51 protein-coding genes and 7 pseudogenes (1 of these 58 running past the window's edge) are annotated in these 57,671 nt (G+C 60.5%); 39 read left to right on the top strand and 19 right to left on the bottom strand.

The window, feature by feature from the left end; all coding sequences use genetic code 11:
- On the top strand, positions 1–992 hold the 3' portion of the coding sequence (locus tag NKI18_RS25870) for an MFS transporter (protein WP_353020959.1). The gene continues 226 nt to the left of window position 1, outside the view; 992 of the gene's 1,218 nt are visible here — the last part of the coding sequence; its start codon lies off the left edge, out of view; the stop codon is at positions 990–992.
- A gap of 365 nt (positions 993–1,357) precedes the next feature.
- On the opposite strand, the gene NKI18_RS25860 is transcribed toward NKI18_RS25870, so the two are convergent.
- Positions 1,358–1,549: a group II intron maturase-specific domain-containing protein gene (locus NKI18_RS25860; protein WP_352921925.1), complete on the bottom strand. Its 192-nt coding sequence runs from the start codon at positions 1,547–1,549 to the stop codon at positions 1,358–1,360.
- A gap of 63 nt (positions 1,550–1,612) precedes the next feature.
- Between NKI18_RS25860 and NKI18_RS25855 the strand changes: the two genes are divergently transcribed.
- The 3 genes from NKI18_RS25855 (at position 1,613) to NKI18_RS25845 (ending at position 3,789) form a co-directional block, all read left to right on the top strand.
- On the top strand, positions 1,613–1,984 hold the full coding sequence (locus NKI18_RS25855; protein ID WP_352554126.1) for a type II toxin-antitoxin system RelE/ParE family toxin: 372 nt from the start codon (positions 1,613–1,615) through the stop codon (positions 1,982–1,984).
- Entirely contained in the window at positions 1,984–2,379 is a 396-nt protein-coding gene (locus NKI18_RS25850; protein ID WP_352921927.1) for an XRE family transcriptional regulator, read from the top strand. Before NKI18_RS25855 ends, NKI18_RS25850 begins: the two co-directional genes overlap by 1 nt.
- A gap of 66 nt (positions 2,380–2,445) precedes the next feature.
- On the top strand, positions 2,446–3,789 hold the full coding sequence (locus tag NKI18_RS25845; protein WP_353020955.1) for a hypothetical protein: 1,344 nt from the start codon (positions 2,446–2,448) through the stop codon (positions 3,787–3,789).
- A gap of 157 nt (positions 3,790–3,946) precedes the next feature.
- Here NKI18_RS25845 and NKI18_RS25840 read toward each other — a convergent pair.
- The 4 genes and pseudogenes from NKI18_RS25840 to NKI18_RS25825 all read right to left on the bottom strand — a co-directional run.
- Positions 3,947–4,514 (bottom strand): annotated as a pseudogene (locus NKI18_RS25840) (IS91 family transposase); the annotation flags it as partial.
- Positions 4,515–4,517: 3 nt separating this feature from the next.
- On the bottom strand, positions 4,518–4,775 hold the full coding sequence (locus tag NKI18_RS25835) for a tyrosine-type recombinase/integrase (protein ID WP_353020953.1): 258 nt from the start codon (positions 4,773–4,775) through the stop codon (positions 4,518–4,520).
- 91 nt (positions 4,776–4,866) lie between these two features.
- Positions 4,867–5,124, bottom strand: a pseudogene (locus NKI18_RS25830) (tyrosine-type recombinase/integrase); the annotation flags it as partial.
- Positions 5,125–5,834: 710 nt separating this feature from the next.
- Positions 5,835–6,864 (bottom strand): annotated as a pseudogene (locus NKI18_RS25825) (IS110 family RNA-guided transposase).
- A 451-nt stretch (positions 6,865–7,315) separates the two neighbouring features.
- On the opposite strand from NKI18_RS25825, the gene NKI18_RS25820 reads away from it, so the two are divergent.
- The 5 genes from NKI18_RS25820 to NKI18_RS25800 are packed head-to-tail and all read left to right on the top strand — an operon-like array spanning position 7,316 to position 13,037.
- Entirely contained in the window at positions 7,316–7,510 is a 195-nt protein-coding gene (locus NKI18_RS25820) for a hypothetical protein (protein WP_124998072.1), read from the top strand.
- Positions 7,507–9,534: a hypothetical protein gene (locus tag NKI18_RS25815; RefSeq protein ID WP_352752935.1), complete on the top strand. Its 2,028-nt coding sequence runs from the start codon at positions 7,507–7,509 to the stop codon at positions 9,532–9,534. The genes NKI18_RS25820 and NKI18_RS25815 overlap by 4 nt, the downstream gene beginning before the upstream one ends.
- The gene (locus tag NKI18_RS25810) at positions 9,531–11,027 is read left to right on the top strand and encodes an FtsK/SpoIIIE domain-containing protein (protein WP_353020948.1); all 1,497 of its coding nucleotides are present in this window, start codon (positions 9,531–9,533) and stop codon (positions 11,025–11,027) included. Before NKI18_RS25815 ends, NKI18_RS25810 begins: the two co-directional genes overlap by 4 nt.
- A complete protein-coding gene (locus NKI18_RS25805; protein ID WP_353000335.1) occupies positions 11,024–12,160 on the top strand; it encodes an AAA family ATPase in 1,137 nt (378 codons plus the stop codon). The genes NKI18_RS25810 and NKI18_RS25805 overlap by 4 nt, the downstream gene beginning before the upstream one ends.
- Positions 12,161–12,170: 10 nt before the next feature.
- Positions 12,171–13,037 (top strand): hypothetical protein, encoded by an 867-nt coding sequence (locus NKI18_RS25800; protein WP_352752940.1) that lies wholly within the window; start codon positions 12,171–12,173, stop codon positions 13,035–13,037.
- Between the two features lie 5 nt (positions 13,038–13,042).
- Here the strand turns inward: NKI18_RS25800 and NKI18_RS25795 are convergent, their stop codons facing one another.
- The 9 genes and pseudogenes from NKI18_RS25795 to NKI18_RS25755 form a co-directional block, all read right to left on the bottom strand.
- A complete protein-coding gene (locus tag NKI18_RS25795) occupies positions 13,043–13,465 on the bottom strand; it encodes a hypothetical protein (RefSeq protein WP_352752941.1) in 423 nt (140 codons plus the stop codon).
- A complete protein-coding gene (locus NKI18_RS25790; protein WP_352921939.1) occupies positions 13,465–15,444 on the bottom strand; it encodes an AAA family ATPase in 1,980 nt (659 codons plus the stop codon). The genes NKI18_RS25795 and NKI18_RS25790 overlap by 1 nt, the downstream gene beginning before the upstream one ends.
- A 1-nt stretch (position 15,445) precedes the next feature.
- A complete protein-coding gene (locus NKI18_RS25785; protein ID WP_124998086.1) occupies positions 15,446–15,631 on the bottom strand; it encodes a hypothetical protein in 186 nt (61 codons plus the stop codon).
- Positions 15,628–16,782, bottom strand: coding sequence for a DNA phosphorothioation system sulfurtransferase DndC (gene dndC / locus NKI18_RS25780; RefSeq protein WP_352921941.1), 1,155 nt, complete (start codon positions 16,780–16,782; stop codon positions 15,628–15,630). Before dndC ends, NKI18_RS25785 begins: the two co-directional genes overlap by 4 nt.
- A gap of 4 nt (positions 16,783–16,786) precedes the next feature.
- Positions 16,787–17,998 carry a cysteine desulfurase family protein gene (locus NKI18_RS25775; RefSeq protein ID WP_352752946.1) on the bottom strand — a complete coding sequence of 404 codons (1,212 nt, stop codon included), beginning with the start codon at positions 17,996–17,998 and terminating at the stop codon, positions 16,787–16,789.
- A gap of 496 nt (positions 17,999–18,494) precedes the next feature.
- Positions 18,495–18,602 (bottom strand): annotated as a pseudogene (locus NKI18_RS25770) (ABC transporter permease); the annotation flags it as partial.
- Between the two features lie 265 nt (positions 18,603–18,867).
- Positions 18,868–19,626 carry a nitrogen fixation protein NifQ gene (locus NKI18_RS25765; protein WP_353020941.1) on the bottom strand — a complete coding sequence of 253 codons (759 nt, stop codon included), beginning with the start codon at positions 19,624–19,626 and terminating at the stop codon, positions 18,868–18,870.
- Positions 19,627–19,824: 198 nt separating this feature from the next.
- Positions 19,825–20,025: a ferredoxin gene (locus NKI18_RS25760; protein WP_353020938.1), complete on the bottom strand. Its 201-nt coding sequence runs from the start codon at positions 20,023–20,025 to the stop codon at positions 19,825–19,827.
- A 40-nt stretch (positions 20,026–20,065) separates the two neighbouring features.
- Positions 20,066–21,283 carry a cytochrome P450 gene (locus tag NKI18_RS25755; protein ID WP_353020935.1) on the bottom strand — a complete coding sequence of 406 codons (1,218 nt, stop codon included), beginning with the start codon at positions 21,281–21,283 and terminating at the stop codon, positions 20,066–20,068.
- A 436-nt stretch (positions 21,284–21,719) separates the two neighbouring features.
- Between NKI18_RS25755 and NKI18_RS33430 the strand changes: the two are divergent.
- Positions 21,720–22,061, top strand: a pseudogene (locus NKI18_RS33430) (hypothetical protein).
- A gap of 122 nt (positions 22,062–22,183) precedes the next feature.
- On the opposite strand, the gene NKI18_RS25745 reads toward NKI18_RS33430, so the two are convergent.
- Positions 22,184–23,251, bottom strand: coding sequence for a hemin-degrading factor (locus NKI18_RS25745; protein ID WP_353020933.1), 1,068 nt, complete (start codon positions 23,249–23,251; stop codon positions 22,184–22,186).
- Positions 23,252–23,976: 725 nt separating this feature from the next.
- On the opposite strand from NKI18_RS25745, the gene NKI18_RS25740 reads away from it, so the two are divergent.
- From NKI18_RS25740 to NKI18_RS25655, 18 genes are all read left to right on the top strand, one after another.
- Positions 23,977–24,297 carry a HesB/IscA family protein gene (locus NKI18_RS25740; protein WP_023678237.1) on the top strand — a complete coding sequence of 107 codons (321 nt, stop codon included), beginning with the start codon at positions 23,977–23,979 and terminating at the stop codon, positions 24,295–24,297.
- Positions 24,298–24,561: 264 nt separating this feature from the next.
- On the top strand, positions 24,562–24,801 hold the full coding sequence (locus NKI18_RS25735; protein ID WP_353020931.1) for a NifU family protein: 240 nt from the start codon (positions 24,562–24,564) through the stop codon (positions 24,799–24,801).
- Positions 24,758–25,975 (top strand): cysteine desulfurase NifS, encoded by a 1,218-nt coding sequence (gene nifS / locus NKI18_RS25730; RefSeq protein ID WP_353020928.1) that lies wholly within the window; start codon positions 24,758–24,760, stop codon positions 25,973–25,975. Before NKI18_RS25735 ends, nifS begins: the two co-directional genes overlap by 44 nt.
- A complete protein-coding gene (gene nifV / locus NKI18_RS25725) occupies positions 25,972–27,180 on the top strand; it encodes a homocitrate synthase (RefSeq protein WP_353020926.1) in 1,209 nt (402 codons plus the stop codon). The genes nifS and nifV overlap by 4 nt, the downstream gene beginning before the upstream one ends.
- Complete coding sequence (nifW, locus tag NKI18_RS25720) at positions 27,177–27,557, top strand: nitrogenase stabilizing/protective protein NifW (protein ID WP_352857060.1); 381 nt, start codon at positions 27,177–27,179, stop codon at positions 27,555–27,557. Before nifV ends, nifW begins: the two co-directional genes overlap by 4 nt.
- 188 nt (positions 27,558–27,745) lie before the next feature.
- The gene (locus NKI18_RS25715) at positions 27,746–28,597 is read left to right on the top strand and encodes an electron transfer flavoprotein subunit beta/FixA family protein (protein ID WP_352857062.1); all 852 of its coding nucleotides are present in this window, start codon (positions 27,746–27,748) and stop codon (positions 28,595–28,597) included.
- A gap of 18 nt (positions 28,598–28,615) precedes the next feature.
- A complete protein-coding gene (locus tag NKI18_RS25710) occupies positions 28,616–29,725 on the top strand; it encodes an electron transfer flavoprotein subunit alpha/FixB family protein (protein WP_352457019.1) in 1,110 nt (369 codons plus the stop codon).
- Between the two features lie 9 nt (positions 29,726–29,734).
- Entirely contained in the window at positions 29,735–31,042 is a 1,308-nt protein-coding gene (locus NKI18_RS25705) for an FAD-binding protein (RefSeq protein WP_353020923.1), read from the top strand.
- Positions 31,043–31,053: 11 nt separating this feature from the next.
- Entirely contained in the window at positions 31,054–31,353 is a 300-nt protein-coding gene (locus NKI18_RS25700) for a ferredoxin family protein (protein WP_023678245.1), read from the top strand.
- A gap of 181 nt (positions 31,354–31,534) precedes the next feature.
- Positions 31,535–33,298, top strand: coding sequence for a nif-specific transcriptional activator NifA (gene nifA / locus NKI18_RS25695; protein WP_353020920.1), 1,764 nt, complete (start codon positions 31,535–31,537; stop codon positions 33,296–33,298).
- A 238-nt stretch (positions 33,299–33,536) separates the two neighbouring features.
- Entirely contained in the window at positions 33,537–35,015 is a 1,479-nt protein-coding gene (nifB, locus tag NKI18_RS25690; protein WP_353020917.1) for a nitrogenase cofactor biosynthesis protein NifB, read from the top strand.
- 32 nt (positions 35,016–35,047) lie between these two features.
- The gene (locus tag NKI18_RS25685; RefSeq protein WP_023678248.1) at positions 35,048–35,242 is read left to right on the top strand and encodes a 4Fe-4S dicluster domain-containing protein; all 195 of its coding nucleotides are present in this window, start codon (positions 35,048–35,050) and stop codon (positions 35,240–35,242) included.
- Between the two features lie 98 nt (positions 35,243–35,340).
- The gene (locus NKI18_RS25680; protein WP_352516056.1) at positions 35,341–35,661 is read left to right on the top strand and encodes a nitrogen fixation protein NifZ; all 321 of its coding nucleotides are present in this window, start codon (positions 35,341–35,343) and stop codon (positions 35,659–35,661) included.
- Positions 35,658–35,870, top strand: coding sequence for a putative nitrogen fixation protein NifT (gene nifT / locus NKI18_RS25675; protein WP_023678250.1), 213 nt, complete (start codon positions 35,658–35,660; stop codon positions 35,868–35,870). The genes NKI18_RS25680 and nifT overlap by 4 nt, the downstream gene beginning before the upstream one ends.
- 36 nt (positions 35,871–35,906) lie before the next feature.
- A complete protein-coding gene (locus NKI18_RS25670) occupies positions 35,907–36,812 on the top strand; it encodes an SIR2 family NAD-dependent protein deacylase (RefSeq protein WP_353020912.1) in 906 nt (301 codons plus the stop codon).
- 73 nt (positions 36,813–36,885) lie between these two features.
- Positions 36,886–38,754, top strand: coding sequence for an ABC transporter ATP-binding protein (locus NKI18_RS25665; RefSeq protein WP_353020910.1), 1,869 nt, complete (start codon positions 36,886–36,888; stop codon positions 38,752–38,754).
- Positions 38,754–40,649: an ABC transporter ATP-binding protein gene (locus NKI18_RS25660; RefSeq protein ID WP_352784640.1), complete on the top strand. Its 1,896-nt coding sequence runs from the start codon at positions 38,754–38,756 to the stop codon at positions 40,647–40,649. The genes NKI18_RS25665 and NKI18_RS25660 overlap by 1 nt, the downstream gene beginning before the upstream one ends.
- A 159-nt stretch (positions 40,650–40,808) precedes the next feature.
- Positions 40,809–41,012: a hypothetical protein gene (locus NKI18_RS25655; protein WP_352457028.1), complete on the top strand. Its 204-nt coding sequence runs from the start codon at positions 40,809–40,811 to the stop codon at positions 41,010–41,012.
- A gap of 246 nt (positions 41,013–41,258) precedes the next feature.
- Here the strand turns inward: NKI18_RS25655 and NKI18_RS25650 are convergent, their stop codons facing one another.
- The 3 genes from NKI18_RS25650 to nifA (NKI18_RS25640) all read right to left on the bottom strand — a co-directional run bounded on the left by NKI18_RS25650 (position 41,259) and on the right by nifA (NKI18_RS25640) (position 45,537).
- Entirely contained in the window at positions 41,259–42,299 is a 1,041-nt protein-coding gene (locus tag NKI18_RS25650) for an LLM class flavin-dependent oxidoreductase (protein ID WP_353020907.1), read from the bottom strand.
- A 91-nt stretch (positions 42,300–42,390) separates the two neighbouring features.
- Positions 42,391–43,530, bottom strand: a complete 1,140-nt coding sequence (gene hisC / locus NKI18_RS25645; protein ID WP_353020905.1) for a histidinol-phosphate transaminase — start codon at positions 43,528–43,530, stop codon at positions 42,391–42,393.
- A gap of 234 nt (positions 43,531–43,764) precedes the next feature.
- A complete protein-coding gene (gene nifA, locus NKI18_RS25640) occupies positions 43,765–45,537 on the bottom strand; it encodes a nif-specific transcriptional activator NifA (RefSeq protein WP_353021029.1) in 1,773 nt (590 codons plus the stop codon).
- 997 nt (positions 45,538–46,534) lie between these two features.
- Between nifA (NKI18_RS25640) and NKI18_RS25635 the strand changes: the two genes are divergently transcribed.
- The 3 genes and pseudogenes from NKI18_RS25635 to NKI18_RS33425 all read left to right on the top strand — a co-directional run.
- On the top strand, positions 46,535–47,863 hold the full coding sequence (locus tag NKI18_RS25635; protein WP_023678259.1) for a dicarboxylate/amino acid:cation symporter: 1,329 nt from the start codon (positions 46,535–46,537) through the stop codon (positions 47,861–47,863).
- A 302-nt stretch (positions 47,864–48,165) separates the two neighbouring features.
- Positions 48,166–49,197: a LacI family DNA-binding transcriptional regulator gene (locus tag NKI18_RS25630; protein WP_023678260.1), complete on the top strand. Its 1,032-nt coding sequence runs from the start codon at positions 48,166–48,168 to the stop codon at positions 49,195–49,197.
- Between the two features lie 414 nt (positions 49,198–49,611).
- Positions 49,612–49,856, top strand: a pseudogene (locus NKI18_RS33425) (IS1634 family transposase); the annotation flags it as partial.
- 93 nt (positions 49,857–49,949) lie between these two features.
- Here NKI18_RS33425 and NKI18_RS25625 read toward each other — a convergent pair.
- The gene (locus NKI18_RS25625) at positions 49,950–50,972 is read right to left on the bottom strand and encodes a LysR family transcriptional regulator (protein ID WP_352720827.1); all 1,023 of its coding nucleotides are present in this window, start codon (positions 50,970–50,972) and stop codon (positions 49,950–49,952) included.
- A 268-nt stretch (positions 50,973–51,240) separates the two neighbouring features.
- Here NKI18_RS25625 and NKI18_RS25620 point away from each other — a divergent pair, with 268 nt between their 5' ends.
- From NKI18_RS25620 to NKI18_RS25585, 8 genes and pseudogenes are all read left to right on the top strand, one after another.
- Positions 51,241–51,834 (top strand): NodA family N-acyltransferase, encoded by a 594-nt coding sequence (locus NKI18_RS25620; RefSeq protein WP_353020901.1) that lies wholly within the window; start codon positions 51,241–51,243, stop codon positions 51,832–51,834.
- On the top strand, positions 51,831–52,490 hold the full coding sequence (nodB, locus tag NKI18_RS25615; protein WP_352720831.1) for a chitooligosaccharide deacetylase NodB: 660 nt from the start codon (positions 51,831–51,833) through the stop codon (positions 52,488–52,490). Before NKI18_RS25620 ends, nodB begins: the two co-directional genes overlap by 4 nt.
- A 14-nt stretch (positions 52,491–52,504) precedes the next feature.
- On the top strand, positions 52,505–53,830 hold the full coding sequence (gene nodC / locus NKI18_RS25610; protein ID WP_352720834.1) for a chitooligosaccharide synthase NodC: 1,326 nt from the start codon (positions 52,505–52,507) through the stop codon (positions 53,828–53,830).
- 78 nt (positions 53,831–53,908) lie between these two features.
- Positions 53,909–54,505 (top strand): nodulation methyltransferase NodS, encoded by a 597-nt coding sequence (gene nodS, locus NKI18_RS25605; protein WP_352842597.1) that lies wholly within the window; start codon positions 53,909–53,911, stop codon positions 54,503–54,505.
- 35 nt (positions 54,506–54,540) lie between these two features.
- A pseudogene (locus tag NKI18_RS25600) lies at positions 54,541–54,774 on the top strand (carbamoyltransferase N-terminal domain-containing protein); the annotation flags it as partial.
- A 55-nt stretch (positions 54,775–54,829) separates the two neighbouring features.
- Positions 54,830–55,741 carry a nodulation factor ABC transporter ATP-binding protein NodI gene (gene nodI / locus NKI18_RS25595; RefSeq protein WP_353020896.1) on the top strand — a complete coding sequence of 304 codons (912 nt, stop codon included), beginning with the start codon at positions 54,830–54,832 and terminating at the stop codon, positions 55,739–55,741.
- A 3-nt stretch (positions 55,742–55,744) separates the two neighbouring features.
- Positions 55,745–56,533, top strand: coding sequence for an ABC transporter permease (locus NKI18_RS25590; protein WP_353020894.1), 789 nt, complete (start codon positions 55,745–55,747; stop codon positions 56,531–56,533).
- A 65-nt stretch (positions 56,534–56,598) separates the two neighbouring features.
- Positions 56,599–57,561 (top strand): LysR family transcriptional regulator, encoded by a 963-nt coding sequence (locus tag NKI18_RS25585; RefSeq protein WP_352483784.1) that lies wholly within the window; start codon positions 56,599–56,601, stop codon positions 57,559–57,561.
- The last annotated feature ends 110 nt before the right edge of the window (positions 57,562–57,671 follow it).

Genomic DNA, 57,671 nt, shown 5'->3' with positions numbered 1-57,671 from the left:
GGGCGATCTCGGCGCCGACGGTGGCTATCATCACAAAGCGCCTGGACCGCAGGCTCGTCATGTGGGCGATGACGCTGCTGCTGATCCTGTCGGACGTTCTGGCGGCCGGCGCGTGGTCGCTGGCGGTTCTCCTGACTGCACGCGTCGTGCTCGGCATAGCGCTCGGAGGCTTCTGGTCGATGTCGGCAGCACTGGCGATGCGGCTCGTTCCAAGCCACCTCCTGCCGCGCGCTATGTCAATCATCCTCGCCGGCGTTTCCGTGGCTACCGTTTGCGCAGCTCCAATCGGCGCTTATGTCGGCGATATCTGGGGATGGCGAAGCGCCTTCATGCTCGCCGCAATCGGCGGCGCGGCTACACTGCTGGTGCAACTCATAACCATTCCGAGACTGCCTCCGATTGGAGTGGCTAGCTTCCGCAGCCTGCTGGATGTGGCTCAGATTCCGATGATCAAGGTCGCGCTTGTGGTCGTCCTGCTGGTCGCTTCCGGCCACTTCGCCGGAATCACTTATATCCGCGCCTTCCTCGAGAAGATTCCCGCGCTTGACGTCGAGACGATCTCGCTTGTGTTGCTTGCTTTTGGCATCGGCGGATTCTTCGGCAATTTGGCCGGCGGGCTTCTGGCCGAGTACAGTCTCAAGGCAGTCGCGGCCCTTGCACCGCTGCTCATAGCGATAGCCGCTGTTTCGCTGCTGACGACGGGAGCATCGGCCTTCGCCTCGGCGATTGCGGTTGCCGGGTGGGGCTTTGCCTTCGGCGCCGTGCCGGTGGGATTACAGACGTGGATGGTGCGGCGGGCCGTTCCCGAGCAGGCCGAAAGCGCCGGTGTGCTGATGGTCGTAGCATTCCAAGTGGCAATCGCAGCCGGCGCGATTTTCGGCGGACTATTGGTGGACAATGCCGGGATTACCAGTGCCATTGCCTACAGTGCTGTTGCCACGTTCCTCGCCGCCCTGACAGTGTTCCTGCTCGGCCCGAAGCGCGAAACCTAGACCGCCTGACAGAAGAGGCCTCAGCAGCGCAGCGGGACGAGAGATGCAGTCGCATGCACGGCGCGGCGCGATCCTCCGCATGATTACGTATCGACCAGCGCCAGCGCCTCGCCGGCTTCACCTCCGGGCGGATGGCGACCTTCGCCGCCAGACACGCGAACCTCGCCGGCACCGGTTTCTATTTGGCGACGATGAGCGCTGCCGGCGCGATGGAACCCTTGCTGGCGGTTATATCCTTCACGACAAGCCGGGATTCTGGGCAAGCGACAGCTACGCGCCGGCCATGCCCGTCAGAACGCCGGTGACGATGCCGCTCGATAGCGCAGACAGGTCGCGAATTGCCAGTCGTGTCAACGGCGGCCGGATTATCGTCGACCGCGCGTACCTTGTTTCGGCCGCAGACTATCGTTCGGCAGCTTGATGCTGTTGGCGAGTAGCGGAAACGCTTGCGCGCCTCTGATCCACCCCCTGAGGAGCGGATTGATCAGCCGGGCGATGTCGTTCAACGAGAGCTGCGTCTGTCGGCGGATGTGCAAGTCCCTGATCTTTTCCCGCATTGCTTTCAGCGCCGAGGAACTGACCGCTGGTGTGATGTTGACCACATAGCCTAGGAGCTATATATGACTTGGGAAGTCGTTTTTGGCGATGAGTTCGATGGGGAGTTCGAGGCGTTGCCCCAGACAGTCCAAGATGAGCTATTGGCCTCGGCTAAGCTGCTCGGTGTGTTCGGGCCCCAGCTGGGGCGACCGCATGCGGATACCTTGAATGACTCGTCGTTCGCGAACATGAAAGAACTTCGCTTCGATGCTGATGATGGTGTCTGGCGGGTTGCGTTCGCATTCGACCGGAAGCGGAAGGCGATCCTGCTCGTCGCCGGCGATAAGTCGGGCGTGAGTGAGAAGCGCTTCTATAAAAGTCTGATCGCCAAGGCGGACAAGCGCTATCAAGGGCATCTCGACCGTTTGGCGGCGGCGAAGAAGGAGAAGAAGTGATGGGACGCAAGCTTGACGACCTAATCGCTGCGCTCCCCGAGGATCGTCGGGAGCGGGTCGACGCGCGTTTCGAAGACTTAAGGGGAGAAGTCGAGAGTCTCGGCGATTTGCGGCGTGCCGCTGGAAAGGCCCAGGCCGAAATCGCTTCGGTCCTCAAGATCAAGCAGCCTTCGGTCTCGAAGATCGAGAAACAAGCCGACATGTACTTGTCTACTCTTAAAAGCTACGTCGAGGCGATCGGGGGGCAACTCGAACTCGTCGTTCGCCTTCCCTCGCGCGCGCCCCTCCGTATAGAGCGGCTCGGCGACGTCGTAGCTCCCAAAGCCGTCTCCGTGCGTAGCGTTAAAAGAGCGGCAGGTGGACGTAATCGCACAAAGGCCGCACGCGCCGGCTGACCTCACTCTGTTTCGGCTAAAGACTACCGATGGTGCGAGATGGTCTCGTCGATGCAAGGAGTAGGTATGAGCAACGTCCTAGTTAAGCCAAAGACCGACCTGCCCGCCGTCACACTGCCCGACGTGACCCCTCTCTCCTCGCCCATGCTAGCCCAACTTACCGCCGCGTTGGGAGTCTCCCGCAATGTGCTCGCCGAGGACCACCAGATCGCCCATGCTTGGTCCCAGCTCCCACGCCTGATTAAGAAGATCCCTCCGCACCTGCGCGATGAGCGGATCGTCAAAATGTGTGTCGCCGTCGCCAGCGGTCTGTTCGACGCAGCCATCAACTACGTTTGGAACGCGGCCGTGGTGGAACTGCGTGACAAGGTGCGACGGTTCGGCATCAACGTCGTCCCTCAGATTCTCGACGACAAGTCCTTCGACGAGGACACGCTCCTCGACCTCAAGGACGCCGAGCTGCTCGACCTCTGCCGTAAGCTCAACCTGATCGGTGACGACGACTTCTTTTTCCTCGACCAGTGCAGGGCCACACGCAACAGTTTCTCTATCGCACACCCAGCTGCGGGGACGGTCGACGAAGACGAGTTCCTGAGTTTCCTAAGCCGCTGCCAGAAGCATGCGCTCTCGAGCGCCCACAACCCTAAGGGGGTGGACACAAAGTCCCTGCTCGCCGCGCTGAAAGCAACGAAGTTCAAGAAGGATCAACGACAAGAATGGGAACGCCGTATCCAGGAAACATTCGAGGCCCAGCGCGAGCTGATCTTCGTCATGTTACACGGCATCTACTGTGACCCAGCGTCGGGAGAGGAAGCCCGCCTGAACGCCATCGCAATCTGCGAATCGTTCAGTAACGACCTTAGCCCCCGGACCAGGTCGGCGCTGGTGGATCGACACCAGGACTATAAGGCAAAAGGCGACGAAGCCCGTCAGAAGGCTTCGCTGCAGTTCTTCGAGACGCTGGGCCAGTTGTCGCTGCTGAGCGAAGCCGAGGTTCACAGTATCTTCACATCAGCGAGTAGGAAGCTCTTAAGTGTGCACAATGGCTGGGATAACTTCCACAACGAGCCGCCCTTCGCCGATCGGCTCCTCAAGCTGTCGCGGAAAAACCGCGTTCCGGAAACAGCGCAGGCCACTTTTGTGGAGGCAGTCGTGACGGCAGCGACTGGCAACTCATACGGCGTCTCGAACGCGGCGTCGCCATCCTACAATGAGATGGTCAAGTCGTTCTCGCCAAACGAGGTCAAGCTGATGCTGGATCTACCGAAGGCCTCGACCCTCGTCGCAAGTCGCATCAACTCGAACAGCGGCTGCGAGAAGCGGTTCCGCTCGCTCGTCGCTCTCGTTGACGCCAAGACGGTTCCCACGGCCTCGAAGAGCCTTTACGCAAAATGGGTTCCTAAGCCTTGATTCGCTGCGTTCCCGCTGACCCTGTTTCGCCCCTGGACTACTGTATGTAGGTGACCGGCAACCCGCTGGTTCGCAAAAAGAGGACGGCGAGGTTGAACGAGGAAGAACCCCCGGGATCAGATCCCGTCGCCAAGGCGTCGGCCTTCTTGTCCGCGACCAGCCGGGTCAGGAACAGACGGCGGAACAGCTTGCCCAGTACTCTCACTGGGAGAAGGAAGGCCGCCGCGACGATATCCACCGGCGTCCGTCCGGCGCAATGCCGCCGCCCGGCACGATCATGTGGATATGGGGATGGTGGGTCATTGCCGATCCCGATATGTGGAGCACGGCGGTGATGCCGATGCGCGCGCCGAGGTGCTTGGGATCCGCCGCGATCGTCAGCATCGTCTCCGATGCCGCCTTGAACAGCAGGTCATAGACCAGCGCCTTGTTGCCGAACGCGATGGCGGCGACCTCGGCGGGCAGCGTGAACACGACATGGAAGTAGCCGACCGGCAGCAGGTCGGCCTCCCGCTCGGCGAGCCATATACGCGCGGCCGCGAGGCGATGCGCCACTGGCCGCAGTCTTCGCAGGCCTCGACGTGACCGCCGAGCGCCGCGGTGCGGCAATGCTCGATCGCCGACATCACCTTGAGCTGGATGAGGCTCAGGTGACCTGCATGGGCGGCCCGATAGGCGGGGCCGGCAGCACGGAAGATGTCGGCGACCTCAACAGAGATGTGCACGGCTCAGCCGGGCGGCGTCTTGCCTTCCATTAGCGCCATCAGCCGGTCGAGCGGCCCTGCGACCGCGTGGATCGTCCGGGTCGAGACCTTGGTGTAGAGCGCGGTCGTATGGAGCTTGCTGTGCCCGAGCAGCACCTGGATGACGCGGATGTCGACCTCCTGTTCGAGCAGGTGGGTGGCGAAGCTGTGACGCAGCGTGTGAGGGCTGACGCGTTTGCGGATGCCGGCGACTTCGGCTGCCTCCTGGACTGCGCGGTGCAATTGCCTCGATGAGATCGGGCGCGGTGAAGCTGCGCCCCGGGAACAGCCAGCCATTGGGGAGCATCACCCCGCGCTGCCTGCCTTCGCGCCACCACAGCCGCAGCAGTTCCAGAAGTTTGCGGCGAGAGCATGGCGTTGCGGTCCCTGCGTCCCTTGCCTGTTCGACGCGGATCAGCATGCGTGTCGAGTCGATGTCGTCGATCTTGAGGTGCGCGACTTCGGACACGCGCAGGCCCGCGCCATAGGCGACGCCGAGCGCGGCCTTGTACTTGGTGCCGGGTGCGGCTTCGAGCAGCCGCGCCGCGTCCCCCACGCTCAGCACGTCCGGCAGTTTGCGTGGATAGCGCATGATCACCAGCACACGTGCCAGATCCCGCCGCTTCAGCGTCACCAGGAACAGGAATCGCAGTGCCGAGACCGCGCCATTGATCGTCGCAGGGCCGACGCCGCTCTCATGCTGATGCAGTTGGAATCGACGGATGTCCTCAGCCGTCGCCGTGTCGGGCGAGCGGCCAAGGAACACAGCGAAGCGCGGGCGTGACGAACGTAGTTCTGCTGGGTATGGGAGCCACCACACATGAGCATGTCGTGCTGCATGCGCTAGCGAAGCGGAGAGATTGGTGCATCGGTCGACAGGGTAGCCATGGCGAGTTCCTCTCGTTGAAGGGAACTCCATGGTCAGATCGACGCCTCTACCCGCTCAAGTCAAATGGCAGTCGCGCCAGCTCAGGCCGAGGCGCCCCTCCCGCGAAGCGGGTCGTCTAATCGCTCGGCCGTCAAGGGGGTGAGTGCAAGCCAGTCGTCCTTTCTGTCCATGTTCGTTCGTTCGTATGCCGGGTACAGGGTCGTCTACGCGGTCGATGCAAAGATCGCCGCAGGATGAGTTTCGCAGGTGAGATCTTCCTATGTTCGTTGCGCAATCTGCTTAACGAGGCAGTTGCTTCCCGCTTCGCGGAATGATCCCAGCCACGTCCCGGCAGGGACGGCTCGATGCGTCCTGTAAGAACGCTATTGGTGGAATGGCCCTGAAGAAATCGCCGTGGTCGAGCGTCTGCAGGATCAGGCGGCGGCGGGCGTTCCTCCGTGCGGATCGAACAGCTCGCCCGTCCGGAGCATCGTATGCATGATCACTGCCAGCTTGCGCGCCAGGGCCACGGCGGCTCGTTTGAAGCCGAGCCGTTCTTTGAACTCCAACGCCCAGGTTCGCAGGGTGCTGGTATCCGTCGACCGGTTCAGGATGACCGCGGCCGCTTCGTATAGCAGTCCGCGCAACTGATTGTCGCCACGGCGCGAGATATGGCCGTCATTATCGACCTCGCCGGACTGGTAGCGTCTCGGGGTCAGGCCCACCCATGCGCCCACGGCGCGCGAGTTCCTGAAGTTCGCCGGATCCTCCACGGCCGCGGCAAAGGCGGTGGCTGTGACGGTGCCGACACCGGGCACCGACATGAGCAGACGGCAGTGCTGGTCTTCACGAGCCATCGCGGCCAGTTGCTTGCTCAGCTCTGCTATCGGGTATCGAATATCACTCCATGCCCGAAGCATTGGCACGACGATGCGCGCCAGCTTTGCTTCGCCCTGCAGAAGATCGTGAACGTTGCGCTCGAACACGCTGCCGGCGCCCTTGGGCACACAAGGCCGAACGTCTTCATCAATCCGCGGATTTGGTTGGATATCTGCAAACGCATCTTGAGAAGCTGGCGCCGCGCGGTGATCAGCGTGCGGATCAGCATGCTGTCGAAACCTTTGACCCGAACCTCTCGGTAGAAGCCGACCTCGGCCAGATGTGCCAGGCCATCGGCATCGTTCGCATCGGTCTTGTTCGCGGCCGTGTCGAGCGCGCCTTGGCATGCCGCGCGTCGATGCAGATCACCGGCAGCCCCTCTGCCGTCAGCGCATGGTAGAACCACACCGACAGCGGCCCCGTCTCGAATACCACCCGCCGCACATCGGGCGCGCGCTTGCGGATCAGGGCCGCGAGCAGTTGCGGGTCGGACGCGCACTTGCCCCGCCACATCCTTTGGCCGTCCTGCCGGATCGAAATTTCCGTCTCTTTCATGGATACGTCGAGACCGATATACTGCTCCATGGCTGTCCTCCGTTCGATGCCTGGGCCCGGTGTCCATCGTGAGCCCGTTCTTCATCCTATCGGGGGACAGCCAGCCGGCTAGAGCTCCGAACATCGCCGCCACAGCTTTGGTGGCCACCGCTCCCGCGATTACGTCATGTTCGTGCATGAGGCGCATTGCAGCCCGGCGGCTGTGGGGCCGACAGTGGACTGTCGGCTGTTGAACGTGCCGAATGGAATAGCTGCCGTTCATCAATGGTGCTCCAGCGGCAAGAATACCGCAGGGTGAATTCCTCGAGCAAGCCTGGCACGCCACAGGCGAACTCGTGGCCGTCAGCCGGTCACCGGACACTGAAACGGCCGACGAGAGCTGCTAACCATCAGAAAAATATTGAAGCCATTGTATGCCCCTTCGGTCTGAAAATTCATACAACATAAGGATTTCGTGGTATTGGGTGCTACGGGGGCTAAGATGTCTAACATATCCGAAGCAGAGGACAAGTTGATCGAGCGGGTGTCCCGCGAGTTCGAGCTACCGCCGGTGACCGTGCAGGCGTTGTTGGATCTCGAAAGCGAATTCCCGAACATGTCCGCCCGCAGCGCCAAGTCGCGCTTGACCCGAAGGGTCGAAGAAGTCATTTCAGCCGGGCTGGGGTCGAAGGATTGAAGTTCGTTTCCTTCGATATCGAGAATATGTTCGCCTATAACGGGACCTGCTCGGTGGACCTGTCCGAGACGCAGGATGGTGAGCGCAACATAGTGCTCATCAAGGGGCGCAACGGCGCCGGAAAAACTAGCCTGCTCAACAGCGCGAAACTCCTCTTCGCGGGCGCGCAGGACGAGTCTCTGCGGCGGGTAGGCTTCTCGCGCACCGCGCTTACAGATAAGCAATATGTTCTGGGCCAGCCCGGACGTTGGTCCGGGGTGTTCAACAAGACCGCGCGGCAGCAGGGGCATAACCGTGCTAGCGTGTCGTTGTGCTGGACCGAAGGCGGCGTGGTGCATCGGGCGCGCCGCACTTTCGTTGGCCAGAAGAGCTTTTCGGCATACTCCGAACTGGTCGAATTCGGCCCGGTAAGTTCGCCGCTTGATGGCAACGCTGCGGAGGACGCGCTGCAGGCAATGCTCCCGCGCGAATTGGTGCCCTTCTTCTTTTTTGACGGCGAACAGGTGCAGTCGCTCGCCGACGCGGAGATCGGACGCGAGGCCGGCGAGATCGAACGTCTTTTGGGGCTGCACTTCGTAGCACACCTGATCGATAAGGTGAACGACGACGCCAACCGCCGAAGCCGGGCGCGTTTGCCTGTCGACGTCATGAAAAGCGTCGTTGAGGCGGAAAACGCCGCCCGAGAGGCTCGCGCCAACGAGGCCGTCCAGGCGCGAGCACGGGTGGCGGCCGAGGAAGAACTGCTTGATCTGGAGGCGAGGCGCGCTCGGCTCGATGGGGAACGGCAACGTTTGCGCAGCGGCACCCTTTCGGAAAGCGAGGCGAAGCGCTTCCACGACCGGTTGGAAGTCCTGGCAACCCAACGTCAGACCCTGGCAGACGAATTAGCGGAACGCCTGCCGCTCGAGATCGTCTTCCGTACCCAGCCACACCTTGTGGATGAGGCCTTCGCCGTTTTGGACCGCCAGACCACGGCCGACGCGAGTCTGGCCGGGAGATTACATGCGGAACTACCGGCCATGACGGTACGCAGCCTCACCACGATCGAGGATCCGGTGACGCTGAATGCCAAGCAGCAGACTGACCTGCAGAACGACATTAGGGAATCGTTGCGAACGCTCGGCGTTGTGTCCGGCGATCAGCATCCGGTGTTGGCGTCGCTAAGCGCCAAGAAGACCAAGGCGCTGCGCGACCGGTTCCTAGTCTGGAGAAGCCGCGGAGCCGCCGACTTCGCCGAGGAGCGTGCGCAACTTCGTCGCATGCGCGAACTGGTCACCGAGACGCGTAGATTGCGCAAGGAGCTGGACGAAGCGGAGCTGAGCACCGACGAGGCTCGAGCGCGGTATGAGGAAATCACCGCCGAGATTACTAGGATCGGAGAAGCGATTCGCGACGCGATGCAGCGATCAGCCAAGGCACTGGTGGACGAAAAGGGCTTTGCCCACGAAGCCGTTGGCCACGACGAACGCGCCGCCCAGGAGATGAAGGAGTACAAAGTCTCCATGGAGCTGGACGAAGGTTATCGGTTCGCTCTCCGGGCTAAGCGCGCCCTCGAACGCTATCTGGAACTGCGGCGCTCACGCATCCGACAGTCCGTGGAGGATCGGGTGAACCAAAAGGTGGCCATCCTGCTCGCGCCCAGTGAATTGGTGAAAAGCGTCCGCCTCGACGGACAATTCATCATGAGCTACTTCGACCAGGACGGCGAGGAGGTCTCGCGCCACAGCATCTCGGCAGGCATGCGCCAACTCATCGCCATGTCGATGCTTTGGGCGCTGAAGGAGGAGGCCGCCCGATCCATCCCGGTGATCGTCGACACGCCCCTGGGCCGTATCGACTCCACCAACCGCAACCTCCTGATGCGTGACTATTTTCCGGAGGCTGGCGCGCCTCTCATCCTATTGCCGACCGACACCGAATTCACCGAGATCGCCGACGATCTGCTCGGTGAGCATATCCGGCGCCGATACCGCATCGACAACGAGGGCGGCGAGACCGCCAAGCTGATGCCGGTAGAGCTATGAAGGACAGCATCTATTTCACCGTCGAGGAGCGCGCGTTTTTCGAGCGCATTATCGACGACGGTCTGATGCAGGACGGCAGGCGCGGCGTCTACTGGTGGATTGTCCGCATCGCCATCGCCCGCTCCCTACAGGAAAGCGACGAACCGGACGAGCGCTACAAGGCCATGCCGAAGTCGCCGAGCGAGTTGCATCTGGAGCAGATAACCGGTCGCGCGAAAGAACCCGATTACGACGACGCTTTCGCGCTGCTATTGTCCCTTCGCCGGGACGAGGACCTGTTCGAGAACCACGACCTGTATGTCGAGGTGCTGCAGCGCCACGCGCGTCGTGGTATGGAATTGCTGCACGAAAGCTGGTTGCCGGGTACAAGTTTCCACGATGTCCTCCTAGACAGCCTCTACTTCCGGCCGTCGGTCGACGACGATCACTCGACCAACAAGGGTGACGTACAGTTCGATATCCTCAAGAAGGGACTACAGCAGATCGGCGTGGACGCGAACCCGATCGGCGAGCCCATTTCAGGACCCCGCCTCTCTCGTCACAGGCTGACCTTGGGCGGCGTCGAGGACTACGACAGACTTCGCCGCGGCCTCGAGGATCTGGCCTTCGCCATCGGTCTGGGTACGGGTACGATCGCTTTCGGCCGCGAACCCGGCGAGCGGCGGGTCGTGCTCGACATTCCCCGGCCGTCCGGCGCATGGCGCGACGTGCCGTGGCCTCCGCTGGTTGAGGCGTTCATGTCCTCCGATGCGGCGTTGGCGGTATGCCCAGGCGTCGACGTTATCGGCGAACCCGTCGTGTTCGACTTCGTCGAGGCGCCGCACATGTTCGTGGCTGGCGCCACCGGCAGCGGCAAGTCAGTCTGCATGAACGCCATCCTTCTGTCGATGCTGGCTTCGGACAACCCGCCCGAGTTGCTCATGATCGACCCGAAAGGCGTAGACTTCGCGGAGTACGACGGGCTCAAACTGTTGCGTGGCGAAAAGGTCGTTACCGAGATGGGGGCTGCCGTGGAAATGCTGCGTGCCGTCGTCCAGGAGATGGACGCGCGACAGGAGCGTCTAAGAGAATTCGGCGCCCGGAACATTGCGGAGGCACGTGCCGCCGGCAGTCCGATGAGACGGCTGGTGGTCGTTGTGGACGAGCTCGCCGATTGTCTGATGTCGCGCACCGGTGCGGAAGAGCCACTGGTCCGCATCGCGCAGAAGGCCAGGGCTGTCGGCATCCACCTCCTGCTGGCGACCCAGCGACCGGAAGCAGCTACTTTCCCCGGTCTGCTTAGGGCCAACATACCCAGTCGCATCGCGTTGACGGTCCAAAAGTCCTCGGACTCTAGGATCATTCTTGACGAGTCCGGCGCCGAAGACTTGATGATGCGTGGCGACATGCTCATTAAGCTGGCCGGGAGACCGCTTCTCCGGGCACACGGCGCGCGTGTGGACGTCGCCGATGTGAAGCGAGCCGTAGCCGCGGCCAATTCGAGGCACACATGAACAGACCGACCAAATTCTCTCTGGTGGGCATTTCTACCGTCGACGTCGGCCCTTTGCGGGGAAAGACGTTCGTCCCGTTCCTGGATCCGACAGGCAACCCCACCAACGTCTTCCTGATCATGGGAAAGAACGGCGCGGGCAAGACCACCATTCTCGACGCCATCTACTGCGCTATGTCCTTGCTGCGGGCGCGCACAAGCGAGGCTTACGGCCACGAGGCGCTCGATAGCGGAAAAGGCGCGATCCAGCTCGACGCGCTGGTCCAGCTTGACGACGGGCGCCGGTCGGTTATGCACCTGATCTCGATGGTGGCGGGGGCGGACAAACCGCTGAAATTTTGGACGCCCGAGGAGTGCGAGCGCATCGGAGTGTACGAGGACCAGCAACTGCTTTTCTTCGGCAAAAGGCTCGGCTACGGCCCTGTCGAGCGATCCAACTCGTCCTCCCCGCTGGCGCTCGAATTCGCCGAGGCGATAATCCAGAGCCTAGACCAGCATCCGCTGTCGCTTTGGGGCACCTCGATGGCCCTGCCGACGGTGCTGTATTTCCATTCCGACCGAGGCCTGCGTCGGCCGCCGCACGAAAACCGCTCCATCGTGCGTCCCAAATCCCTGGGCTATTCGCCCGCCCATCTGTTCGGTCCAGACGGCACGAACTGGGCCGAGTCCATCGAGAACCTGCTCGTGTGGTTCGCCTGGCTCGGCGACGACCGGGAAAAGATCTGCCGGGAGATCGTGAACGACGTTGTGTTCAAGGGAACGAAGCGTCTCGGCGCCGTTGATCGCAACGAACTGTCGATCCCCGTGGAGACCGCGAGCGGAGACCATCATCGGCTCGACCAGCTCAGCAGCGGCGAACGGCAACTGGTCCAGTTGGCCATCCGTATCGCCGCACACATGACCGGTTCAACGATCGTGCTGATCGACGAGACCGAACAGCATCTGCATACCGTGATGCGCCGTCGCCTCATCAACATCCTCAAGAGTTGGGCGCAAGAGCGCGACGGTCTGAGTTTCGTGCTGACCTCGCACCAGACGGACTCGATGCGGCTTCTGGCTCCGAAGACCGTCGAGGACGGGCTCTTCAAGAGCGGCTGTCTCGTCAAACCCAAGTTCAGGTCGGACGATGACTGACAATGTAGTCATGTTCGACGAGTTCGACGACGAACGGCAGATCGGTGCTACCCATCTAGGCCTGCCACGCATCGTGCTCGAAGGCGTCGACGACTTGCGGCTGTTCGAGCGGTATTGGTTCGCTAGCTACATGGACCGCGTCGATTTCGTCCAGGCCAACGACCTCGTGCAGGGCTCAGGATGCACCGCGGTGGCCGCCGCGGTCAAAAAGAGTCGTGAGGTGGACAAGATACCTGCGTTCGGTTTCGTGGACCGGGACTGGCTTTTCCGACACCGCGACTGGGATAACCTCTTCGCGCTCGATGATGCCGTTTTCGAGGCGGCGACGTGGAACGAGGAGTTCTATACGACCCGCCGTTGGGAGATCGAAGCCTATCTGCTGGAGCCCGACCTAATGGCCGATCTAGTGAAGTCCTTCACACGATCGGGAAAAGGGACCGAGGCGGAATGCAGGGCGGCGCTCGAGCGTGCATTGGTAGAGATTGAGAACCTCCTGCTCGTGCAGCGGCTTTTCGTGGCGTGTCATGTGGCCGGCATCAATCGCGCGTCGAACCACCTAGTGCACAAGCTCGCCGAAGAGCTCGAAGCCGAGTGCGAGAAGGAGCTGGAGGCTTTCACGCACGAGAACGGCCTGGCGGCTGCCGCGGCTGTCCGACCGCTTCTCGACGCCATCGTGGACTCGTCCCCAGGTCCGGACGAGGACAAGTGGCGTTGGCTTCTCAGGTTCGTGGATACGAAGCGACTCATCGGCAGGCTGAGCAGGCGATTCGACACGGTGGGCGACATCCGCTGGTTCCTCGCCACCATGATGGAGAAGTCCGGTCGGCGGCCTCAGGAGTTGGAGAAGCGCATCAACGAAATCCTGGTGGCCGCCTGAATTGATTACAGACGGGCCATGCCGACCAAGCGCCCAACGAACGTGTCGAAGTCCCCGGTGCTGGCTCTCCAGTCTTCCCACAGCAGCGTTATGCCGCGCTGCCAATGCGATGCCGCCAAGGACTGCATTCGCTTGCGGGTCATCGCTTCGCCCGACCTCGCGTCATGCTCCGAGATCAGGGTGATCCACGTTGCCAGCTCTATACCCTGGCCGAACAGCTGCTCGCCCTTGATCGGCTTGCCGTAACCCATGCTGCCCAATTCAAAGGAGGGGAGTTGGGGAATACTTAGCGACCGACCCAGAGCGAGCCTTGCCGGCCCGTATCGATGCGGCAGACCTAGGAAGCCCTGAAATCGGCTGTTCAGTTCGTCGGCATAGCGCGACGTTCTGAAGTCACCGCGCGTGAATTCTACCATTGTCGCCGACATCAGGATGCCGCTCCCGTTACTGGAAGGCGTTCGGTCGAAGGCAGCTTCAGCGATTCGCCGCTCCGTCGTGTCACAAGCGCCAGCTCGCCGGGATGAAGCTCGGCCGGATGAACAAGAAGGACGAGTTGTCGGTCCATTTCCGTGAAATGGCCGATTACCCTACGGCGATGTTCGGCGTCGAGCCTCGCGAACGGACTGTCCATGATGATGGGGAAGTCCGCGGCTAGGCGGGCGAGAGCGGACATCAGCGACAGCGTGAAGATGTGGTTTTCGCCGGCGCTGGCGTCGAGTTCATGCAGATCCCGTCCGGACCGGTCGAGCAGTGTAACACGTCCCTCCTCGTTGACCTTGATTTGTTCGACCACAGTCTTGTGCGCCATCGAGCGATAGGCGTCGGTAATCTCGGCGGACAGCGCATCGAGGTTTTGCGGAACGGCGGCGTCGGCAAGAGCGTCGATCAGATCGGCGGCCCGGTCCGCCGCGGCGCTCCGTTTGAGTGCCACTGCGTTGCCGCTCTCGCCCAGCGAGACCGCCGCCAACTGTTGCTCCTCGCATGAACGCCTGTCCTCCAACTCCCGCAACGCGGCAGCTTCCATCGCGTGACGGGCTTCCGCGCGGGCCAGTTCTTCCTGGATTCCGTTCAACTCCTCCGCCAACGACTTGGACTCGTCGTCCGTACCCTTCTGCTCGCCTAAGGCGCGATCGAGTTGGCCAATTCTCTCGTCGGCCCTAGAAACCGCGCGGGCGAGATCCCGGATGTCGGAGGCACTGACCGACGACAACTTACGGAGATGCTCCGCCACGGAAAGGCGATCTGTCTCGCCCAAATGCGAGAGCAGGGGGCCGCCGGCATCCGCGGTGCGATTTCCCCACATCTCCCGCCACGCCAGGGCGAGAGCACGGGCGACATCGTCCGTCACCGTCGTGTGGCGCGAGACGCGGTCCACGAATTCCGAGGCGCGGTTCAGGTTCCGCTCCTCGTCCCCCTTGACTTGCGCGGCCTTATGCTCAGCCTCGATCCGCTCTAGTGCGGCAGTCCTGAGAGTTTCGCCGGCCAGCGCCTGTGCGAGCTCGCCGCTCAGCAAACGACGCAGTTCGTCGCGGAGAGCGTCTCGTTCCCGGATCACGCTTTCGCGCTGCTCGAAATGCGTCTTGAACGCACGGTAGCTGTCGCCGTGCAGGCGGCCGATACGGCTGACTACGTCATCACGCCGCTCCCGCAACGGCCCGATGACCGCCAGAAGCAGTTCCACCGACGTCGCGCGTTCCTCGATCTCGCGCCCCAGATTGTTAAGCGCGAGCCGGGCTTCGGCCGTGGCAGCCGCGTTGTCGGGAAGGTTGCGGCGCCGCTCCCGCGCATAGGTGCGAAGGTCAGCCGAGGCGCGATGCAGCCGGTCGATCCCGATCGCGGCTTCCAGCGCCGTCTTGACCTGGCCGTCCATATTGATGCTCGCCATGCGCTCGAGGTGTTCACCGTCTAGGATGAAGAAGCCCGCAAGATTGTCCTGAAGGATGTTCTGATCGACGAAGTCCCGGACGAACCGCTCGTCGTCTTCGGGGTCGGGGGAAGCAAGGATTATGCGGTCGGCCCCTTGGAAGATGCGCACTTCCTCGTCGTTCTTGCGCAGGGCGCCGTCAACGAAATGCCAGATCCTCTCGATGACGTACTCGTTGTCGTCCGATTGGAAAGTGATCTCAATCGCGATTTGCGCCCGCCCTTGGCGCGCTCCTGAGTTCAGCGCACGCTCCATGAAGCGTTCATATGACCGGTCTACACGGCTGACGGAATTAGCGCGGGCCAGCAGCGGAATGCCAAGCCGCCCGTAGAGACACAGCACGAAGGCCTCGAGTAGGCTGGTCTTCCCTGATCCGTTGTTACCCTCGATCAGCGCGACTGGTTTTTCGCGACCATAGGGAATGTCCAACCGGAAGCGACGATAGGACTTCCAGTTGCGTAGCCCGATGGCGTTAAGGCGCATGCTATTCCCGGGCCTTGTCTAAAATAGCATCGAAGCGCTGGAAGAGACCGCGGCGGCGTAGCATACCGGCATGCTCATCGATGGCGTCCAAAAGGTCATCCACGATCGTGGGATCAACACCCCGTTCGGTGGACAGTCGCTGCAGCAATTCCCGACCGGCGGGCGTACGGAGCAGCGCCGGCTTCACGAAACCGCCTCAAGAGCGGTAGCCTCGACAGAAGCGACGACGGCGGCGGCGTCCTCGGCCCAGATGCGGTTGATCGCCTCGATCTCGGCGGCGGTGATCAGGGTGCGGCCGGTGGCACGTTCGACCTGATGCAGGCGATCGAGAATTTCCCGACGCGCGGTCGGCGTGAACGGTCCCGGGACCAATGAGCCGTCGGCAAGGAACGTCGTCTGGCCGTTGCGGCGCCGCGCCGATCGGCGAGCCGGATCGTTTCGGATTTCGGCAAGCCAGTCGCGGAAATCCATAAGTGGTTCGAGGTTCTCGTGACCCGCCTCGATGAAGCCGGCCATACTCCGGTCCTTCACGACGACGGTGCAGGTCCAGCAGCCGAATCGCGAGGACGACGTACCGCATGACGGAGCATCATCCTTACTGAGCACCAGCGGGCACTCGCCCCCCTGACCATCCTTGTAGAGTGCCACCAGATCGCGGTGGCTGCCGCCCCATGGTGGGCGACGTTGCAACAGGGTTGTCCAGACCTCGTCGGTGGAGAAATCCACGATCGGACGAAACACCTTACAGCCTTTGAGGTCGTTGTGGTCATTCAGCCTCTCGCCGTTATCATACCGGCTCATGCTAACCGCTCGAGTCGCTGATTCCTGACGGCGCACACCAAGCAAAAGGATGACTTCGCCGTTTTCAGATACTCGACTCCGGATGTAATGGGATGTCGGCTGGATCTTCATGCGGTCCGTACACCAGCGGAAGGTCCTGCTTGGGGCCGGATAGCCCCGTCCGATCAAGTTGACCCAGAAAGTCTGGTCGACCTTGGGCGCCGTCTTCGCCACGACTATGGGCAAGCGCATCGCCGTCACAGCGTCAGAAATGCGGTCCAAGGTCCTGTCAACCAGGTCGGCGACAACCGGGGCTTCGACGAGGGTGTCGTTCGAGACGACGTGCACCGTGCGTTTTCGTTCGCTGGGCGGGAGCTCGAGCAGCATCTCCATCGCCAGCTGCAGGACAAGGGTACTGTCCTTGCCGCCGGAGAAGCCGATGATCCAGGGATATTTGTGGTTTTGACCGTACTCATCCGCCAGATCAGCCTTGGCCGCTTCGAGCTTGTCCTCGAGCGCGTCCTCATCCATCTGGGCAGCTAAAGGCAACAGGCTCATCGACTTAAGCTCCTTTGGTCCGGTTGTAGCCGACTCGGCGCAGTTTAGCCACCGCTTCCGCCATCGTCCCGGCGCCTGTTAACACCTCGTCGAGCGTAGTGAACCGTCCGAAGCCGATGCGGATGGCTTCTTCGGCGCGCTCCAAGCCAAACCCCAGTGCCATCACGACGTGGCTGGGATCGAGGCTGTCGGAAGTGCATGCCGAACCCGAAGCTACCGACACTTTCCCGCGCAGGCGCATTAGCAACGCCTCGGCGTCCACACCGTCGAAGCTGAGATTGAGATTTCCCGGCAAGCGTTCGCCCATCGTACCGTTGATCGTGAACCGCACGCCGATCTCGCGCAGACGTTCCATGAATGCGGCCCGCAACTCCCGCAGGAGCCCAGCCTCCTTCGTCATCACTTCCCCGGATATCCTGCAGGCCTCGCCGAAGCCGACACATAGCGCCACCGGCAACGTACCGCTGCGGAAGCCGCGCTCCTGACCGCCCCCCTCGATGATCGGGCTGATGCGTCGACCCGCGTCACGGGACATATAGAGGGCGCCAACGCCCATCGGTCCGTACAGCTTGTGCGACGAGATACTAGCCATGTCGACACCGGTTTCGGCCACGTCGAACGGAACTTTGCCTATCGCCTGCGCCGCGTCGCTGTGGAATAAGGCGCCGGCGCGCTTCGCGATCCGGGAGATTTCCGCGAGGGGTTGCAGGACGCCGATCTCGTTGTTGGCGGCCATGGCGCTGACCACGGCCGTCCCTTCGTCCACAGTCTGCGCAAGTGCATCGAGATCGACAAGGCCTTCGCCGTCCACGCCGATGATCGTCGACCGGGCGCCTCTCCGGCCAGTCGCCAGCACCACATCTAATACGGCATGGTGTTCGGTAGCCAAGGTGACGACGCCGTCCCGCCTGGACGAAGCGAGCGGGCCCTTGATTGCAAGGTTGTCGGCCTCCGTGGCACCCGAGGTGAAGACGATCTCGTCCGGTTCAGCACCGACCAGGGCGGCGACTTGCGCCCGCGCCGTGTCCACCGCGGCCATCGCCGCGATGCCGTGGTCATGGCGACTGGAGTGCGGATTCCCCAACGCAGTTAGATGCGGCAGCATGGCTTCTAGGACACGAGGGTCCAGCGGCGTCGTCGCTTGGTAGTCGAGATAGATTCCGTGTCTATCGATCGAGCCCATGGCGTCAGTGATGTGTTCAGCCGGTGGTTTCATTCGCCCCCGGATTAACCCCTAGAGTCGCTGAGTGCAACACCCGCACCGGGGCCGGGGTATTGGTCGCCAAGGAACTGTTCGGACGGCAGTCTGCTCCCCCCTAATGCCTTGGCACCACCTGTCATATCAAAGTCGGCGGCAACTGTCGCCGGCGATGTCGATCGTCGTCGAGGCGCTGAGGCATAGGGCCCAGCAAAACGGGTGAGCTCGTCACGTCATGGTTGGTTCGAGCGACGTCCGCTTTCAGAGGGTGGCCATCAACTTTCAATGACCGACATTGCGCGTATAGCTGCCAATAAGACACGTAGAGACGCCTTCGTGCTGACGTGAACGACCTGCGAGGTCGCGAGCGTTAGAAATTCGAAGCCTCCTGAATCTATCCTAAATCCGAATCTAGTGACCTAATTTGTCCAACAAGCACACGCAATTCGGGTTGAGGCGTGATCCAGAAACTTCGAAAAGCTTCCAGGAACCCCAGCGCGCGCCCTGCCGGAACCTGGCCGAGAATGATGGCGGAGCCGGCAGCAGCGAAATTGATGGCCACGCCGGAGACAATCTGGCCGCCCCAATGGGTGAGCGAGGCGAAACTGTGCACCAGCGCGAAAAATGACGGCGGTGAACCGCGGCCGCCCAGGCGCCGCAACCGCGAGGCAGGCGAGCAGCAACGGCCCGGAGAACACCAGTTGCTCGGCGGCGATGGTGCGGGTCGCATCCTGCACCGGCATCATGAGGGCGCCCGCCGAAGCGAGCATGGCGAGTAATCGGACAGCAGGCACAGCATTCAAATCCTCGAAGGTGTCCGTCGACATTCGACAAGAGACATATGGCGCGGCGCGAGCGCTGGCGCTGTACGACCTACGAAGCGGCGCTCAATCCGAGGCGATGCCATTCTTGATCCGTGTGAGGTGGCTTTCGCCGTCCTCCGGGCCGAAGCAGCTTTCGAAATCATTGCATTCCCGGCAACTGGGCGCGCTGCACAGCGAAAAACCTTCGGCCTCGCAGAGCTTGCGGTAAAAGTATTTCTTCCATTTCATGTTTTGGGTGTTGCCGGCCGCCAGCGTCGGAAAATGCGAGGCGAGCAGGCGGCCGAGGTCGGTTCGATTAAAAAGGCCAAGGTCCTGCCAGAGATGGTCATTGCGCATGGCACGCCGGGCGATGATCTTGGCGAAGCGGGCGCTCGCCGGGTCGCCGGGCCGGGCATGCGCCAGCAGCAGTCCGCGCAGAAGTTCTTCCTCCAGATCCGGCTCGGGCTCGCTCACCTCTTCCAAGGCAAACGCGTTGATAGGAATAGCAGGGAAACAGCGGGCCAGGACATCGCGCAGCTCGGCGCGCGAAAGGCCGGTTGCCTCCGTCGCCGTCGCCTCGCCGGCCTCGATCTCCTCGAGCGCACGTGAAAGCACACAGGCAAGCACATGCTGGTCGAACCTCCTCTCCAGCTCGATTTGCGGCCATCGGCCGGTGCTGAGCCGGGCATAGTGTTGGGCAAATATGGTGCCGTTCTCCTGGGTTGTCCTATCAAGTAATGCAGCGACCCGGCCGGCCGCAACATGGGTCGGGGAGTTCTTCGGGTAGAGGCAGTCGCGGATCGCCTCGCGGTCGAGTAGTTCGGTAATTTTCGTCTGGTCCATCGGCTCTGTGGCAAATTCTGTGATTGGAAGAGGCGTTTCGCGAGCCCCCGCCCTGCCGTTTGCGCCTATGGGGAACACTGGCGCCGGAAATGCCCTCGCAGAGTTGGAGGTGGACCGTGCAGGACAAACGTCGCGTGCTGAGTGCGGCCACATGGTCGGCCCCATTCAAGCCCGCCAGAAGCTCGGTTGAATGAGTCCTCAAATCGCGCAGCGGGTGAGTTCCAGCGCACGTTCAGGACAGGATCGCGCGCCTCGGGATGCAGGCAGCTCCTCCCCTTCCGCAACTTCAATGTCACCAGGCAGGATGTAGCCCTCGTCATCAAGCTTGAAGATGTCCGGCGCTTGCGCCGCACATCGCGCGTGACCCTGGCATTTGGCCTTTTGGACGATGATGCGCATGGCGCTGCCTCGATTGTCTGTGCCCCGACTCGGGGCGGGCCTAAGACCAGTCCAGGATCAAATTTTCGATCCCGAACACATGGCCGCCAGAGGTTATCGGTGCCGTACCCTGCTTGATCCTGAAAGCCGGGATGCGCGCCAGCCACTCCTCCAGGCCAATGACAATCTCCCGCCGGGCAAGGTGTGAGCCAAGGCAACGGTGGGGACCATAGCCAAACGCTGCGTGGCGGTTGTCCTCCCGCTCCAAGTCGATCGTGTTGGGGTATTCGAATTCCGCCGGGTCACGATTGGCAATCATCGTGGCGCAGGAAACATAGTCCCCCTTCCGGATCGGCGCGCCTTCGAAGTCGATATCTTTCGTAGCCACGCGGATCAACTGAATGGGCGGATAGGCCCGCAGCAATTCTTCGGTTGCGAGCGGGATGCGGTCCGGTTCGCTCCGCAGCAATTGCTGATCTTTGAGGTTGCGCGCGAGGTACGCCAAGTCAAAGCCTATAGCTGCTGCGACCGTGTCGAGCCCAGCGACGAAGACAAGCACGCCGATGCCGCGGACTTGGGTGTCCGTCAGCCGGCGGCCCTCGACCTGTGCCTGCACGATAAAGGTCATGAAATCGTCAACCGCCTCCTGGCGGCGCATGGCTGCAAGTTCGTCGATGAATGCCACGATCGTCCGGGCAGCCACAGGTCGTTCCTTATCGTCGCCGTGGAGCAGATCTTTCCCCCAGCCGACGAATGTATCGAGTCGGTCATCGGGCAACCCCAGAAAGCGAAGAAAGGTGCTCACCGCGAAAGGAAAGGCAAAATCCTTCATCGCGTCGCAGCTTGTGCCCGATGCGACAATTCTATCGATCAGCATGATCGCTTGTTCGCGGACAGCCGGCTCCAACACCCTCACCCGCTTTGGCGAAAGCAGCGGATTGAGCAGTGAGCGAAAGACGCCATGGGCCGGTGGATCGAGCTCAAGCGGGATCGTCGGCCAGTTTTCACCCAGTATGGAGGAGAAGATGCTGCGATGGCTGGAAAAAGTCTCTGCGTCCTGCAGCACCTTCCGCTGGTCCGCGGCACGGGTGATGACCCAGGTACCCCGGCCATCTTGCGTGTTGTAGCGGGAGTAAAAGATCGGAGGCCCGTCATGTACGCAAGCGACAGCTGCGTGTGGATCCCCGTTGGGTGTTGGTGGCATCCCTGGCGATGTAAACAGGCTGAAGTCCCTCACCATTTCGGGCGGGACATGATCTGGAACGGGCTTGGTCGCCATTTTGCTTTCTCTACATTGACGTTCATGGCTCGATTGAGATTGCACCTCTGTTCATAAAGTCGATTTGCAGCATGGGTACGTCTCGGGTCGGGCGCCTTCTAGATTCTGTCGCCCGATACAGCCCACCTGCACCAGCGCGGATGAGATCGGTTGCGAAGTCAATCAGAAGGGCATCTCCGCTGCGCAGCGGTCATGAAGCAAAGCCGCCGCTTGTTCCCGTCAGGGTCGAGAGGCTGGTCAATCACCGCTGAGCTCCGTGACGCACTGCTGATGCCCTGCTGATCAAATAGTCGAAGCAAGTCGCGTGCCGGATAGGCGTACCCATGGCGCTGCAGCAAGCGATGCCAGCCTGCACTGGGCCCGTCGCCGCTAAGTTGATGATCACCTGTCCATCATTCTTAGGACAACGTCCGACAACCGACATCCACGGTCGGTTTTGTCGAGTCCGCGACATCGGGCAGTTCGGCCTGGCGGCTGCTGCACAGCCTTCCGGTCGACGAGCGAGGAGATCGCTCGCAGGGCCCGGATTGAGCAACGACGCGATCCACCGAAAGGATCGGGTGTGGTCCGACAAGACCCGCGGCGCTTGCCCGCGATGATCGAAATTATCAACAAGGTCGAGCCGCGCTTCGGTTCGGCGCTGATGGCGTATGCGTTGTATCACTCGCAGCCGCTGCAAGGATTTCCGGTCAGACGAGCGATGCACTCGTGCGCAGCGATCCGGCCGGCGACGAGCCTGACTGTATCGATGCGGTCCAATTCCGGCGTGCACACCTGACCGTCCGCATGCGCTACGACGGCAAGCTCTATCGCACATGGACCTATATTTCCTCGCGAGCCGCTGTCGGAACGTGGTGCCGAGTCCTATGGCGGCCGGTTCATTCCGAGGGCCTGTCGGCTCTACACATCCCTGTCGGTCGGACCGGGAACGCGTGGCAGACTCTCGGCCAGAAACCGCCAGTCGCTGCGCTCGCGTTCGCCTTCCTTGCGCGCGCCGAAGAACTGGATGATCATCTTGCCGTCGGCGCCATAGGCTTCAACGGACGTGACGTGACCGTCCCTCGTCGGCTTGCGCACGGCCCAGACCTCGCGGATGTGATGAGTCCTAAGATGGAGATTGAAGTTCTCGTCGAGCACATTGATCCGCGGCCCGATCTGCTTGACCGACTTGATCGGGCCGGAATGGATCTGGATGCAACCACGATTGCCGACAAAGCACATGATCGGCATCTCGTCTTCGGCCGCCTGTTGGAACAGGGCGCCAACGGCGTCATTGTCGAGCAGCCAGGCGTAATCCTCGTCGGCCATACGCATCGCCTGGCAGCGGCTGAGCTTCAGTGTCTTCAACATATGGTAGAACTGATGCACGTCGCTCAGCCGGCTCCAGTGCTCGCGTAGGTCGTCGACCGTGGCGGCTTGGTCTTGACTCACTGCGTTATCGCGCGCCCCGCTCGCCTCGACCGATATGATCGGCTCCTGGTCGGAGGATACGAGCTCTGCCGCCAGATTCTGATAGGCGTGCAGGTTCGAGGCGGGCCTGAGATGTATTTTGTGCATCGCCTCGCCGGTGGCATCAAAGAATTGCAGGCTGCGGCGGATCTCGGCTTCCTCGCGCTTCTCGACGGCGAAGCCATACGCCCACGCTTTCGGGAAGATGCGCAGGTCGATCTCGTCGCCGAGCACCATGGCATGCGGGTTGCCGGTGACCACTTTGTCGTAAACGCCGATCTTTTTGTGCACGGCACTTTGGTTGCGGGTGACCGCCATCACCTCGCCGACCGCTTCGAGGCCGGTCAGCAGATCATCGACGCGCGGCTCGATGCGCACCGCGCCGTGACCACAATGCGCCGCGACCAATTCGGCTTCCGAAATGCCCAATCGAGCGGCGAGATCATGCTCCCGGATTTTCGGATTGTCTTCGCACGCCCGCCGGATTTCGTCCGGCGACGGTTTCTCGCGCTGGTCCATGTCTTACCCCTGCTTCCACCTAAGTGTGAGGATCAGCTGCCCTGCCGGTGAATCTTCAGCCGATCGGGCGCGCCGTAATGCTCGACCCTGATCTGCTGCTGGCCCGTGAACAAAGTGTCGCTGGACAGCGTGCGCACGTCGTCGCACCCGCGCGAAAACCGGGGGTGCTATCGGAGCGGCGAGACCCGAGTGACACGAGCAGGCAGATGCCGATGGAATCACATCGAGCCGGTCGGTGGCCACCGGGCGGTGGTGAGCGATCGTGGGTGTTGTCGCAATCGGCCAATCGGTCATTCGGATGCCACGGGCGGCGCTGCTTCGCCAAACAAAGCGTGTCTGACCCAGTCCTGACATGTTGCTCCCTTGCTTCGCCCCATCGATCGCGAGGGCACCCACGACACGATTGTGCATCGGCAGTCTCTCGCCGCCTCGCCAGTGGAGCTTCAAAAACCGTGCCAATTGCGCCGAAGCAAGCTCAGAAGAAGTCTTCTGTAATGGTCATTGGTTTAATGTGAGTTCAGCCAACAACTCAGGCCCAACATCCCGCGTGGCGGACCCGACAAACCCGACAGTACGTGTCGGTTGGCCGACACCTTCGCAGCAATGGGCTCACAAGAACCACCGCAGTGTCAGAGATGCCGCGCTGTGTTGAAACATTTTTTCGCTTTGGCACGGTGCATGCAACGTGATGCGCAAGCAGGTCCCGGACTGAGGAGAATGGAGCCATGATTACGCTCACCGACAACGCTGTTGCCGCCATCAAGACTGCTCTTTCCCGCGCCAGCGAGCCGGCGGAAGGCTTTCGCATTATGGTCCAGGCCGGCGGCTGCGCCGGCTTCAAATACTTAATGGGCCTGGAGAGCGTGTCGCGCGAGGGCGACGCGATCACCGAGACAGATGGGATCAAGCTGTTCGTGGACGCGGGCTCCCAACCGCATGTCGCCGGCATGACCGTCGACTTCCTCACCGGGCTCGAATCTTCCGGCTTTGTCTTCGATAACCCCAACGCGCGCGAGAAGTGCGGCTGCGGCAAGTCCTTCAGTTGATCTCCCGAAGCGCCTGTGCGGGTCCATGAAGCGATTGCCGCCGACGGACTCATTTGCGGCAGAGGAGGCTTATATGGCCGGCACAACAGATGTCCCTGTCCTCAAGAACAAGGCAAGGTCGAAGCCGATCTTGGGACCGGCAATCGCTTCAGGTAGGATGCAAAGAACGTCGCCTCCCGAAACAGTTCGGTTCCTGGTGGCACCCAAGCTGCTGGCGGCCAAATCGCGCCACTGCGCCAAATTCGGCTTATCGATAACGTTGTCGTGTTCGGGCGTCCTTACCTGCGGGCTGACGGCGGCGACTGCGGACTTGTCCATGTCGACGCCGATCCGGTCTACGTCAAACTCTCGGGCGTCTGCGCCGGCTGCCAGTTCGGGCCCATCATCATCAACGGCATACGCCAGAGGCTCAATGAGGCGGTCGCGCGCTCGCGTCATTCCGGTCAACTGAGGATCGCACATGAAACCTGTCTACCTCGACAACAACGCAACCACACGGGTTGATCCTGAGGTCGTGCAAGCGATGTTGCCGTTCTTTAGGGATCAATTCGGCAACCCTTCGTCGGCGCACGCTCTTGGCGCCTCAGTCAGTGCGGCGGTGAGAAAGGCGCGGAGGCAGTTGCAAGCTCTGATCGGCGCGGAGTTCGACGATGAGATCACCTTCACCTCGGGTGGGACAGAAAGCGACAATGCAGCGCTTCTTTCGGCGCTCGAGGCGGCGCCCAACCGAACCGAGATCGTGACGTCCGCGGTCGAGCATCCCGCCGTGCTGACGCTCTGCGCGCATCTTGAGAAGACCCGCCGCGTCAAGGTGCACAGGATCCCGGTGGATTGCCGTGGCCGGCTCGACCTCGACGCCTATATGGCCGCCCTCACCCCACAGGTGGCAATCGTCTCGATAATGTGGGCGAACAATGAGACTGGTGTGATCTTCCCCGTGGCCAGGCTTGCCGAGTTGGCCAAGGAAGCGGGCGCCCTTTTCCATACCGATGCTGTGCAGGCGGTCGGCAAGCTTCCGATGGACCTGAAGTCGACCGCAATCGACATGCTGTCGCTCTCCGGCCACAAGCTGCACGGGCCGAAAGGGATCGGCGCGCTTTTCGTAAAACGTGGCGTCAATTTCCACTCGCTGATCAAGGGGGGCCACCAAGAACACAACCGGCGTGCTGGCACCGAGAATACGCCCGGCATAGTCGGGCTCGGCATGGCGGCCGAACTCGCCTTGAAATTCATGGACGACGAGACCACACGGGTAAAGTCGCTCCGCGACCGTTTAGAGGACGGGATTCTCCAGCGCATCCCAAGCACCTGTGTCACTGGAGATCCCCTGGAACGGTTGCCCAACACCGCAAACATCTCCTTCGAACATGTCGAAAGTGATGGAATTCCACTCCTCCTCAGCCGCGTGGGCATCGCGTGTTCCTCCGGCTCTGCCTGCACCTCCGGCTCTCTGGAACCGAGCCATGTCCTGAGCGCGATGAAAACGCCACACGCGGCAGTCCGCTTCTCCTTGGCGCGGGACAACGGCGAAGCGGACGTCGACCGGGTGCTCGAGGTCATGCCGGCAATCGTGGGGAAGCTGCGTAGCTTTCCCAGTCCTGGGCCGGGTAAGCGAAGCTCCGAAGACCTTCAATCCGGTCTATGCCTGAGCGGCAGCAGAACAGGTTACCGTTCATGACCCGTCATGTCTTTCTCAACGACACGACCTTGCGCGATGGCGAGCAGGCGCCCGGCGTCGCCTTTACCACGACGGAAAAGCTGGAGATCGCCCAGTCTCTTGCGGCGGCCGGCGTCACAGAGATCGAGATCGGCACGCCGGTCATGGGCGCCGACGAGATCGAAACAATTCGCGCCGTGGTGGCGCGGCGTCTCCCGGTTCGGCTCTTGGCCTGGTGCCGGATGACGTCGCTGGATCTCGATGCAGCGATCGAGAGCGGCGTCCACGCCGTCAATCTGTCGCTGCCTGCGTCGGACATCCAACTTTCCGCCAAGCTGGGCCTCGACAAGGCGGGAGCGCTCCAGGTCATCGAACGTATGGTCAGGCGCGCAGCCGCCGCCGGCTTCTTCGTCGCGGTGGGCTGCGAGGATGCCTCGCGGGCCAATCGGGATCATCTCGCCCGCGTCATCGAGACGGCTGCACGCGCCGGCGCAAGCCGCGTCAGGCTAGCCGACACAGTCGGCGTTCTCGATGCGTTTTCGACCTTCGAACTTGTCGCCCAGCTCGTGGCGCAGTCTCCAATCGACCTTGAATTTCATGCGCACAACGATCTCGGACTTGCTGCCGCCAACACGCTTGCCGCGATCCGCGCAGGCGCGCGCCATGCGTCCGTCACCGTCCTGGGGCTCGGCGAGCGTGCGGGCAATGCCGCGCTGGAAGAGGTGGCCGCCGCGATGGCGGTCCTCGACGGCGCGGATACCGGCATCGAGCTGACCGCATTGCCCGACCTCGCCGCCCAGGTGGCTTGGGCCGCCCGCCGGCAAACCGCGGCCATTAAGCCGGTCGTCGGCGCCGATGTTTTCACCCACGAATCCGGCATTCACGTCGCAGGGCTGCTGAAGGACTCGCGTACTTATCAGGGGCTCGATCCAGCTCTCGTGGGCCGCTGCCGGCGTATCGTCATCGGCAAGCATTCCGGCGCTACTGCGATTGCCCATGTGCTGAGCGAAAGCGGTCGCGATCTCGACCCGGATCTGGCAGCCGCGATGGTGGCCCGCGTCCGGCGCGAGGCGGCCGAGACCAAATCGACCATCACCGCAACTCAACTGGTCGAACTCTACGATGGAATGTGCAGCGAGGCATCCCTCGCGGAGCTGTGCGGGTCCAGGTCAGCCGTGCGCGAGCGCACCGACACCACAGTTTTCCGACCAGGGAGAATGCAATGAATTGTTCCGCTGACAGCCGCCCTATCGATGTCACCGACATCCTCGCACGACTGAAGCGCCTGTCGGCTGCGGAGGAGTTCTTCGCAGTCCTTGGCGTCTCCTATGATCCGAAGGTGCTGAATGTCTCGCGGCTCCATATCATGAAGCGCGTGGGCCAATACCTTGCCGAAGAAGATTTCTCCGGTCTGCCCGACCAGGTGATTGCCGCGCGGGTGCGCGCGACGCTCGAACGCGCTTACGAGGACTTCGCGATTTCCTCGCCGCTCACGCATCGGGTCTTCAAGGTGCTCAAAGACCACGATCCGAACAAACCTGCCAAGCCGGGCCGCACCTTTGTCCCGTTCGACTCCGTACTGAAGCGGTTCGGACAGGAATGACCGCGACACGGGTTGCGACGCGACAATGTCGAGAAGCCGACAAATCCGGTCATCACCACGGCGCCCTCAGAAGCAACCAAGCGAAGTTCTAGGAATAGGGGGCAGCGCAAAACAGTTGGCACGAATGATGCGCACCAAAGAGATAACCGCCAAGCCCGCATCCGGACAGGAGCCTAGAGAAACCGCCAATGCACATCGTAATCTGCATCAAGCAGGTGCCGGACTCGGCACAGATAAGGGTCCACCCGGTGACGAACACGATCATGCGCCAGGGTGTTCCGACCATCATCAACCCTTACGACCTGTTCGCCCTCGAAGAAGCCCTCAGACTGCGCGACGCCTATGGTGGCGAAGTCACCGTGCTCACTATGGGTCCACCCATGGCAGAGGACGCGCTGCGCAAGGCGCTCGGTTACGGCGCCGACCGAGCGGTGCTCTTGACCGACCGCTATTTTGCCGGCTCCGACACGCTGGCGACCTCCTTCGCCCTTTCCCAAGCAATCGCGAAGGTTGGCGAGACGTTCGGCACGCCAGACCTCGTCTTCACCGGCAAGCAGACGATCGATGGCGACACCGCCCAGGTCGGGCCCGGCATCGCCAAGCGCCTCGGACTCCTGCAGCTGACCTATGTCGCGAAGATCGCCTCCATTGATATTGCTGGGCGCGAGATCAAGGTTGAGCGCCGCTCCGAAGGCGGCACACAGATGCTGAAGAGCAGGCTCCCTTGCCTGATCACCATGCTGGAAGGCACAAACGAGATCCGCCGGGGCTCGATCCAGGACGCCCTGTGCGCCGCGCGCAGCCAGGTCTTGAAATGGAGTGCGGCCGACGCCGGCATTGAGGATCTCACCAAATGCGGCCTGCGCGGTTCACCGACGGTGGTCAAGCGCGTTTTCGCGCCTCCTGCGCGAGCGGAAAAGGCGGCAAAAATCGACACCGCCGAGATGGCCTTGCGCGATGTCGCTGACGAACTCATCACGGCAATCTTCACCCGCCAGCCGGCATTGGAACATGAGCTCGCCTTCAACGGCGGCGCGTGAGAGGGCAAGGAGCAGACGATGTCGACCGCGAACCGAGAAACCCCTCGCCCTGCCGCCGGCCGTGCCGGCATAAAGAAGGAGCTGCCCGCGCATTTCAAGGACTACCGGCACGTTTGGGTTTTCATCGAGCTCGAACGCGGCCAGGTCCATCCCGTATCATTCGAACTGCTCGGCGAAGGCCGCAAGTTAGCAGACAAGCTTCAGGTCCAGCTTGCGGGCGTCGTGCTTGGACCGCCGGGAGAGGCCATCGGGAACGCCGTTGCCGAAGCGTTCGCTTATGGCGCCGACCTTGTCTACATCGTCGAGGCGCCGCTGCTCGCCGACTATCGGAACGAGCCATTCACCAAAGCGATGACGGATCTGGTCGATACCCACAAACCCGAGATCCTTCTTCTCGGCGCCACCACACTCGGCAGGGATCTTGCCGGCTCCGTGGCGACGACCTTGCAGACAGGGCTCACGGCCGACTGCACCGAACTCGATGTGGATACCGACGGTTCGCTCGCCGCCACCCGTCCGACTTTCGGCGGTTCCTTGTTGTGCACGATCTATACGCTCAATTTCCGCCCCCAGATGGCGACAGTGCGACCGAGGGTCATGCCCATGCCGCAGCGGGCGGATAAACCGGTTGGGCGTGTCATCCGGCACAAGCTCTCGGTAGCCGAGGACGAGATCGTTACCAAAATCCTCGGCTTCCTGCCGGATAGTCAGTCGGCAAAGGCAAATCTTGCCTATGCCGACGTCGTGGTTGCGGGAGGCCTCGGTCTAGGCGCGGCGGAGAACCTGCAGCTTGTGAAGAATCTCGCGCGAGCAATCGGCGCCGAGCACGGCTGTTCGCGCCCGTTGGTCCAGAAGGGCTGGATGCCAGCTGATCGGCAGATCGGCCAAACTGGCAAGACCATCCGGCCGAAGCTTTACATAGCGGCCGGGATTTCCGGCGCCGTCCAGCATCGGGTTGGCGTCGAGGGGGCGGATCTCATCGTGGCCATCAACACCGACCCGAACGCGCCGATTTTCGATTTCGCTCACCTCGGGATCGTCACCGACGCGATCCGCTTCCTGCCCGCACTGACGGAAGCCTTCACCCGGCGGCTGTCGCCCCACAGTCGCGACAAGCTTGCGAGCTAAGGGATGGACATGATTGAGGAACAATTCGACGCCATTGTTATTGGGGCCGGCATGTCCGGAAACGCAGCTGCTTACACCATGGCCAGCCACGGCCTGACGGTGCTGCAGTTGGAGCGGGGTGAATATCCGGGCTCCAAGAATGTCCAGGGTGCCATCATGTACGCGAACATGCTGGAGAAGATCATCCCGGATTTCCGGGACGATGCGCCTCTCGAGCGGCATTTGGTTGAACAGCGGCTTTGGGTGATGGACGACACATCCCATACCGGGATTCACTATCGGTCGGACGACTTCAATGAGGCGAAGCCCAACCGCTACACGATCATCCGTGCCCAGTTCGATAAATGGTTTTCGCGTAAGGTGCGCGAGGCCGGCGCGACGGTTCTGTGCGAGACGACGGTGACGGAACTCATCCGTGACGCCAAGGACAGGGTGATCGGCGTCCGCACAGACCGGGCCGGCGGAGCCATCTACGCGGACGTGGTCGTCCTCGCAGAAGGTGTATGCGGACTGCTTGGCACGCGGGCCGGCCTGCGCGAGATGCCGAAGCCGCAAACCGTGGCGCTCGCCGTCAAGGAAATGCATTTCCTGCCCGAAGAGGTCATTGAGCAGCGGTTCGGCCTCAAAGGCGATGAAGGCTGCGTGATCGAGGCGGTGGGCACGACCTCCCGCAGCATGGCCGGGCTCGGCTTCCTCTACACCAACAAGGAGTCGATCTCACTGGGCATTGGCTGCCTCGTCTCCGATTTCGCCGCGATGGTCGAGAGCCCTTACGCCCTCCTCGACGCCTTAAAAACCCATCCTTCGATCCGGCCGCTGATCGCCGGCTCGGAAGTGAAAGAATATTCCGCGCATCTCATTCCCGAAGGCGGCTACAAGGCTATTCCGCAGCTCTTTGGCGACGGTTGGGTCGTGGTCGGCGATGCCGCGCAACTGAACAACGCCATTCACCGCGAGGGTTCGAACCTCGCCATGACCTCCGGCCGCATCGCGGCTGAGGCAATCATCGAGGTCAAGAGCCGCAACGGTCCTATGACCAAACGGAATCTCGCCCTTTACAAAGCCATGCTGGACAAGTCCTTCGTGGTCAAGGACCTAAGGAAATACAAAGACATGCCGGCCTTGCTCCACACCAATTCCTGCAATTACTTCACGGCTTATCCGCGGTTGATGTCGCAAGCCGCGCAGAACTTCATGCGTGTCGACGGCACGCCGAAGATCGAGAAGGAAAAGGCGACCACGGCGGCCTTCATCAAGGCGCGCTCGCGCTGGGGGCTGGTCAGCGACGCGGTCCGCCTTGCATTGGCGTGGCGCTGAGGGGAGACGAAATGACGATCGCAGTGACGAAGTCACGTGTCGAGGACAAGCTTTACCAGAACCGCTACTTGGTGGATTCTGGCCGTCCGCATATCAAAGTGCGACCGCACGAGAGGCCAAGCGCGAACTTGCTCGCGCTGACCCACGTCTGCCCCGCGAAATGTTATGAGTTGAACGACAAAGGTCAAGTGGAGATCACTGCCGACGGCTGCATGGAGTGCGGCACCTGCCGGATTTTGTGCGAGACCAGTGGCGAGATCGAGTGGAACTATCCACGCGGCGGCTTCGGAGTCCTCTTCAAATTCGGATGAGGACGCACGCACCGTATCAAGAGGGTCAATCTTGGTACACCTGAGGTCGCGACCAACGCCAAGTCTATCTTTGCTTGAATTGCCGCGCCACGAAGAGAAGCTCGTGAATACTGTGCTTTCACAATTCACACTCAGACACAAAAGGAGGAGCACTCTGGACGACAACCGCTGAGGTGTTTCCATGGCTCACGTACCGCAAGATCGGGTCGACGAGGTAGCACCTCGGGATACCCGCCCTGAACCGCCCATCAAAAGCATGCCCCAAGCAGATATCGCGCTCAGGGGACTCTACGCGATATCGAAGGTGCTGACCGCCCCCAGCGAGCTGGAGATTACGCTCGCCAATGTCGTGAACATCCTGCCTTCGTTTCTGCAGATGCGTCACGGAGCAATCGTCGTCCTGGACGCTGAAGGAGAGCCGGAGATTGCCGCAACCGCCGGCAATACCCACGCACCTCAATCAGGCATTCGCCGCGTCATACCACAGGCCATAACAGATCAAATCGTCGCTACGGGGACGCCACTCTTCATACCGGACGTCCGCAAGTCCCAACTATTTCAGGCTGACCTTCAAACATCTTCGAGCAGCGGCACCATCCCAATTGCCTTTATCGGTATCCCGCTAAAGGCTGATCATAAAATCCTTGGGACATTGTCGATCGACCGCGCCGGAGGCGGCGCCACCGACTTTCGCGACGACGAGGACACATACTTCCTGACGATGGTCGCCAACCTTGTCGGCCGGACGATCCGTCTCCATCGCATCCTGAGTACAGATCGTCAGCGGTCTGTCCATGAGCAATGGAGACCGGAGAAATCGCCCAACGAGGGGAGGACCTACGACCCTGCCCGGCATGCGGATGTCAAAATCGACGGGATCATCGGGGAAAGCCCCGCACTCAAGCAGGTGCTCGAAACCGTCTCGGTCGTAGCAGGTACCAATTCCACCGTGCTACTGCGGGGTGAAAGCGGCACAGGCAAGGAATTCTTTGCGCAAGCCATCCATAAGCTCTCACGTCGGAGGAAGAAGTCTTTCGTCAAATTGAACTGCGCCGCACTGTCTGAAAGCGTTCTGGAGTCAGAACTGTTTGGGCATGAAAAGGGCGCTTTCACGGGTGCTATCTCCCAGCGCGCCGGTCGTTTTGAATTGGCAAATGAGGGAACGCTGCTACTTGATGAAATCGGCGAGATTTCGCCGGCCTTTCAAGCCAAGCTGTTGCGTGTCTTGCAGGAAGGCGAGTTGGAGCGAGTCGGCGGCACCAAAACGCTACAGGTCGACGTGCGCCTCATATGCGCCACCAACAAGGACCTCGAGACGGCCGTCATAAAAGGGGAGTTCAGGGCCGACCTTTATTACCGCATCAATGTGGTGCCAATTATCCTGCCTCCGCTCAGAGAGCGACCCGGCGATATTCCACGCCTTGCGAACGCCTTCCTCAATCGATTCAACAAGGAGAACGATCGGGCACTCGCCTTCGCGCCGTCGGCCCTTGACCTGATCTCGCAATGCTACTTCCCTGGTAACGTCCGCGAGCTGGAGAACTGCGTCCAAAGGACGGCCACACTTGCGCGTTCAAGGACGATCACGCCATCCGATTTCGCCTGTAAGAAGAGCCAGTGCCTTTCCTGGCTCCTCTGGAAGCGAGCCGACCGCTCGAATGGCGGCAATATCATCGACGATCTCGCACGGGTCAACGCAGGGCCTGTCGGATTGCGGCTGCCGGCCAGTCGCATCGGTGCCTCCGCAGGCAACGTATCTCCCCTTGCGGCCGGCGATCCGAACGATCCCGCTTGTCCCCCGCGTCTGACGGAACGCGACCGGCTGATCGACGCGATGGACAAGGCCGGTTGGGTTCAGGCCAGGGCGGCTCGTATCCTCGGCCTCACGCCGCGGCAAATCGGCTACGCGCTGCGCCGACATGGCATCGAGGTGAAGAAATTCTAGACGTCGTGATGACGTCAAACGTAAGCCCGGAGTAGTCTCCCTCACACTCTGCGCGCCCAAGGCTGGTAACCTTCGCGACCCGATTTGCTTGTCCACTGTCGGAAGCCCGACAAAGGTTTGTCGGAGCAATCCGACGGAATCCGACACGAAAGCCAATTCGTGAACCAAAACCGCTCTTTGAGCTGGCATAGCTCTTGCGGTTTGAACTGCGACATTCACCCAGCAACGGAGCCGTTCGATGTCCGCACCGGCAATTTCGCTTGAGAGCCTCAGCACGACATTCGATGACCAGTTGCTTGCCACCGTGAAAGCCGGTGGCTGCGCGTCTTCGTCCTGCGGCTCGTCGATAAAGCCGGACGACACGGATCCGGCTGTCTGGGACAAGATCAAGGATCACCCCTGCTTTTCAGAAGAGGCGCATCACTATTTCGCGCGCATGCACGTCGCGGTCGCGCCCGGCTGCAATATCCAGTGCAACTACTGCAATCGCAAATATAACTGCGCCAACGAAAGCCGGCCTGGGGTGGTCTCCGAAAAGCTGACGCCCGACCAGGCGCTACGCAAGGTGATCGCGGTCGCCAACGAGGTGCCGCAACTTTCCGTGCTCGGCATCGCCGGACCTGGCGATGCCTGTTACGACTGGAAGAAGACGAAGGCAACGTTCGAACGAGTCGCCAGGGAAATCCCAGACATCAAGTTTTGCATCTCCACGAATGGGCTCGCGCTGCCGGACCATGTCGATGAGCTTGCCGACATGAATGTCGATCACGTGACGATCACCATCAACATGGTCGACCCTGAGATCGGTGCAAAGATCTATCCTTGGATCTTTTACGACCATCGCCGCTACGTCGGCATCGAAGCCGCCCGGATCCTGCACGAGCGGCAGATGTTGGGCCTGGAGATGCTGACTGCGCGCGGCATCCTCACCAAAATCAATTCAGTGATGATCCCCGGCGTGAACGATGAGCATCTGATCAAGGTGAATAGATGGGTCAAGGAGCGAGGCGCGTTCCTGCACAACCTCATGCCGCTGATTTCGGACCCGGCGCACGGCACGCACTACGGACTGAGCGGGCAACGCGGCCCAAACGCAATGGAGATGAAGGCTCTTCAGGATCGTGTCGAAGGCGGCGCCCAGTTGATGCGCCACTGCCGGCAGTGCCGGGCAGATGCCGTCGGCCTGCTCGGAGAGGATCGTGGCCAGGAATTCACAGTCGACCGGATTCCCGGCGAGGTCACCTACGATGCCAGCAATCGCAAGGCCTATCGGGAGCTGGTCGCGGAGGAGCGCCGTGATCACGTGGCGGCTAGGAGAGAAGCGATCGGATTGGTCAAGGCAGCGAGCCCCGGCAAGTCCCTTCTCTTCGCGGTGGCGACCAAGGGCGGCGGCCGCGTCAATGAACATTTCGGCCATGCGAAGGAATTCCAGGTTTATCAAGCCTCGCCGAGAGGGATCAGTTTTGTCGGGCATCGGAAGGTGGAGCAGTATTGCCTCGGCGGCTGGGGCGGAGAAGCCGCCCTCGATGGCGTCATCGCTGCGCTTGAGGGCATAAATGTCGTGCTGTGCGCCAAGATCGGAAACTGCCCGCAGGATCAGCTCGCCGACGCTGGAATCCAAGCCACCGACGCATATGCCCACGACTATATCGAGACCGCAATCAGCGCGATTTACGCGGCCGCGTGTGGGACCCCCGCACTCGCGGCGACGGCCTGAGCGCGTCTCATTCATTCGGACCAGGAGTTAAAATGGCTTTCAAGATCATCGCATCCCAATGCACCCAATGCGGCGCCTGCGAATTCGAGTGTCCCTCCGGCGCGATCAAGTTCAAAGGCGAGAGCTATGTGATCGAGCCGCAAAAGTGCACCGAATGCGAGGGGGTCTTCGATGCGCAGCAATGTGCCTCGGTATGCCCGGTGCCGAAGACCTGCGTTCCTGCGTGACGGACATTGGGCTTCCGACATGGTCGGGGCTGCCTGCGCAGGACGCCTGGAACGCCTTGTTCACAATCTGCAGCCTCAAGAGAAATCAGGGAACGGACATGTCGCTCGGACGCGAAGAGGAGGTCGAAATCCGCAGGCCTCCACGATTCATGCCGGGAGAGCGGGTACGTGCCACTCGCCACATAAAGAATGACGGCACCTATCCTGGCAGGGAGATCGGCGAAAATCTCGTGCGGAAGGGCGACGAGGGATATGTGCGCGACATTGGCACCTTTCTCCAGCAGTTCTTCATCTATGCGGTCGAATGGATCGACCGTGGCACCGTCGTCGGCATGCGAGCGCGTGAACTGATGAGCCTCGACAAAGCCGAGGCGCCCTGCAGTGCTGATAGCAATACCAATGAAGGGACGGCCAGATGAAAGTGATGATCCGCAGGACCGATGCTGGCTTGTCGGCGTATGTCCCGAAGAAGGACCTCGAAGAGCCGATCATCAAGCTCGAGAAGGAAGAGTTGTGGGGCGGAACTGTGACGCTCAGGAACGGGTGGCGGCTCCTCCTACCCGATCTTCCACGGGATACGCGTCTGCCGATCACCGTCGAGGCAAGGAAGGTTTCCGAAGAGGACTGATGCTGCCCCTTGATAGGTGCGTCGCGAGGAACGAGCATGAACACGATCCTGACATCGGGCCACCTCGTCATCGTGCGGGACAGTTTTGCCGAAAAGCTGCTTGACCTGGCGAAGGAAGCGCTCGCCGCCGATGAGGTGATCCCCTATCTCGGTCCGGGTCTTCTTGGGTTCAACTGTGCGGAACCGCCTGTGCCGCATACGCCGGAGCTCGTTGCCGCGGCACTCAATGCGCGGGCGCCGGCCCCTTCCAGGATCCGCACCAATATGTGGTCGGTTGCGCAGTTCATCGAACAGCGCCGGCATCGCCGGACGCTTCAAGCTTGGATGACCGACATATTCGCAGCGCCGGTGGCGCCGACCCTCCTCCACGCCTGGCTCGCAAGGCTGCCGCTCTCCCTCATCGTCGACAGCTGGTACGACGGCGCGATGCGCACGGCTCTCGTAGAGACCGGCCGAACGGACGTCGTTGAGATACAAGGCGTCACGCGGGCGAACGAAATCGGTAACATTTGGACGAAAACCTACGATTTGTCCGGGAGGGAACTCGACCCCCGATCGGGGGAAAAGACGGTTCTCTATACACCTCACGGGAGTATTAGGCCTGCGCAAAACTTTCTCGTCGCAGATTCCGACTATGTCGAAGTCCTGACCGAAATCGATATCCAGACACCGATCCCAGACGTGGTGAAGGAAGGGCGCATCACCCGTGGATTTTTCTTCGTTGGCTGCCGCTTCAACGATCAGATGCTGCGCACCTACGCCAGGCAGATCATGAAGCGCTCCCGAGGTCCACATTGCGCGGTAATGGACGCGGAAACGCTGACCAGAAACGAAGCGCGTTTCCTTGCGGCAAGCGGAATCACGGTGATCGACATGCCAGTAAGTGAAGCCGCGGCTCGGCTTATAGGAACGCGCCCTGCTGCAGGTGGTGGACAGGATTAACAATGGCGGGCCCTTTTGATGATTAGTCCTTCGGCTTGCCTCGAAGGCGCAAAATGCAGTCGGGAATACACCCGTGAGCAGTGATGCTATCGGCAGCGCAACGAACGCTCTGAATTCGTTGACCCATGTGGAAGCGGCGCGCTGGGGCCGGGATTTGAGTACGCTGTTGCGCATCACGCGTATGAATTTGCGGCACCCCTGGCAGGTCGCCTTCGCTATGGGCTCGACGGTCCTGGCGGCAATCCTCCAGTTGCTCATTCCCCAGCTTCTCGGCCGGGCCGTCGACCTGACCCAGACAGCCATCGGGGGCGGTGGCGCGGGGACTGCGGCAGGACAAGCGCTCTGGACCCCTGCTCTCCTGCTGCTCGCCGTCAGCGCGCTACGCGGCCTTTTCACGATGGCGCAGAACTATTTTGCCGAAGCCGTCGGGCATCATGTCGCGTACGAACTGCGGCTCGCCTACTACGACAAGATCCAGCGTCTCAGCTTTTCCTTTCACGACCGGGTCCATTCAGGCGATCTGATCACCATCGGAATGCTCGATCTCCAAGGCGTGCGGATGTATTTTTCCACCGCGCTCGTTCGCGTGCTCCTGCTCACCATGCTGATCGGGATCGGCGCCTACATGATGATCTCGACCGATCCCATGCTCGGCCTGGTCGCGCTGAGCTTCGTGCCTTTTGTCGCCTGGCGCTCATCGGCCACACAGCTTAGGCTGCGCGCCACCTGGCTCGACCTGCATGAGCGGCTTTCGGTACTAAGCCGCGTGATGGAGGAAAATCTCGCAGGCATCCGCGTGGTCCGCGCTTTTGCGGCTCAAGCCTATGAGATGCTGAAGTTCGACGGCGCTTCCAAGAACGCGCTCGACCTCGCCCACGACCGCGTTGACATCTACGTGCCCAGCACGTCGGCGATGACCTTGTCCTTCTTTTTCGCAATGGGATTGGTGCTCTGGATCGGTGGCAGCAAGCTCGTCGCTGGCGAGATCAGCGTCGGAACGGTGGCGACCTTCCTAACCTTCATGACAATCCTGCAAATGCCAGTCCGCCAGATCGGCCTCATGGTCAATGCCTTTGCCCGCGCTTCTAGCTGCGGTTCGCGGCTTTTCGGTCTCCTCGACCAGGAGATCACAATCAGGGATGCTCTCGAGGCCAGACCGCTCGAGATAAGCGACGGCACTCTGCGCTTCCACAATGTCTCGTTTGCTTACCCCAGCGCCGAAACCCGCGCCATTTTGAAGAACCTCAGCTTTGAGGCCCGTAGAGGCGAGACGATCGCGATCGTCGGTCCGCCGGGTTCGGGCAAATCGACGATGGCTCATCTGGTCCCTCGCTTTTACGACGTGACCGGTGGCGCCATCACGCTGGACGGCCAGGACATACGCAATGTCACCCTCGCGACGCTTCGCAAGGCGGTCGCCGTCGTACAGCAGGATGCATTCCTATTCACCACCACGATCGAGAACAACATCGCTTATGGCGATCCCTGGGCGAAGAGACAGCGAATAGAACGCGCTGGCGAATTCGCCCAGCTCCACAACTACATCCTCGGGCTCCCAGCAGGCTACGAGACGGTCGTGGGCGAACGCGGCGTCTCTCTCTCTGGCGGCCAGCGCCAGCGTCTCACGATTGCTCGCACCATGATGCTGCGCCCCTCCGTCGTCGTTTTCGACGACTCAACGGCCGCGATCGATGCCGGCACCGAGCAGCGCATCCGCGCGGCGATGCGGCGCTTCGCCAAGGATCGGGTGACGATCATCATCGCGCACCGGCTGAGTGCGCTTATGCATGCCGATCAGATCCTTTTTGTCGATAACGGCGAAATCGTAGAACGCGGCACGCATCAAGAGCTTTTGGCGAAGCGGGGACGCTACAGGGCCCTTTACGATCTCCAGACGCGCCCGGGTGATGACAATATGACCCAGTATGGGGGCGCCCGCTGATGGCGCAGGGCCGCGCCGGCGAAGTCGAAGCCGAACGTGACGACGGCAGACGCCCTCCGCGCGCGGTTGTCGGCTCGCACCGCATCGAGGAGGAGATGTTCGGCCGGGCTTTCGACAAGAGCATCCTCCGGCGCATCTGGGCTTTCGTCCGTCCCTATCGGGCCAGGGTAGTCATCACGATTGCAGCAATGCTGATCTTTACCGGGACGCAGCTTCTCATCCCGTTGATCATCCGCTACGCGCTCGACCAGGGCATGAACCCGGCAAGGACCGATCGCTCAGCCCAGCTCGCGGCCGTCGGCGCGTTCGTTTTGGCGATTTTGGTCAATTTCGCTGCCGGCTACATGCAGGAAACCGTGGTTGGGAAAGTGGCCGAAACTGTCCTGTTCGACATCCGCCGCGCCATGTTTGGCCATCTGCAGAAGGTTTCGCTCTCCTTCATGGACAAGACCGAGGTCGGACGCCTCATGTCGCGCCTGCAAGGCGACGTCAACTCCATACAGGAATTCCTCGAAACCTCGGTATATTCCGTAGGCGATGTTGCGCTTCTCTTCGGCATCGTTTTCGTAATGCTGTGGCTCGACTTCCGCCTCGGCCTCCTGACGCTCTCGGTTCTGCCGGTCCTGGTGATCGTCCGCATTGTCTGGCTGCCGCGTGCCCGCGACGCCTTCATGGCCGCACACGAGACTAATTCAGTCGTCAACGGCGCGCTGGCCGAAGCCATTCACGGCGTGCGCACCGTCCAGTCAATGGACCGCCAGCAGGTGAATTTCATCCTTTTTGACGACAAGGCCCATGCCAACCTCAGGACCCACCTGATCGCTGCCAAATATGCACTGGTCATGGTGCCTATCGTCGATGGCCTCACCGGCCTCGCCATGGCCGCCGTTATTGTGGTCGGCGGCTCGATGGTCATGAATGGCCGCATAGATGTGGGCGTATTGGTTGCCTACCTATTTTACATCCAGCGCTTCTTTGACCCGATCCGCTCACTCACCCTGCAATATTCGGTCATGCAGCGCGCCATGGCCTCAGGCAAGCGCCTGACCGATGTGCTCGACGTCAAGATCGATGTTCAGGACAAACCCAATGCCGAGGTGCTTTCGCCCGAAATGGACGGCTCGGTCGAGTTCAGGGACGTCACCTTCGGCTACAATCCGAACCGTTCGGTGCTGAAAAATGTCTCCTTCCGGGTCAATCCCGGCGAGACGGTCGCACTGGTCGGGCCGAGCGGTTCTGGCAAATCGAGTGCGATGGCCCTGGTCCACCGCTTCTATGATGTTCAGCAGGGCCAAGTTCTGGTCGGCGGATATGATGTGCGCGATCTCACCCAGGAATCGCTCGGCCGCCAGGTCGCCATGGTGCTGCAGGAGCCATTCCTGTTCACCGGGACGGTCTTCGAGAACATTCGATACCACAAGACAGAGGCCACGCGAGACAAGGTGATGGAGGCGGCCAAGGCGGTCGGCGCCCACGACTTCATCATGAGCCTCGCCGATGGGTATGAGACCCAACTTGGCGAACGCGGCGACAACTTATCTCTCGGCCAGCGCCAGCTCATCAGTTTCGCTCGCGCCCTCGTCGCCGACGCCAAGATCCTCGTGCTCGACGAAGCTACCGCCAACATCGACAGCTACACGGAAATGCAGATTCAGAAGGCTCTGATAAAGCTGCTTGAAGGGCGCACTGGCCTCGTCATCGCCCACCGTCTTGCCACGATCCGGGGTGCCGACCGCATCATCGTGCTTCAGAATGGCCAAGTTATTGCGACTGGCAACCACGATCAGCTAATAGCCATGGGGGGTCTGTATTCCAAACTCTACAATCTCAACTACGCCTCCTTTGACGATATTCCAGAACACGATACGACCGTACAAGCCGGCTCCCAGACCTGACGTCTTGGCGGCCTTGTGGTACTGACATTGACTTCGGGCGTGCCGGCGGACACTCAGGCCGCCGCAGACGAGGAAGCAGGCAGCATTCATGCAAAGCACTCGCGCGGATCGTGAAGACCGGCTGCGAACGATTCCCTCCAGCGTCGTTATCCGACCGCGGTGCACGCCGCGACATCGGGCGAACTCGCTCCAGGTGGTGTCGCTCGGCGTAGCAAAGCCGCTCGCGAGCGCGCCCTCAACAGCGCCGTAGCGAGTGACGGCTTTGCTACCGCCGAGCCGCTGATGAAGCTGGATGCGGGAGCCGCCACCGGCGCCGCCCCGGTCGAGAAGAACCTCTTGCGGCGGGCTATGGGCAACGACTAGCGCGAGCGCGACGAGCAGATGCGTGCCGGCATCGTGACGCGCTCGGCCATCATCTCCTTAGGATCGTGCAGTCTCACACCGTGCCCAGATGCCGGCCAACGCACAAACCTGGTAATCTGTGCCGCCGGCTCGTCGTCAGTTTGGCCTCCCTCACGATTTCCCAATCCCCACCACGTGCACGCTCGAGCAATGTGAGGGAGCGCAGTTACAACGATTTACCTTCGGATCAGACCGCGAATTTCATGGTCAGCCAAGTCGAGCCATGATTTCGGATTGAATGGTCGTCGCGGTGTACAGGGAAGCATCTAGCGGCAGATTCCCAAATGCCAGTTGACAAAGAAGGTAGTTAGCACCTGCCTCTTCCAACTGACTGAGCAGAGCTTCTCGCACAGACGCTGCTGATCCTACCACGCACAATTCACTCTCGACTGCCGCATCGAAGGTCAGCGGCAGGTTGGGTGGAGTGGGGATAGCGTTAAGCTCGTAAAGGAATTGGAAGCTCTTGAGCCATCTTTCGTAAGCAGGTGCCGCGAGCGAATAGGCATGTGTGTCACAACGCCCAACCACGACCATGCGGAGCAATCCCATAAATGGCGCTCGATCGCCCGCGCCAGTGTTGTCCTCTTGATAGGCGCGGAACGCATCAGTAGTTTTGCGAACAGAAGAGGAAGGTCCTACACACGCGATATTTGCTCCATTCGCAGCGGCCCAGGCTGCGGACTCGGGTCGATTGGCGGCGACCCATGTCGGCGGATGTGGACGCTGATGAGGTCTTAGCGTCAAAGGAACGTCATTGAGCTCAAAATGGCGGCCTTGATAGCACAGCGTGCCAACCTTCATGGCATTAACAAGTATTTCAACAAGAATTTCGCTGGCTTCCGCATAGCGGCCCGGCACCGCGTCCGCACCAATCCCGAAGTAACCCAATTCGATCGGGAGAGCACCGCGCCCTATGCCCAGTTCGAGCCTGCCACCGCTCAACTGGTCCAGCATACAGATCTCTTCGAACGCACGCAGCGGATGATAAAGCGCAAGCAGCATAACCAAGGGTCCGAGACGCAGGCGCCGGGTGCGCTGGGCGACGCTCGATAAGAACAGATTCGGCGATGGACCTCTCCCATGGGGGGTACAGTGGTGCTCTGCGAGATGATAGGCATAGAACCCTAGCTGATCGCACGCCTCTGCTAATATCAGCCGATCTTCGTACTGCCGGGCGATATCGAGGCCGTCCTCGTCCAGATGATCGAAGATGCCGAAGGCTAGGTTTGAAGGAAAGACGTTTGTCACTCGATATTGTCCCCGATTTTAAAGAAAAATGTTGTCGTGCTTGGGTGACCAAGCAAGTCTAAAGATAGCAATGTGTGATATCGGATTAGCGTCAGCGTACCGAACGAGCAGAGCCTGACGCTCCCCTGCCTGTGGTGCTTGGTATGCTTAAGCTTCCAAGTATATCGCGAGCGGCAGCAAGAAATGCATCCAATTGCTCTTTTGTGCCGATGCTGACGCGGATGCAATGTTCCAAACCATTGTCCGGAAAGTAGGCAACGAGTATCTTTTGCCTTTCCAAGGCTGCTTGCCACCATGAGCCGTCCTGTCCCGCTGGCACACGGGCTAGCAAGAAATTTGCGTGGGAGGGCGTTACGGAAAATCCAAGTTGCGACAGTGCGGCTGTCACTCGCTGTCGTTCATGTCTGATGTGCTTGTGGTTCTCTGCGTAGGCGCCGCGATGCGCAAGCACGCTGATACCAACCGCATGCCCGATCACGTTCATGTTGAAGACGTTCTGGATGTTGCGCAGCCTGCCAATAATCTCAGGGTGACCGAAACCGAAACCGACGCGAATGCCGGCGGCGGCATAGCTCTTCGAAAATGTTCTCAAGATCAGAAGGTTCGAATAACGGTTGATGAGGCGCAGCCCGTGATCGGGTGCAAAGTCGACATAGGCCTCATCAAGGACGACCAGGCGATCCGATTGTGCCACGAGGCGTTCGATATTGCTTATCGAGAGGAATGTTCCGGTCGGATTGTTTGGATTGGCCACCAGAATGAACTTGGCGTCTTTTGCCGGACCGGAAAGCAATTGCTCCATTGGCAGCGAATGAGTTTGACATCCGATCTCGAGAAACTCAGCACCATGCAACATGGCAAGTTTGCGGTTGAACGAAAACCCTGGCGATATCATCGCCACCTTGTCGCCAGGGGCGAGGAAAGCTCTGTAGATGAGTCCGAGCAGTTCAGACGACCCGTTGCCTGCGATGACCTGATCCGTGGATACCCCATAGGTATTGGACGCTGCTTCCCTCAAGCTGATGTTATCGTCGTCCGGATACAGATACTGGCGATTGAGGGCCGCCACTGCACTTTGCATTATGATTGGCGGCAACGGAAACGGGTTCTCATTCGTATTCAGCTTGACAAAACTTCTGTCCGGCGCTGGTCCGTTGGACGGCAGAGCATCTAACTGTCGCGTCCCTTGCGGAAGAGACGAAAGCACAGCTTGCAGTTTTGCATCGGACATATTTTATCTCCGTTTCAGTCGCACAGGGCATCCGTATGAGCTCGCAACGAGAGCAACATGGCGGACGGATTGACGATGGCAGCGTCGCCTTTCACAAGATGGTCGCAACGCCGGCTGCCACGGGATTTCGGCCAGGCTGTCCTCGGTCGGATCGACTTGACGCGGACGCGGATCTGCATCCCTGCGCGGGCCAAGCCGCTAAGCGGTCTCAGCTAATCCGCCTGAGTCATGCTTTCACAGACGCTTGACCTCGATGCCGTATTTCCTCAGCACGTAGCCAATCTGGCGCGGGGTCAGTCCAAGCAGGCGCGCCGCCTTTGCCTGCACCCAGCCACATCTTTCCATGGCAGCAATGACGCGCTCGGCGTCGGTGGTCCTCGCGCCCAATGAGTGGGTTGCTCCGGCAGGCGGGACTGTGGTGGCGGCCGAACGAGCGGCCGCATCCGGCGGCGTGGCCGGATTCACTGCCTCTGGGAGGATTGGCGCTGGTTGCAGCGCGGCCTTGCCCGATCTGCTCTTCCGCAGCGCCTCGGCAAAGCATTGGTCGTGGGAGCACGCAAAGTCGTTTCTCCCGATTGATCGTCCCTCCGCCAGGATCGCTGTCCGGTGCACGCAATTTTCAAGCTCGCGAATGTTGCCGGGAAATTCACATTTCATCAGTACTTCAATCGCACGCGGATCGAAGGTCAGCGTACGGCCGTTCTCATCGTTGAAATTCTTGAGAAACTCAGCTGCGAGGAGCGGAATATCGCTGCGCCTTTGGCGTAACGCCGGCACCAGCAAGGGAACCACGTTGATGCGATAATATAGGTCGGCGCGGAACTCATTCCTTGCAACCGCCTCTTCAAGGTTCCTGTTCGTGGCGGCAATCACGCGAACGTCGACCTTGATGGTCTGGTTGCTGCCGACGCGCTCAAACTCCTGCTCCTGCAGCACGCGCAATAGCTTTGCCTGGAAGGAGGCCGAGATCTCGCCGATCTCATCCAGAAACAACGTCCCCTTGTCGGCGAGCTCAAAGCGACCCTTGCGGGAATTGAACGCGCTTGTGAAGGCACCCTTCTCATGACCGAACAATTCGGATTCCAGGACTGTCTCTGGCAGCGCTGCACAATTGAGTTTGATGAAGGGCCGCTTGGCGCGCGGCGACAACTCGTGAATTGCCTTCGCGACCAGCTCCTTCCCGGTACCGGATTCGCCTCGCAACAGAACCGTGGTCTTTGCCTTAGCTACCACTGCGATCTTCTCGAGCAGCGCGCTTAGCGCCGGACTGTCGCCAATCATTCCCTTGACCTGAACCTTCTTGCGCTGCGGTGCAGGGTGCTTGACATCAGAGAATTGCGTTTGCAGCCGATCTTCCACCTCCGTCGGTCGTTCGCGGTCGCCCGCGGAGAAGCGGTGCAACTTGACTGTCTGTCCCACCATGTTGGCGATCATGGTGAGCAGCCGGACATCATAATCGAGCCGATACGTTGACCTGCTGTCCAAGGCGCGGTCGATAGTCAGCGTGCCTACGGCGTTCCCATCAACACGAATGGGAACGCCGATGAACGACACGGGGTCGGAGGCCCCAAGCACCTCTATGTCAGCGGCAGTGAAGGCCGAATGCACCGCTATGTTCTCGGCGACGAGCGGCGTGTCCGTCGTCACAATCCGATCGATTGCCTCGCGCGGCAGACGCATCCGGGAGCGCTCATCGCTGTTCTCGTCGCAGCCGGTGACTACGGTGATGTCCAGTATGCCCTCAGCGTCGAAGAGAGCGATGATGCCGTGCCGCATCTGCACAAACGAGGGCAGGAGATCGACGACCTTGGCCAACGTGACTTCGAGCCGGGCGGGGTCGGTGAGTACTTTCGATATTTCGAAGATGCCGGTAAGCGCGCGCTCGTGCGATGGCACAAAAGGGACCGCGGTGTTCGTCTCGGACTTTGGGTAAGCCCTTTTCGCATCCGGAAGCGAAATGCGGCACTCGCTGGCATTTTGTTCTGATTTGGGAATGTTGTGGTGCATATGATCCTCGATCTCGCGCCATGAAATGCATGCCGGCGGCATGTGCGCCCGCGACGTCGCGGGCAAGCGCGAAAATGCTCTGACGTGAACTCGTGCCACCGCCGTGTGGTCGAGTGCAAAGCGGGTCGACCCCTGACGCATCGCTTGGCTCTCCCTCCACGAAGCTTGGCCACGTTCTCGGCTTGCACGGGGGCAACCACACGTTGATTTTCAAAAGACTGGAGCGAGGCGGGATAGTCAATCGAGCTTTCTTTCATTCGTGAAAGGAAACCTCGCGGCCTATGATAGAATTCATCAGTTCTAATTTTTGTCGGCGATGTTGAACGACAGAAATACGGCGCCGGCGATGCGGTGCCCGAGCGGCTGACCGCGCCGAGTTGCCGGGCCGTGCCAGTCACCAGCGCCTGCGAACCAGGGGCGGGAGCGATAATCACTGCCGACGACACTGGTCGGTCGCGGCAACCGCCATTTCCTCGATATTGATGACGGAGATAAGGCGGCGGCATCGCGTGTGAAGGCGCGAAGCTGGCGGTCGAGCGCGGCTTTTTCGGCGGTGCTCGGAACTTCTGAACCGCATCGTCGCGGTCAGCACCAGCGGCGTGATCCCTACGTCTCGACGTCGCTTTCAAGCTGTCGCTGCAGCGGCAGCGCGGCAAAGAACACGGCAATTCTCCGCTCTGGTGCCAGCGATGCGGCCCTTCCCAAAGTCGGCAAACCGAGGAGCCCACCACGATGTGCAGCAAAACCGCAAGCCAGAGAGATCGACCGGCAATCTGCCGGAGAACATCAAACGCGTGCTGGACGGCGGCCTTGTCATTCCCGTCTTGTGCCACCGCATTCATCCCATCATTGGCGAGCCAACGTCAGTTCAGGTCATGCGGATCCATTTGGCATGGGTATTGCGGCGGCGTTGGTGCAGCGTTCGACCGGAGCGCCGCGATAGGGAGAAGCCCGGGAGAAGTCACGCCACCTCGATCCGGTCAGGGAGAGAGAAACAGTGTCAGCTGCACAAGTCCGCGGCGCGAGTCCCGCGCCCCGCAAACCCTTCTATGCCAAGCTTTACGCGCAGGTGCTTGCCGCCATCGCCCTCGGCGTCGCAATTGGCTATTTCTATCCGGGGACCGGCGAGAGCCTGAAGCCGCTGGGTGATGCCTTCATCAAGCTGGTCAAGATGATCATCGCGCCTGTCATCTTCCTGACAATTGCGACCGGCATTGCCGGCATGAACGATCTTCACAAGGTCGGCCGGGTCGCCGGCAAGGCAATGGTCTATTTCCTCACCTTCTCGACGCTGGCGCTGATCGTCGGCCTCATCGTCGCCAATGTCGTCCAGCCTGGCGCCGGCCTCAACATCGATCCGGCCTCGCTCGATGTCCAGGCCGTGAATACCTATGCCGCAAAGGCCCACGAGCAGTCGGTCACCGGCTTCCTGATGAACATCATCCCGCCAACGATTGTCGGTGCCTTCGCGGAAGGCGACATCCTGCAGGTGCTGTTCTTCTCGGTTCTGTTCGGCATGGCGCTCGCGATGGCCGGAGAGACGGGCAAGCCTGTCGTTTCCTTCCTTCAGGCGCTCATCGCGCCTGTCTTCAAGCTCGTCGGCATTCTGATGAAAGCCGCGCCGATCGGCGCTTTCGGCGCAATGGCCTTCACCATCGGTAGATATGGCATCGGTTCGGTCGTCAACCTCGCGATGCTGGTCGCGACGTTTTATTTCACCGCCTTCCTCTTCGTGTTCGGGGTTCTCGGCGCGGTCTGCCGCTACAACGGCTTTTCGATCTGTTCTCTTATTCGCTACATCAAGGAAGAGCTGCTGCTTGTCCTCGCAACGTCCTCCTCGGAGGCCGCGCTCCCCTCGCTCATGCAGAAGATGGAGAAGGCGGGCGCCAGGCGTTCGGTTGTGGGTCTCGTCATCCCGGCCGGATATTCGTTCAATCTGGACGGCACGAATATCTACATGACCCTGGCGGCCCTCTTCATCGCGCAGGCGACGAACACGGATCTGTCAATCGGCGATCAGGTGCTGCTGCTGCTCGTTGCGATGCTTTCCTCCAAGGGCGCTGCAGGTGTGACAGGTGCGGGCTTCATCACCCTGGCTGCTACGCTCGCCGTAGTTCCGAGTGTTCCCGTTGCTGGGATGGCACTGATACTCGGCATCGACCGCTTCATGTCCGAATGCCGGGCGCTGACGAATTGCGTCGGCAACGCAGTGGCATCCCTCGTCGTTGCCCGCTGGGAAGGAGAATTGGACCGAGCGCAGATGAAAGCCGCCTTCTGCGGTCATCAGCTTGCCGAGGCATCAAACCGGCTATCCTCCGCCGAGTAAGGTCGACGCACCGCGACCGGTTTCGCCAAGCTGGTCACATGACCTGAACGATCGACTCGCAGGCTCTAAACGGCGCCTCACGGACCATGTATCAGAAGCGCAATATGTGTGAGTGCAAATCATCGCCGCCCTAAGCGAATGAACCTTCCGTTATACCCGGCCGGTCTACATCTGGAGTAGTCCAATACGCTGTCGATCATTCAGTATGCGGGCGTCTCCACTTTGCCCACCCGAAACCATTGTCGAATCGCGCTAGGTGACAGAGAGCCAGCCTGCGTCAAAAACCAATCAGAATAGGATCCATGACCAAGCGCCCCACAATTGCCGATCTCGCCCGCGAAGCCCGAGTCAGCGTAGCAACGGTCGATCGGGTTCTGAACGCCCGCCATCCGGTGCGCGAGGAGACCGCGCGGCGGGTCCACGACGCCGCCCACGCGATCGGCTATCATGCTGCCGGGCTCATCAAGCAGCGCTTGCGGCGAGACCTACCGTGCTACCGTCTGGGCTTCATCTTGAGAAAACCGGCCCAGCATTTCTACCAAGACTTTGCGCGCGAGGTCGAAGCGTCGGTCAATTTGGCCCAGTCCTTCCACGGCATTCCGCTCATCCAATTCGCCCCGTCACATATGCCGAGCGACCTAATCGCACCGCTCAAGGATTTGGGCGCACGCTGCCATGCGATCGCGATGGTGGCACCGGACCACCCGAAAATTACAGCAGCGGTTGAGGACCTCAAGGCCAAAGGCATTCCGGTTTTCTCGCTGCTTTCCGACTTCGCCGCCGGCGTGCGACAGGGCTATATCGGCCTCAACAACCGCAAGGTGGGGCGCACGGCCGCTTGGATGGTGTCCAAGGTCGCAAAACGGCCCGGCAAGGTGGCGGTGTTTGTCGGCAGCCATCGTTTCCAGGGGCACGAGCTCCGTGACGTCGGCTTTCGCTCCTATTGCCGTGAGAACGCGCCGACGTTCGAGGTGCTCGATCCGCTTGTGAACCTGGAGAAACGGCAGGTCACCTACGAGGCAACGCTTGATCTCATGCAGCGGGAACCCGAGCTCGTCGGCTTCTATGTCGCCGGCGGCGGCATGGAGGGCGCCATCTCCGCGGTCCGGGAAGAGGGTAAAAGTCGCGATCTCGTCGCGATCGTGAATGAAATCACGCCGGAATCTCGGGCGGCACTCGCAGATAACATCATCACGATGGCGGTCGCCACGCCAATGCGCCGGCTTTCCCAGGAGCTGATAACGCTGATGACGCGGGCTATCGAGACCGGCACTGCTGAAACACCAGGACAGACATTTCTGCCGTTCGACATCCATCTGCCGGAAAATATATGAAGCTGATGGATTCTATCGTAAGCGGGGAGTTTCCTTTCATAAATGAGAGAAAGTTGATTGATGATCCGATCCACGCGGGGTAGCCGCACCCCACAGGCCTCAGCCGCGGCCCAGGATGAAAGCGCCGATTGAGTGAACGGATCGGCCGCGCGTTCAGGCGGAAGCGCGAGGTAAATTCCCTGCATCCGCAGCGTCGACCTCGACCGGCTTCATTGCCAACATCTCGACGTTGTCGGTGCAGGGCGGTGTCGTCAAGGATGCCTCACGCCAGTAGCCGAGCGAGGCCGGCACAGTCCATTGGGATCGACCTCGTCGACCGCCATCTCCTCGCCTGGCCGCGCGTGAAAAGCCGCGGCAAGGCCGGCAAGGTTGGCATTTGAGTGGGGCTAAACATCTTCTGGGACTTCGCACGCGAAATCGGAGGCGGCAGTCAACTCAGCACCAACCGGGCATGTGTTCTGCTCGTTCCTGGCCCTCGTACTCAGCAAGGAACTGCGCCGCTCTGCCCCGAATGGCAACCGCTCCTCCGCGACCGCCTCCAGGAGCCACCGTCGAAAAGGATGGTCGCGTCGTCACCACCACGTCACGGCAAAAGTGGGCAACGTCTTGAAGGCAGCTGGCATCGCTCTGCGACACACCTCGACAAACAACTCGCCTGAGATCACCCCCAAAAAGGTAGTGGTAACACGCGCCGGCGCGCGCCTAACATGCTGATTAATGACATTATTCTTACAGCCGGTGTTTAAGTGGGGCTAAATCTCTTCTGGGACTTCGCACGCGAAATCGGAGGCGGCAGTCAATTCGGTACCAACAACGGCAAGGTCGGATCCGGCGTGCCCGAGACGCTCAATAATTTCAAGCAAAGGCGCCAGGCGAGATGCCTCCTGCAACATCATTTCCCGCATCCACAGGCTTGCCGGATCAGTATTGTGAAGCGCAGGCCATTGGACGGCCTCCGTGAATGCGGGATGAGGAAGTGGCGGCGGAAGTCCGACAATCCGCAGGGGTGTTGTTTTTGCGAAATGCTGCGCCAGCCGTAAGGGCATGGTCCCGATGCGGTTGGTGCCTGATACAACGGGCGGGATCATGCTAAAGCCCTGTACGACGACCTCGATACGTCTCTCGAAACCGTGCTCGAGCAAATACCATTCCTCCATGGTGGGCTGCCGGGTGTGCCTGAATCTGAGCACAACATGCCCCATGGACAAGTATCGCTCGAATGTAAGTGGCTCTGACAGCTGCTTGTTCGTGCCGCAGCCTACGCATACGAGCATATCTTCGAACAGGGCTGCGCGAGGATGTTTCGACATGAACACTTCCGGCATAATCAGAAAATGAACGTCGCCGCGCCGGAGAAGCTCCTCGGGGTCGTCGGAAATAGGCAGACATTCGAAGCGGACGGCGGGAGCTTCCCGCGCAGCACGCTCTACGATCTTCTTAAAAAATACGAGCGTGAGGTAATCGGAAAGCATGATTCGGAAGAGACGATCCGATTGGGCTGGGTTAAAGGCGTCCCAGGAAATAATCGATAGCTGGATGTGCAGCAATGCGTCCCGGACTGCTGGGGCGAGCCCCTCCGCGCGCGGTGTCAAAATGAGCTCGCGGCCGTTCATCGCAAATAGCTCATCGCTGAAATAGGCGCGTAACCGAGCGACGGCGGCGCTCATGGCCGGCTGGCTCAGGTTAATACTGTTGGCCGCGGCAGTGACTTTACGCTCCCTGATCAGAGCGTCCAGCACAACGAGGAGATTCAGATCCAGCCCCTTAAACCGCATATCCTGATCTATCCAGCGTGTGGATGGGCATCATCTAAACAATCAATTTTACGAATTTACGAACCATGCATTAGAGGAACGTAAATGACCGACGTCAAGCTCAAATCGACGGCGCCGCGACACGGGCGGGAACATCGAGAGAGCTCATTGGCGAGCCCCACCGGCTGGCTCACCTTCGCTAACGACAACGGTTGAGTGCAGCCAACAACGCCGCCGCTTTGGCCGGGTAATGCAGCCCGCAAGAAACTATTTTGAAGAGAGGTCCTGAATGCGCCCTCAGGTGCAGTGGAAATTGTGCTGGGAAAACGAGTTGCAGCTCTCGGACCACGTCGAGCTCGCCCAGTTCTTTCGTAATACCTACGGGCCGACTGGGGCGTCCAACGCAGAACCGTTCGAAGGTAGTCGAAGCTGGGCCGGAGCCAGGCCTGAACTCCGCGTAATCGCCTATGATTCGAGCGGTGTAGCGGCTCACATGGGCATACTGCGCCGTTTCATCAAGGTTGACGCGGTCGACCTGTTGGTGGCTGAGCTGGGCCTGTACGGGGTACGTCCGGATCTTGAGGGTCTCGGAATCGCCCATTCAATCCATGTCATGCTTCCAATACTGCAGGAGCTTGGCGTTCCATTCGCTTTCGGAACCGTCCGGGACGCGCTGCGGAATCATGTTGAGAGGTTCGGACGGCGATACAGCCCTTTGGCCGTTTTGTCGGGAATTCGCGTGCGCTCCACCCGACCAGAGGCGCGCCTCGACCTGCCGCCCACACGCATCGATGACGCACTCACCATTGTTCTGTCAGTTGGACGGCCGATCAGCGAATGGCCCAGGGGCACGATGATCGATCGGAACGGACCAGAGCTATGAGCCGTCCCGATTGCTTGTACGAAGTGCGCCGTGAGTGCTCTGACCGCACCGGCCGTCGCAGCGTTTATCTGACGTTTGACGACGGTCCCAATCCACTTTTCACACCGGAGATTCTGGATGTGTTGGCAGAGCAGCGGGTGCCGGCGACTTTCTTCGTCATCGGCGCCTACGCCTTAGAGCACCCGGATCTAATCCAACGAATGTTTGCAGAAGGGCACGAGCTAGGCAACCACACGATGACTCATCCGGATCTGTACAAATGCGGCTTCGGCGAAGTGCAACGTGAGATCTTTGAAGCGAACGGCGCCATCATGAGGGCGTGCCCTCAGGCCTCGGTGCGCTATATTCGCGCGCCCTATGGCGCCTGGAGCGAAGAAGTCTTCACAGCGTCACAGATCGCCGGGCTGACGGCCCTCCATTGGTCCGTCGACCCACGAGATTGGTCTCGCCCTGGGGTCGACGCGATTATCGATACCGTGCTCGCCTCTGTCCGGCCGGGCGCAATCGTACTCTTGCACGACGGATGCCCTCCCGGCGAGTTGAGCCAGGGCGCTCACGCCGGTCTGCGCGACCAGACGGTCACGGCGCTGTCCCGTCTGATTCCAGCACTGCATGAGCGCGGATTTGTAATCCGCTCACTTCCTCAACATCACTGAACAAACGAGATCCCATGACTCTTCTTGGTACAACCAGCACTGTGGCCATTTCGCTTTATGCACTGCTCTCGACTGCTTATAAGAGCATGCAGGGGATTTATGCTCTGCCGACAAACGACTCATCGGCGTTGAAGGATCTCGTCGGCTCCGATCAACTGCCCAGCGTGGATGTCATCGTCCCCTGCTTCAACGAGGATCCGCGCACGCTTTCAGAGTGCCTGGCTTCCATTGCAGACCAAGAATACGCCGGAAGACTTCGGGTCTATGTGGTTGATGACGGTTCTGGAAATCGCGAAGCCGTAGGAACTGTCCACGAAACCTACGCGCGCGACCCTAGGTTCGACATCATTTTGCTTCCCGAGAATGTTGGAAAGCGCAAGGCGCAGATCGCCGCGATACGCCGCTCATCCGGGGATTTGGTGCTTAACGTTGATTCAGACACGATACTCGCGTCCGACGTCATTACCAAGCTTGTACCGAAGATGCGAGATCCAGCGGTCGGCGCAGTCATGGGTCAGTTGATTGCCAGTAACCGGAGCGAGAGCTGGCTGACAAGGCTGATAGACATGGAGTACTGGCTGGCTTGCAACGAGGAGCGCGCGGCACAGGCTCGCTTCGGTGCCGTTATGTGCTGTTGCGGCCCATGTGCCATGTACCGCCGATCTGCGCTCCTTTTGTTACTGGACCAGTACGAGTCGCAATTTTTTCGGGGCAAGCCAAGCGACTTCGGGGAGGATCGCCATCTCACTATCCTCATGCTGAAAGCAGGCTTTCGAACCGAGTACGTTCCGGGCGCCATCGCGGCCACAGTCGTTCCGAACAGACTCGGACCGTATCTGCGCCAACAACTCCGTTGGGCACGAAGCACATTCCGGGACACGCTGCTTGGGCTGCGCTTGCTGCCCGGCCTCAATAGCTATCTCACGTTGGACGTGGTCGGACAGAATCTCGGGCCGCTACTCCTCGCCCTATCGGTACTAACGGGCCTCGCACATTTCGCACTGACAGGCACTGTGCCTTGGTGGACAGGACTGATGATTGTGTCCATGACCATGCTCCGATGCAGCGTGGTCGCATTTCGTGCTCGACAGTTTCGATTTCTGGGCTTTTCCCTGCACACGTTCATCAACATCTTTCTCTTACTTCCCTTGAAGGCCTACGCGCTGTGTACATTGAGCAATAGCGATTGGCTGTCGCGAAGCTCTGCTGTCGCTACATCGAACACTGGGGGAAAACAGGCCCCCATCCAAACTCCGATCACTGGATCAAGCAGGGCAGAATTCTCACCGCATGCGGCTCCGCTTCGCAGGCTCAATCTTGCGCGGATTCTTCGGGATTAGCGCTTCGAGCAACATCTGCGGCGACGAGTGATCGCTAATTTCCTAGGTGGACGAGAGGTGGACGAGTTGACCCAGAACATGAATCATCAGTTGCTCGATCGGGAATTGGCCGCAGACGATCCGTGGCGCCTCGACGGCAATCCGTTCGAGCGGGAGCGCCACACGCAAATGCTCCAGCTGGCGCTTGCCCAAGGCTCCATTACAAATGCCCTCGAAGTCGGGTGCGCTGCCGGCGCATTCACGGAAAAACTGGCTCCCTACTGCCAAGGGCTCACCGTCATCGATGTCGTGGCGCAAGCGATTGCTCGAGCACGTCAACGGATAAAGGAGCCGTCGCGCATCAACTGGATAGTCTCCGATGTTCAACAGTTTTCGACCGGCGAGTTGTTTGACCTGATCGTTGTGGCGGAGGTCCTATACTACCTCGAAGACATAGCCGAGATGCGCGCGGCCGTCAAAAACCTGGTGCGGGTGCTTGCGCCAGGCGGGCATCTGATCTTCGGATCGGCAAGAGATGCTAATTGCCGTCGCTGGGGTCACGCCGCTGGTGCTGAGCCGGTCATCGCCATGCTGAACGAAACGTTGATCGAGGTAGAGCGTCTTGAGTGTCGGGGCGAGTCGGTCAACGAAGACTGCTTGCTCGTCCGTTTCCGGAACCCGCTTTCCGCTTCCTGATGAATCGAATCTATCGCCGTTAACGTGGAGACACTATGCGCATCTGTGGTACCAAGCTGACCCATGATGGGGCGATCGCCCTTGTCGAGGATGGACGGCTCGTCTTCTGCGTTGAGCAGGAAAAGCGGCACAACAATCCGCGTTATCAAACCATCGATAATCTCGACGCAATTGTCGCCGCTTTGGCGGAACAGGGGCTAAATCCTTGTGATGTCGATCAGTTCGTTATCGACGGCTGGGATGGCGAAGACGAGTCACAGTTTCAGGTCCGGCAGGCAACCAAGCAACTGCCAGTCTTGGCGTCCCTCTCGGTAAAATGAACCCATGTCCATGGTAGCGATCGATCTTACTGACGTAAGCAAAACTTATGACAAGCTCGTTGTCGACAGACTGTCGTTCCGCGTTGCGGCGGGGGAATGCTTCGGGCTCTTGGGACCGAACGGTGCGGGCAAAAGCACGATTGCGCGTATGGTCCTCGGCATGACATCGCCTGATGCGGGGAAGATTACTGTGCTCGGCGCTCCAGTGCCGACGCGCGCGCGTTTGGCACGTATGCGCATCGGCGTGGTCCCGCAGTTCGACAATCTTGATACCGCGTTCACTGTACGCGAGAACCTGTTGGTGTTCGGGCGCTACTTCCGGATGAGCAGACGCCAGATCGAAGCGGTCATACCATCGCTGCTTGAGTTCGCCCGCCTCGAGAACAAAGCGGATGCGCGCGTCGCCGAACTGTCCGGCGGCATGAAGCGGCGCCTGACGCTCGCGCGTGCGCTGGTCAATGACCCGCACTTGCTGGTGATGGACGAGCCGACCACCGGCCTCGATCCGCAGGCCCGCCACCTGATCTGGGAACGGCTGCGATCGCTGCTGGCGCGGGGCAAGACTATTCTTTTGACTACCCATTTCATGGAAGAGGCCGAGCGGCTGTGCGATCGGCTGTGCGTTATGGAGGAGGGGCGCAAGATCGCCGAAGGCCGCCCGTCCGCACTCATTGACGAGCAGATCGGCTGTGACGTGGTCGAGGTCTACGGCGGCAATCCGCATGAACTGGGTGCGCTGATCCGGCCGTACGCACAGCGCATCGAGGTGAGCGGTGAGACGCTTTTTTGCTATGCACCCGATCCGGAGCAGGTGCTGGTGCAGCTACGCGGGCGCGCGGGTCTACGCCTTCTGCAGCGTCCCCCCAATCTCGAGGATGTGTTTTTGCGGCTAACCGGGCGCGAGATGGAGGACTGAACAATGGGCGAACGTTATGCGGCGGCCATGCCCGCCAATGCGTGGAATTGGGTCGCGGTTTGGCGCCGCAACTATCTTGGATGGAAGAAAATCGGGCTTGCATCGGTTCTCGGAAACCTCGCCGATCCGATGATCTATCTGTTCGGTCTCGGCTTTGGCATCGGAACAATGATAGGTCCTGTTGAGGGCACTTCGTATATTGCGTTTCTCGCGGCTGGCATGGTTGCCACAAGCGCGATGGCATCGGCGACTGCTGAAACGGTTTACGGGAGTTTCGGCCGCATGGACAACCAGCGCACCTGGGAAGGAATGTTATGCACTCAGCTGACGCTCGGCGATATCTTACTCGGCGAATTGGCGTGGGCAGCCACCAAGGCCCTGATGGCGGGCACTGCAATCACTGTTGTTGCCACCACGCTCGGCTACACATCGTGGCCATCCATCCTCTGCTTGCTGCCAGTCATCGCTCTCAGTGGCCTCGCCTTCGCGAGTCTAGCGATGGTCGTCACGGCGCTTGCGCCCAGTTATGAATATTTCATATTTTACAATACGCTTGTTATAACACCCATGCTGTTCCTTTGCGGCGCGATGTTTCCGGTCAACCAATTGCCCAGCGCTTTTCAGGACGTCGCCTCCTTGTTGCCGCTCGCACATGCAATTGACCTCATTCGTCCGGCGATGCTTGGCCGTCCGGCCGGCAGCATGGGCCTGCATATCGGCGCGCTTTGCATATACACGGTTTTGCCGTTCTTCCTATCGGTTGCTCTATTTCGTCGTCGGCTGATGCGTTGACGCTACTCACCATTTAAAATTGATTCTTTGGGCGATACCCATCCACGCGTCGGATAGGTCAATACATGCGTTTTAAGGGACTCGATCTAAATCTCCTGGTTGTGCTGGACGCTTTGATCAGGGAGCGTAAAGTCACCGCCGCGGCCCGCAGTATTAACCTGAGTCAGCCGGCCATGAGCGCCGCCGTCGGTCGGTTACGCGCCTATTTCAGCGATGAGCTATTTACGATGAACGGCCGCGAACTCATTTTGACACCGCGCGCGGAGGGACTCGCCACAGCAGTCCGGGACGCATTGCTGCACATCCAGCTGTCGATTATTTCCTGGGACGCCTTTAACCCGGCCCGATCGGATCGTCGCTTCCGCATCATCCTTTCCGATTACCTCACGCTCGTATTTTTTAAGAAGATCGTAAAGCGTGCTGCGCGGGAAGCTCCCGCCGTCCGCTTCGAATGTCTGCTTATTTCCGACGACCCCGAGGAGCTTCTCCGGCGCGGCGACGTTGATTTTCTGATTATGCCGGAAGTGTTCATGTCGAAACATCCTCGCGCAGCCCTGTTCGAAGATATGCTCGTATGCGTAGGCTGCGGCACGAACAAGCAGCTGTCAGAGCCACTTACATTCGACCGATACTTGTCGATGGGGCAGGTTGTGCTTAAATTCGGGGACACCCGGCAGCCCTCAATCGAGGAATGGTATTTGCTCGAGAACGGTTTCGAGAGACGTATCGAGGTCGTCGTACAGGGCTTTAGCATGATCCCGCCCCTTCTATCAGGCACCAACCGCATCGGGACAATGCCCTTACGGCTGGCGCAGCATTTCGCAAAATTAACACCCCTGCGGATTGTCGAACTTCCGCCGCCACTTCCTGCCGCATTCACGGAGGCCGTCCAATGGCCTGCGCTTCACAATAATGATCCGGCAAGCCTATGGATGCGGGAAATGATGTTGCAGGAGGCATCTCGTATGATTACCCCGCCTAAGAGCACCGGACGTCTCAGTTGTCGGCCGACGACCCCTCGGTTATGAGAGGAGGCATGATGGGGTGGACGGCGCCCGACGGCATCGGATGTGCCAGAATGAGTTCGTTGAGATCTCAAACAAGGGAGCCGTCCGTGGAACACCTTATCCGTATTGGC

This window comes from Mesorhizobium sp. M0800, from assembly GCF_040320095.1.
Taxonomy (GTDB): domain Bacteria; phylum Pseudomonadota; class Alphaproteobacteria; order Rhizobiales; family Rhizobiaceae; genus Mesorhizobium.
Note: the sequence above shows the minus strand (reverse complement) of the source record. Positions and strands in the feature narration are given on the sequence as shown.

Coding starts and splice junctions, on each gene's coding strand:
- hisC (WP_353020905.1), bottom strand. CDS start 43,530: ATGTCCGATGCAAAACTGCAAGCTGTGCTTTCGTCTCTTCCGCAAGGG.
- NKI18_RS25755 (WP_353020935.1), bottom strand. CDS start 21,283: ATGGCGACCAAGCCCGTTCCAGATCATGTCCCGCCCGAAATGGTGAGG.
- NKI18_RS25740 (WP_023678237.1), top strand. CDS start 23,977: ATGATTACGCTCACCGACAACGCTGTTGCCGCCATCAAGACTGCTCTT.
- nifA (WP_353020920.1), top strand. CDS start 31,535: ATGGCTCACGTACCGCAAGATCGGGTCGACGAGGTAGCACCTCGGGAT.
- nifW (WP_352857060.1), top strand. CDS start 27,177: ATGAATTGTTCCGCTGACAGCCGCCCTATCGATGTCACCGACATCCTC.
- NKI18_RS25775 (WP_352752946.1), bottom strand. CDS start 17,998: ATGAAACCACCGGCTGAACACATCACTGACGCCATGGGCTCGATCGAT.
- NKI18_RS25660 (WP_352784640.1), top strand. CDS start 38,754: ATGGCGCAGGGCCGCGCCGGCGAAGTCGAAGCCGAACGTGACGACGGC.
- nifS (WP_353020928.1), top strand. CDS start 24,758: ATGAAACCTGTCTACCTCGACAACAACGCAACCACACGGGTTGATCCT.
- NKI18_RS25670 (WP_353020912.1), top strand. CDS start 35,907: ATGAACACGATCCTGACATCGGGCCACCTCGTCATCGTGCGGGACAGT.
- nodB (WP_352720831.1), top strand. CDS start 51,831: ATGAGCCGTCCCGATTGCTTGTACGAAGTGCGCCGTGAGTGCTCTGAC.
- NKI18_RS25700 (WP_023678245.1), top strand. CDS start 31,054: ATGACGATCGCAGTGACGAAGTCACGTGTCGAGGACAAGCTTTACCAG.
- NKI18_RS25585 (WP_352483784.1), top strand. CDS start 56,599: ATGCGTTTTAAGGGACTCGATCTAAATCTCCTGGTTGTGCTGGACGCT.
- nifT (WP_023678250.1), top strand. CDS start 35,658: ATGAAAGTGATGATCCGCAGGACCGATGCTGGCTTGTCGGCGTATGTC.
- NKI18_RS25745 (WP_353020933.1), bottom strand. CDS start 23,251: ATGGACCAGCGCGAGAAACCGTCGCCGGACGAAATCCGGCGGGCGTGC.
- NKI18_RS25710 (WP_352457019.1), top strand. CDS start 28,616: ATGTCGACCGCGAACCGAGAAACCCCTCGCCCTGCCGCCGGCCGTGCC.
- NKI18_RS25820 (WP_124998072.1), top strand. CDS start 7,316: ATGTCTAACATATCCGAAGCAGAGGACAAGTTGATCGAGCGGGTGTCC.
- NKI18_RS25855 (WP_352554126.1), top strand. CDS start 1,613: ATGACTTGGGAAGTCGTTTTTGGCGATGAGTTCGATGGGGAGTTCGAG.
- NKI18_RS25765 (WP_353020941.1), bottom strand. CDS start 19,626: ATGGACCAGACGAAAATTACCGAACTACTCGACCGCGAGGCGATCCGC.
- NKI18_RS25620 (WP_353020901.1), top strand. CDS start 51,241: ATGCGCCCTCAGGTGCAGTGGAAATTGTGCTGGGAAAACGAGTTGCAG.
- NKI18_RS25860 (WP_352921925.1), bottom strand. CDS start 1,549: ATGCGGGAAAAGATCAGGGACTTGCACATCCGCCGACAGACGCAGCTC.
- nifV (WP_353020926.1), top strand. CDS start 25,972: ATGACCCGTCATGTCTTTCTCAACGACACGACCTTGCGCGATGGCGAG.
- nodI (WP_353020896.1), top strand. CDS start 54,830: ATGTCCATGGTAGCGATCGATCTTACTGACGTAAGCAAAACTTATGAC.
- NKI18_RS25760 (WP_353020938.1), bottom strand. CDS start 20,025: ATGCGCATCATCGTCCAAAAGGCCAAATGCCAGGGTCACGCGCGATGT.
- NKI18_RS25795 (WP_352752941.1), bottom strand. CDS start 13,465: ATGTCGGCGACAATGGTAGAATTCACGCGCGGTGACTTCAGAACGTCG.
- NKI18_RS25630 (WP_023678260.1), top strand. CDS start 48,166: ATGACCAAGCGCCCCACAATTGCCGATCTCGCCCGCGAAGCCCGAGTC.
- NKI18_RS25625 (WP_352720827.1), bottom strand. CDS start 50,972: ATGCGGTTTAAGGGGCTGGATCTGAATCTCCTCGTTGTGCTGGACGCT.
- NKI18_RS25805 (WP_353000335.1), top strand. CDS start 11,024: ATGAACAGACCGACCAAATTCTCTCTGGTGGGCATTTCTACCGTCGAC.
- nodC (WP_352720834.1), top strand. CDS start 52,505: ATGACTCTTCTTGGTACAACCAGCACTGTGGCCATTTCGCTTTATGCA.
- NKI18_RS25680 (WP_352516056.1), top strand. CDS start 35,341: ATGTCGCTCGGACGCGAAGAGGAGGTCGAAATCCGCAGGCCTCCACGA.
- NKI18_RS25800 (WP_352752940.1), top strand. CDS start 12,171: ATGTTCGACGAGTTCGACGACGAACGGCAGATCGGTGCTACCCATCTA.
- dndC (WP_352921941.1), bottom strand. CDS start 16,782: ATGAGCCTGTTGCCTTTAGCTGCCCAGATGGATGAGGACGCGCTCGAG.
- NKI18_RS25590 (WP_353020894.1), top strand. CDS start 55,745: ATGGGCGAACGTTATGCGGCGGCCATGCCCGCCAATGCGTGGAATTGG.
- NKI18_RS25810 (WP_353020948.1), top strand. CDS start 9,531: ATGAAGGACAGCATCTATTTCACCGTCGAGGAGCGCGCGTTTTTCGAG.
- NKI18_RS25685 (WP_023678248.1), top strand. CDS start 35,048: ATGGCTTTCAAGATCATCGCATCCCAATGCACCCAATGCGGCGCCTGC.
- NKI18_RS25715 (WP_352857062.1), top strand. CDS start 27,746: ATGCACATCGTAATCTGCATCAAGCAGGTGCCGGACTCGGCACAGATA.
- NKI18_RS25705 (WP_353020923.1), top strand. CDS start 29,735: ATGATTGAGGAACAATTCGACGCCATTGTTATTGGGGCCGGCATGTCC.
- NKI18_RS25790 (WP_352921939.1), bottom strand. CDS start 15,444: ATGCGCCTTAACGCCATCGGGCTACGCAACTGGAAGTCCTATCGTCGC.
- nodS (WP_352842597.1), top strand. CDS start 53,909: ATGAATCATCAGTTGCTCGATCGGGAATTGGCCGCAGACGATCCGTGG.
- NKI18_RS25845 (WP_353020955.1), top strand. CDS start 2,446: ATGAGCAACGTCCTAGTTAAGCCAAAGACCGACCTGCCCGCCGTCACA.
- nifA (WP_353021029.1), bottom strand. CDS start 45,537: ATGCACCACAACATTCCCAAATCAGAACAAAATGCCAGCGAGTGCCGC.
- nifB (WP_353020917.1), top strand. CDS start 33,537: ATGTCCGCACCGGCAATTTCGCTTGAGAGCCTCAGCACGACATTCGAT.
- NKI18_RS25850 (WP_352921927.1), top strand. CDS start 1,984: ATGGGACGCAAGCTTGACGACCTAATCGCTGCGCTCCCCGAGGATCGT.